The following is a 54,086-nucleotide window of genomic DNA, read 5'->3' as shown; positions in this document are numbered from 1 at the left end:
GAGGCGTACTTCAGCGACGGGCCGATCTCCTCCACCTGAAGCTCGACAACGGTGCGCTTCTCGCCCTCGCGCGTCTCGTAGGAGCGCTGCACGAGCCTCCCCTGGGCGATGACCCGAGTGCCCTTCGTGAGGGTCTCGGCCACGTTCTCCGCGGCCTCGCGCCAGATCGAGCAGCGCATGAACAGCGTGTCGCCGTCCTTCCACTCGTTGGCCTGGCGGTCGAACGTGCGGGGCGTGTTCGCGATCGTGAAGTTCGCGACCGCCGCCCCCGCCGGGGTGAAGCGCAGCTCGGGGTCGCCGGTGATGTTCCCGACGACGGTGATGACCGTGTCACCTGCCATGGTGGTTCTCCATCTCTGCGGCCAGGGCCGCGATCTTGTCTGGTCGGAAGCCCGCCCAGGTGTTGGTGACGACGCCGTCGGTGGTGACGGTGACGATGGGGGCAGCGAGGTGCCCGGCGGCTCGGAACTGCTCGAGGAGGTCTGGGCGCTCGGTGAGGTCGACGACCTCGTAGGGCACCCCGGCCTTGTCGAGCTTCCGGTAGGTCGCATCGCACTGGACGCACGCCGGTTTGCTGTGGACGGTGACGGTCACGCTCGCTCCAGTCGGGGGAAGGTGGGGATGTGGTGGGCGGTGAGCTCGCGGTGCACGGGCTCGATGCCCGCGGCCTCGCACGCGACGGTCTCCGCGTCATGCAGGGGCCGTCCGTCGCCCAGAGCGGCCAGGAAGGCTCTCCGCCACGCCTGGTACGCCTGAACGTCGTCTGCTGGCACCTCAGGCGGTGGGACGGGCGCCGCGGTCCCCAGAACGGCCCTGACTCGCTCGGCGCGGATGCGCTGGACCCCGGCACGGATGTGCGCCGGCATGATCCACTCCGAGGAGGCGGCGTAGTGCTTCAGGACCGCCGCCTCGGCGTCGGCGAAGTCCACATCGGCGAGCACCTGAGACCACGACGTTGCGACCGAGTCGTTGAGGGTGCGGTTGTCGAACGTCATGACCTTGGTCAGCAGGACCATCGCCTCGGACGGCCTCATGCGGCACCCTCGATCTGCTGCTGTTCGCCCTGCTCGAGAGCGGCCAGAGCACGAGCTCGGTCGAGGGCCTCGCGGACCTTGTCGTCCGTCGTCGGCCGAGCCGACGCGGCCGGAGTCTGCTCTCGCTGGGCGGCCAGCCGCAGCTGGTCGTACTTCTTCCGCAGCGTCGGCATGGACAGCACGTTCGATCGCCAGAACGGGTCGCCCTGGCACCAGTCGATGGCCCGGATGACCGAGGCCTCCTCGCGCTCGTCGAGGTCGAGGAGCCTGCGCGCCTCGTCGTGCCAGGCCTTCGTGATCGTGGGCCGCTTGGAGCCGTTGGCCTCGATGCGGTCTGCCAGGTGCTGGCAGATGCGATCGACGTCGGGTCGAGTCGGCGCGTCAGCGACGCTCGACGAGGAGTCTCCTACTACCTCGTTAGAGGTAGTACGGGTCGGGTCGGGTCGGGTCGGGGCACTGTTACTCACGGGTGACGGACGCTCAACAGACGCGTCGGTAACGTCGTTACTAACGGGCGACTCACCCGTCTCTCCCTTGTGCCTATCCCGCCATCTCGCCTGGCGTTCTGCCGATTTGCGCCGCTCTTCCTCGACGCCGTCGCGGGTCGGCTGGTACTTGGGCCAGTTGTGGAACACGATGCACGGTCCACAGTCACCGGCGCTCGACCAAGCCTCGGCCGAGGTTCCATCGAGCCTCGACCGAGCCTCGGTCGAGCGCCCGTCGTCCCACAGCCGGGCGTCGATGAGGGCCTGGATCAACTTCGGGGTCGCTCCGAGCTCGTCCAGGACGTACTTCGGAACGACCCCGTCGGTGAGCTCCTTGGCCGACCAGTTCCCCGCCATGGTCCAGAGCCCGACAGCCGCCAGGCGCTGCGTGCGGGGGATGCTCAGCACCTTCTTCGACGATGAGAAGCCGTCGTCGACCTTGAACCAGGTCATCAGGCGCCTGCCAGAAGGGTCTCTTCGAGAGGCGACGTGGCGTAGCCGAGGGAGGCGAGCAGCTGGTACATGCCGGGGGGTGTCTTCTCTACGGTCACAGCGAGCCCCAGAAGGACTCGGAAGGTGGGGACGCCCGAGAGTGCACCCGGGTCTGTCACACCCACACACTCGGCCCACTCGCGGACGGTCCTGCGCGGGAGGGTCGCTGCCAGCACGGCGACGATCTCCCGCATGACTGGTCGCTCCTTGTGCGGCTGCTGACCACCGGCCAGGAACGGGGCGAGGAAGTCGTCCCTGAGACGTGCGGCCACGGCCTCGTCGGTCGCGTCGCCGACGAGCGCGAGGTGCTCGCGGGCGACTTCCTGCCGGAACTCCCGCGTGCCCACCGACTTCAGGACGTTCGTCTCAACGTCCGGGGGCAGCCCGAGCAGCGCCTCGGCGTCGTCGAGGGTCACCTGCCCCGTCTTGAGCTGCTCCTGCGTCTCCGGGGCCAGCGACAGCAGCCGCACGCGCCGCTCGACCTGCTTCTTCGGCTTCCGGGTCTGCTCCGCGATCCGCACCGTCGTCAGCCCTTCGAGGTGCAGCTGCTCGTAGGCGTGCGCCTCCTCCAGCGCCGTGAGGTCCCGGCGGTGCCCGTTCTCGCGGACCATGACGAGCATGACGTCCGCCTTCGTCTTCAAGGCGTTGTTCACCACGCACGGGACCTCGCGCAGGCCCGCGGCCTTCGACGCCGCGAGCCGCCGGTGCCCAGCGACCACGTACCAGTCGTCGGCCGCCGGCGACGAGCCGCCCGGGCACGGGATCCCCTCCGTCGAGTGCTCGACCAGCACACCGGTCGTGAGCCGCTCGACGACGTGCTCGCAGTCCTGGCACACGCCCGTAGGCCGGCCCCAGGATCCCGGCCGCACGACGAGCGGCTCGATCAGCCCGTCCGCACGGATGTCCGCGGTCATCGCCGTCAGGTCCCCCAGGTCGAAGCGGGGGTTCATCGGGTCCGGCATGATCGACCGGACCGACAGGGTCTTGAGCTCAGCCACAGGTGGCCTCCTAGTTCTCTACGCGGGCATAGGCCCGCATGTACGTGCGCCGCACGTAGTCGACCGTCTCGGGGGAGACGTGGGGGTGAGCGAGTCGCTCGCTGATGACCTCCGAGGACATGCCCTCAGCGGTCATGCGCTTGATGACGGTCAGGACGCTCGAGTGGAGCTCCCCGGACGTCGTGACGGGCAGGGCGTCAGCGATGGACGGCGTGATGTCCGTGACCGGGGTGACGTCGATGAGCGTGACGTCCTCGACGTGCACGGTGTGACGCTCGCGCCAGGCGAGGCGCTCGGTGAGGGTCATGGCCGCGGCGACGCCGTCGACGTTGACCTGCTCGAGGACGAGCGGCCTGCACCACGAGGCGAGCACCGGGCAGCCCGCGCAGAGCGCACGGGCCTGGGGGAGGCGATCGTCGGTGTCGTCGACATCGGCGAGCCATTGGCCGCCGTCGACGCACGCTGGCCTGGGCGGCTTCACGCAGCCACCTTTAGAGGGTGGAATTGCAGGTCACGATCGCGCGAGCCGCCAGCACACCCCATGCGAATGCCGGTAGCCTCCGCGGCATGGCACAGGACAGCGTCTTCGGAGAGATCCCTGGGAACCCGCCCGGTACCACCTACGCCGACCGCGAGGCGGTGAAGCGAGCCGGGCTTCAGCGGCATCTCCAAGGCGGGATCTCTGGGCACCCCGCGCAGGGGGCCGACGCGATCATCGTGTCTGGCGGGTACGTCGATGACCGGGACTACGGAGACAGGATCATCTACACCGGTCAGGGAGGGCGAGCGACGGCCACTAAGCCGGCGAAGGACCAGGAGCTGAGCGGCAACAACCTGGCCCTTGCGATCTCGGGGCAGACGGGGTTGCCCGTCCGAGTGATTCGCGGGGCTGGTGGAGACGCAGCCTTCTCGCCGAAGGCCGGATACCGGTACGACGGGCTCTTCGTCGTCGTTCAGCAATGGTCTGAGATCGGCGTGGAAGGCAAGCTGGTCCAGCGCTATGTTCTCGAGGCCTCCGACGGCGGAGCCTCCTGGGAGACTTCTGGGGCCACGAGCAGCACCCGTCCGGTAGGCAGGGCAGCGCCTTCCCGATCCAGCAGCGTCGTCCAGCGGATCGTCCGCAACAGCGTCATCACCCAGTGGGTGAAGGACCTCTACTCCGGCACATGTCAGATCTGCAGAACGCAACTTCAGACCCCGGTCGGCTTCTACTCCGAAGGGGCTCACATCCGTGCACTCGGGGCGCCACACGACGGGCCCGACACTGTCGACAACGTCCTGTGCCTCTGCCCAAACGACCACGTCCTCTTCGACAAGGGGGCGTTGTACATCGCCGACGAGCAGGTGTTCCGGGCTGCCGACGATAGCCTTGTCGGCGACCTGCTGGTGTCGAAAGACCACGGGATCGACTGGTCGCACGCGGCATACCACCGGGAGCACTTCGCTCGCGCGCACTGACCTCGTGATCCTCACGCTGCGCTCCTAACTGCGCCCTTGGCAGGGCGCATGGTGACGCCGGCTGCGAGCAGGCGACGGTGGACGGGGACGGTCGATGCCGAGAACTGCTTCGCGATCTGTCGGATCGACAGGCCGGACTCGTACAGGCGCACGAGCTCGGCTTCGTCGGGCAGGGCGGTCTTCGCGCGCAGCGGGACGCTGGCGGCCTTGAGGTGCCGGTAGACGGTGTGCTGGCTGATGCCCTGCGCCTCGGCGATCTCCGGGACCGTCAGGCCCTCGTCGCTGTACGCGGCGACGATGGCGTCGGTGTCGGGCTCGACGCGGTCGGCTGGGGTCATGGTGCGGGGCCGGGGTGGTCGGGCGCGCTTCGTGATGGGCTTGCCGAAGGCGTCGCGGGTCCCGGCGCGGACCTCGCGCTGGGAGAGCTCGGCGGCTTCCTCGAGAGCGCGGAAGCGGCGGGCTTCGTCGGACTTGGCGAGCATGCGGCTCGTGAGGTCAGTCTGCGTGAGTTGGGTTGTTTCTGCCGATAACATTTTGTACCTCTTCGGGGTGTCGAGTGCGGCTATCTTTGAAGGAGGGCCGCGAGCGCGGTTGTGGGCGGAGGAGGAACATGGACGGCGCGGCGTGGGTTGCAATCGTTGGTGCGGCGGTGGCATCAGCTGCCGGCTTGGCGGCATGGCTGCAAGTGAGGGTTATGAAAGAACAAACCGAGTTGCAGCGGCAAATTCACCGCGATTCACAAGTCCCCTATGTCTGGGTGGATTTTCGCATCGACCCCGTCCATGCGTGGCTTGTTCACCTGGTGATTAAGAACGAAGGCCCCACTGTCGCAACCAACGTTCGCGTTAATTTCAATCCCGTGGTTCGAAGAGAAGACGTGAACAGTGCCTTCGGCGAACTAGCCTCTCTCAAGGCCTTCACGAACGGCATTGCATCGCTCCCACCAGGTCGCGAGATGCGATGGACGCTGGGTAGCACGGTGGCCATCTACAACGCTGGGACCCTGTCCCGCCATCGTGTCGAAATCACACACGAAAGCGCGGTTGGCCAGCACGGCCCGCTCGTCTACGAACTCGACTTTGGAGATTTCCCAGGTGCCTCAGCGCAACCCCAAGGTTCCCTCAAGCGGATCGAAGCGGCGATCAAAAAGCAAACACAGGCCATCGCTTCGATTGCGCAAGAAGTCAGGAAAGAGCCAGATGGCGATTGACGGGGACTTTCAACGGTCCTAGGCGGTCGGAGGGCCCTGCATGTAGCGCTCCACCGAGAAGGCCACCAGGGCCAGAACGAGCACGGTCAGCGCACCTGCGAGCAGGTCGCTCACAGTCCCCACTCCCGGTTCCAGGAGTTCTCCACGACCTCCGCCTCTTCGGCGTCGAGGTCCCGCTCGAGGGTGGCCGGGCCGTTGAGCCGCTGGAGACCGTCGAGGATCACGGACGCGAGCCGCAGGTATTCCGCGGAGTCCGCCGGGACGCCACGCTCGGCGGCGACGTGCTCGAGGTAGTCCGTGCCGCGGTAGTCGGTACCGACCGGCCACCACCCCGACGACGCCGAGAGGAACGCGGCACCGTGCGTCCAGTTCAGGACGGGAACAAGCTCGGGGTCTCCGTGCTGAGCGACGATCAGGCCGACGGCTATGGCCTCGGCGCGGTGGGCCTCAGCCCAGCCGTGGCACCCAGTCGTCCCCGAACCGCACAGCGTGAGCCCGTTCGCCGGCCCGGAGACGACGGGGTTCCTCGAGCCGCCCATGCCCCTGGGGCGTCGGTGGTGTATCGACCAGGCGAAGCCGCGCTCCTTGCCAGCGACGGAGGCCCCGCACCGCACACAGCAGCTCTGGTCCCTCTCGACGATCCGCTCGACGACCGGTCTGGTGAATCCGCTCATGACTGCTCTCCGTCCCAGTTGAGGTCGTACTTCTTGTGGCACGGAACGCACCTTGGGTCGTAGTCCGTGAGGTCTGTCGAGTACGGGCCTTCGGCTGAGGTCAGCAGGCCTGCCGCCGATCGGTTCACGGACCACTGGCTGGCTCCCTCTCCACACGACACGCAGGCGTGGCTGCGGGCCACGCCGCGCTGGCGCCGCAATCGCTGGTGAACGGCCGCGTAGGTCGCCTCGTCGCCGGTCCACTGGGGGTGGGCAGCGCCGGTGAGCACCTGGCGTTCCTCGGGTGCGACGACCTTCTCGGGGTCCCCGTGGCGGCGCTGTCTAGTCGCGTGGGTCTTGCAGAGCCCCTGAGCGCCCTCGTCGATCGCCGAGCATCCGTCGACCACGCAGGTGCCGCGCGAGGCTCGAGGTGGAGCGGTGACGCGGACCTTCGTGAGCCCCCCTGTGCGCTTCCACCTCTTCCAGTGCAGGTTGCAGACGTGGGCGTCGCCCGCCCAGTGCTGCGCTGGCCGCCCGCAGGCCTCCAGCGGACACGTCTCCAGCATCGGCCGGCGGGTGGGGTTCCCGGGGTGGTTCATGTGTGCTGCCCCCATCCGGTGGCCTGGAACTCGGCGCGGGCCGCAGCGCCGAGGCTGCGGCCGACGTCGAGCTGGTCTCGGAGCGTGCGGATCGACTCCCGTGCAGCACGGACCTTCGCCTCGGCGAGCTCGGCGGTGAAGTCGAGGTCCGCGGTCTCCTGCACGGCGGTCTGCTTGCGGACGTCCATGGACCCAGGGGTCGTCAGGAACGTCCGGGCGAAGGCGACCTTGAAGGCCGCCTTGGCGGTGACCCACTCGCGGTCGAGGTCCGAGATTTCCTGGGTCTTCGCCTCGAGCGCTCGGGAGAGCTGGGAGAGGCGCATGACGACCTGGTTCGTGGTCGGCAGCGTCCCGTGCAACTCCTCGGCGGCTGGGTCGCTCACGCGGCCGTCTCCGCCGGCGGCTCGTCGACGATCTCCGCGTCGACGACGTCAGGTCCCTGTGTCAGACGCTGGGCCTTCTCCGTGATGCGCTCTGCGAGCCCGGCGGGCACGTCGGTCGCATCGCGGGCAGCGTTGTAGATCGCTCGGAGCTCCTCGGCGCTCTTTGCGCCGTCGACCTCCGCGAGCCAGTCCCGGCCCTCGACCGGAGCGGGCTCCTCCGCCCGAGCGCCGCGACGCGCTTCGGCAGGACGGACGCTCTCCTGCTGGTCCTCCTGCACCGCGGCTGCTCTGTCCTCGAGCTCGGCCTCCTCTGCGGTGTAGAGCCCAGAGAGGTCCATCGGGAATGCCTTGCGGAGAGCGAGCGCCTCCGCGCACTTCGCGATCATGACCGCGGGCTTCGTGCCCCAGAGCCCGGAGAGCTTCACCACGTCGGTCTGACGGTCCTTGTACGTCGAGGCGTACTCCTTGACGAGGGCGACGGCGTAGAGCGGCTGAGCGAAGCCCTTGCGGAGCACACCGACCCGAGCTGCGACCGGGGCCTCGTCGGACAGCCACACGTCGCGCCAGATCCCGTCCGGGCCGCACCACTCCGGACCGACCTGCCCGGCGTACTCGCGGGACCGCTGAGCGACGATGCGCAGGCCGTCGATGCTGGCCTGGATGGTCCACTTCGTCGTCCCGGCTCGGCGGTCCTCGCGGCCGATCATGTAGATCTGCCGCGCGAACGGGTCGAGGCCGGTGCGCTGGGCGTAGTTCAGGAAGACCGCGAGGTCGCCGTTGCTGGCGTTCTCGATGCCCACCTGCCGCAGAGCTGCGACCTGGCTCGGGGTCCAGAACTCCTGACCGTTGGCGACGGAGAGTGCGGAGGACTGCGGGGTGTCTCGGGTGGCGACGGTGGTCATGCTGCCTTCTCCTGCTTCTGCTTCACCACGGTCAGAGACCGGGTGTCAGCACGCTTCTTGGTGTGCTCGCGGCGGACCTCGAACTCGGTCTTGCCCTCGATCTCGGCGAGGCGACGGACGACCTCGTCGCCGTCGAGGTAGGAGGCCCCGGCTGTCTGCCCCCACTTCAGGACGGGCTTCCCGTCGAGCGTGAGCAGCTGCTTGTCGCCGATGAGGCCCATGAGCTTGGCCTTGGCCGCCTCCTTCGCCTTCTTCGCGTCGGACTCGGTGGTGCGCGCGGTGAGGAACGCCTCGAGGTGGTCGGCCCAGATCTCTGGGATCGGCTGGGCGTCGATCGCGACCGTGGCGTCCGGGGTCGCGACGGGGAAGCGGGAGCGTGCCTCGTCCTCGTCGATGGTCTCGAAGTTGATCGGAGGGGCGACCTGGCCGGCGACGTACTGCTCCCAGAAGGCCTTCTCTGCTGCGATGAGGCGCTCGATGGCCTCCTCGTCGCGCTCGATCGGCCCGGCGATGACGAACTTGCGGCCGACGAGCGCCACGAACCAGCCGTGCGACCGGCCGGAGACCGCGAGGCAGTGCTGCACCTGCCACCACGGGTGGTCGGGGATGTCGCCCCCGGTCCACTCCTTGCCGGCGTCGGTGAACCAGTCGGTCGACTTGATCTCGAGGATGCCGCCGTCGGCCGTCAGGCCGTCGATGTTGGCTTGCATGAAGGGGTGGGTCTTCGAGCGGAGGGTCCCGACGCGGCGGGTGGCGATGTTCGTCTCGGTCGTGAACCGGCGGCGCATCATCGGCTCGACCTCGTGTCCGAACCAGAGGAGGTCGGAGGAGAGGTTCTCTGGCGGCAGGGTGGACGTCTTGTCCATCCACATCGAGAAGAGGTTGCTGAACTTGTTCGCGCCCATGATGGTCGCGGCGTCGGTGCCTCCGAGGCCCGCGCGGCGCAGGGTGAGCCACTCGGTCATGTCGGGGTCGACGGGCAGGACGAGCTCGGAGTTCGGCGCGGACCAGTTGGCGCTCATGCTGCCACCGTCGCCGGGGTCTCGACGGCCTGGCTGGCGCGGCGCTGACGCTCGCCGATCTCGCTGACTCGCAGGATGCTGTCGGCGGCCTTCACGGCGCGGCGGCCGCGGGGCTTCACGTGCTCCCCGGCGGTGAACCGGTCGAAGTCCTTCGCCTCGAGCGCGAGGAAAGCCGTCGTCTTGACCGGCTGCTTGTGCTTCGGGTTGTACATGTAGAGGATTCCTTCGTGTCTGGTGGTGACCCCGTCGGTCTTGGCGGATGGGCGGGGTCGCTACTGGAGGGGCGTGTGCGGTCCCGTGAGGAGGACCGTGAAGCCGGGACGCAGGCGTGAGGCCCCGGTGAGTTCTTCGGTGAGCGAGCCGTCGGTCTCGCGGAACACTGCGCGGATGACGGGGTGCTCGATGACCGTCTGGGCGAGCGCGTTCCGCTGCACCTGCCCGACGACGGTCACGCGCAAGACGCGGTCGTCGATCGAGGCGGTCTGGACGTCGACCGCGGTCTGCGCGGCGGCGTGCGTGACGTGCTCGAGGACGGCGCGCGGGGCGGACTCGTCGGTGATGGTCACCGGACCCAGCCCTCGCCCGAGCATGTCGGGCACTCGTGGATGCGCGAGCCGTCCGTGAAGCGCGACCCGGAGCACCGCGGGCAGACCTGCGGGGCCTTGTCGTCGAGCTCGCGCTGGAGGTTCGCGACGGAGTCGGGGTCGAGGTCGATGGTCAGCCCGGCGAGCGCGACGCGCGTCGCCAGGCTCGGGCCTTCCTCGACGGTGATAGTCGTCAGGGACACTGGAGTACCTCCTTCATGGGAGTGCGGGGCCGGTCGTCTGTCGGGGATGACCGGACCCTGCTGTGTGTTCAGGCCACTCGGCCGGCGGCCATGGCCTTCTCGCGGCGGGTCATGTCGGCCTCGAGCGCGGTGCGCCGGAAGCGGTACGGAGCGTTGCGTCCCTTCCCGACCTTGAAGCCGGGGATCGTGCCGCTCCTGGCCCAGCGACGGATCGTCTCGGGGTCTGCGCCGTAGAGCTCGGCGGCCTCCGTGACGTTGAGGAGCTTCTTCTCCTTCTGGGTGCTGGTCTCGGTCATGCTCGGGTCCTTCCGTTGATGAAGGCGTAGCGGACGAGGATCGTCCCGGCCGCGGCGGCGATGAGGGGTGCAGCGATGAGGTGCCCGCCGGAGAACAGCGGGGAGACAAGCGCGACCCGCACGGCCGCAGCGGCGAGAGCCGCGACGACGGCGAGCGTGATGAGGTGACCGCGGCGCACGTCAGCGACCCTCGAGCCGCTTGCGGCGGTCGACCAGGTCGCAGAGCGTCGCGAACTGCTCCCACCAGGCCTGCTGGTCCATGGGGCCTGCGTCGCGGAGAGCCTCGGCGGCGTCGAGGAGGTCGTTCTCGGTGGCGATGAGGTCGTCTTCGAGCTGCTGTGTGGCGTCGTCGTCCATGTGGGCTCCTCGCTGGGTGTCGGGTGGGCGTGGTGCCCCGTCCGCGATCTGTGAGCGCCGGGCGGGGCTGGTGGTCCTCGGTCGGCTGACCCGGCTCCCCGGGGATGTTCCGGCCGGCGTTCACCGCGACCGCGTAGGAGCGTGGTCGGTCGCGGGTGCACCAGGTGGTGAGGCAGGACGACGAGGAGCGCGTTGGCTGGCCTCCTTTGCGCGTGCCGGCCTACTGCTGCCGGGGTAGCGGTTACGCGTCGTACTGCGGCCCTCGCGGGCCTTCACCCAGGGGAGTCGGCTCTCGCCGCAGTCCTGTGTCGTGACGTGTCCCTGGGCGAGTCCGTGGGGCCGAGGGTCGCGTCGTGCGCTGGGTGGGTTGTTCCTCTGTGGAGTTGTGAAGGAGCTGGCACGCCGCCCGGGGTGGACCTCGTGAGGTCCGGGGTGGGTGCGGGTGATCCGGTATCGCTCGGTCAGGCGGCGCGGACCTCGAACAGGTCGTCGAGGTCCATGCCGGGGAATGCTGCGACGAGTCGAGCGATGAACTTGGGGCCGGGCTCCTGCTTGCCGCGGAGGACCCGGGAGAGGTTTCCGGGGTCCTGACCCATGCGTTCTGCAAGCGCGGCGTCAGTGCTGAGGCCGGCGAGAACGCGGAACTTCTTGAGCTGGTCGTCCCGCAGGTGGAGCGTGGCGTCCATGACCCCTCCTTCCTTCGTGAGCGGCGACTTTCTGCGGTTCCTTGCGCCGATGCACTTAATGTACTCACGGAGTTGCAGCAATGCAATCACCAAAGATCACAATCGGGTAACGGGGTGCAGAGTGTTGGAATCTCGCCGTTCTTGGGGACCAATGCGCGCGGCGATACGCTTGCGTCCACGCAATCCCGCGAACCGGCAGCTCAGGAGCAGACGTGACACCTAGTGTTCAAGCCGTGAAGTGGTGGCAGTACGTACAGACGATCACCGGCGGGCAACAGCAGATCGAGATCGCGAAGGCGATCGACCTCAACCCGTCGACCGTGTCGCGCTGGAAGTCGACCGGAATCCCAGGCAACGCCGAGAACGTCGCGGCACTCGCCAGGGCCTACGGACGGCCTGTCCTCGAGGCCTTCGTGGCAGCGGGGTTCCTGACCGATCGTGAAGCGAAGGCCACCGTCACAGTGCCCGACATCGGGCAGCTCTCGGCCGACGACCTGCTGGCCGAGGTGAGACGACGGATGCGCGAGGAGGTGGTGGGCAATGCTGAGCACCCCGCCCCCATGAACCCGACCGGGGGGAGCCCGGTCACAAGGCACCTGACCGCCGTGAGCACGCCCGACCCGACATCGGACGACGACACAGTGTCAGAGCCACCCCCTACGGTCATCGACTACGAGGATCTGCACCGACGTGCAGATGCAGGTGAGTTCGACGACCCGGAAGACATCGCAGCGTTGAGCGACATCGACCCGGACGAAGACTCTGTCGACGGCGACAGGTAGGGGAGCGCGTGGAGTTCTATGAGCTGGTGGCACAAGCAGAGGCATCGGGCGTTGCCGTGATGACCCGCAACATCGGCCGGCACCACGGCCGGTATCTGCTGAAGCACCGACTCATCATGCTTAGCCCTCGCCTGTCTGGACCCCAGACGATCAGCGCTCTCGCCCACGAGCTCGGCCACGCCTTCTACGGCGACGACGGCCCCCAACCGCCCGAGCTCGAGGCGCGAGCCTGGCGGTGGGCCGCCTGTGCGCTCATCACCCCCGCGCTTTACGCCGAGGCCGAGGTGGCCGCAGCCACGACGCACCTCGGAGCGATTGCCCGAGAGCTTGGCGTCACGCGCCAGGTCGTTGAGGCGTGGCTGGACGCTCAAGACTCCATGTCGAACGTCCGATACATCAATTTTGGACGCATCGAGCAAGGGGCATGAGATGAACGAAGCGGCATCCGGAGAGAGGCCGGCGAGCGAGGCATCCGTAGCGGAGCTGATCGCCCTGGAAAGGGCTCGGCTAGAGCGGGAAGAGCGTCGCGCGGCCAGCCGTCGACGCGCTGTGCTGGTCGGCGTACTCGTGCTGATAGTGGCGGGGGCGGTAGCACTCGCACTCATCAACCAGCACAACAAGCAACGCTCGCAAGAGCGCCTGACTTGCATTTTCTCCTACACGCAGCAGAACATTCCCGGTGAGATCGCCGAGGGCCTCTGCGACTGACGAAGGGTAGCCGTGGCGCACATCGAAGACCGTTGGATGAAGACCGGCCCCACCGGTCGGAAGGTCAAGAGCGAGCGCCACGGAACCGGCCTGCGGTGGCTCGCCGTCTGGAACGAACGCGACGGCCGCCGACGTAAGCGCGGCTTCTCCACCAAGGACGCCGCCCAGGCCCACCTCGACGAGGTCGCGCACGCCGTCCGCTCCGGGACCTACATCGCGCCCGAGCGCGGCCGCATCCTCTTCCGCGACATGGCGGACCTATGGCTCGTCGAGCAGGTCCACCAGCGCAACACCAGCCTCGCCACGATCGACCGGCGCCTGCGGCTGACCATCCTTCCGGCCCTCGGCCACCTGCCTCTCGAGGACATCGACCGCTCGACCATCCAGGCCGCCGTGACCTCCTGGTCGAAGACCTACGCACCCACGACTGTCCAGCTGGCCTACGTCTACATGGCCGGCATCTTCAAGACTGCCGTGCACGACCGCCGGATTCAGCAGAGTCCGTGCCTGCGCATCAACCTCCCGGGCGTCGAGAAGTCTCTCGTCATCCCGCCGACCCCGGGACAGGTCCAAGCCTTCCTCGAAGCCGTCTGGACCCCGTACAAGGCGATGGTTGTCTTCGTCGCGGCGGCCGGCACGCGAGGCGGCGAGACCCGCGGACTCACGTGGGACCGCATCACCGAGAATGAGGGCGGCGCCCGAGTGCTGATCGACCGTCAGCTCGTCGGCCCGGGTCCGACCTGGGGGCCGCCCAAGACCGACGACTCCTACCGGGACTTCAGCATCGGCAAGAGCACCCTGGCGGCGCTCGGTCCTCGCAAGGACGGCCTGGTGTTCACCGGGCGCCTCGGCGGGCCGATCAACCGCAACGCTGCTGGGGAGGCCTGGCGCCACGCAGCGAAGGTCGTCGACATTCCCGGGCGCGGGTGGCACCAGCTGCGCCACTTCCACGCCTCGCTGCTCATCGCCGAGGGAGCGTCACCGGTCGCCGTCGCGTCGCGCCTCGGGCACAAGGACGCGACCGAGACGTTGCGTACCTACGCCCACCTGTGGGAGGACGACGACCAGCGGATGCGCGACGCGTCGGACGGGATCATCACCCTGGAGCCCCCACAGAGCCCCCGGTCCGACACCATCCCAGGTCAGAGCGTTGCCTGATGGAACCCGGCGTACCGGCCAGCTCATCCGCCCTCGCTAGAGTCAGGGTCGTGCCTGACCACGACCCCGACCCCGCCAGCGGCGTCGCCCCTGTGACCGTCCGTGAAGCGCGGTTCCCGCAGGACTCCGCAGTCGTCTCTCGTCTTGTCGCCGCCTACCTCCACCAGACGGAGGCTGAGAAGGCCGAGCGCGCTCTCGCAGACGAGCGCGTCGACGGGTCGCTCCCCGCGCGCTACCAGTCCGAGGTCGACGACCCGGCTTCCGCCTTCGTGAGCTCCACGGTGCTGCTCGGAGTGGCAGACCGGGAAGCAGTCGCCATGGTCGTGCTCTCCGCCGAGGCGGGGGCAGCGTCGATCGCGCGCTTCTGGGTCGACCCCGCCTACCGCGGGCACGGCGTCGGCAGACGTCTGCTCGCCGAGGCGCTCGCACGGCTCCCACGGCCCGTGCGGCTCTCGGTGTGGGACTGGCGGACCCCGGCCATCCACACCTACGAACGCTCTGGCTTCGCGGTCGTCACGTCGTGGGAGAGCCGGGACCGGCTGGTCTGCATGGAGCTGCGGACCGATAGCATCGAGCGATGACGACCATCGACGCGCCCCAGCCGGACTCCCGATCAGTCATCCGCACGACCGCGGCCACCACGGCCTTCGTCGTGGGGTGGTACGCCCTCCCGGACTACGTGCGGTCCAAGACCGCGCGCACGGTCCTCAAGACTGCAGGCCTCGCAGCCTTCGCTGCTCTGGGGATCCGCGACATGCGCCACGACGACACCTGGCAGAAGACCGTCGCCACGGTCCGTGGGACCGGCACACCGCCGTGGAAGCTCACCGACCAGACCTTCGACGGGTCTCGCGTGTCTCAGGCTGGGCCCGACGGGACACAGGCCTCCGACGCACCAGCAGGCGAGGGGACCGGCACGCAGACGACATCCTCGACCGTCGCCCCCGACGGGATGGACCGCACGACCCAGGTCGCGGCGCTCGCAGGCGCCGGTCTGGTCGTCGTGGGCAGCAGCGTGCTCACGGTCGTCGTCGAGAAGAAGGTGTTCCACCGCAACGAGGCTCGTGCCACGCGCGGGGTCCGCCTGCCGCACACCCGCAGCGCGCTGCTCTTCGGGGCGCTCACCGCGCTCGTCGCGGTCCCGGACGTCTGGCACAGCCGCGCCGCGGAGTCCGCGCAGCGCTGACCAGTCGACCGCTCGGTCGCCGGGGTACAGCCGAGGACCTAGGCCGTGGTCCGCGCCCCGACGACTCGCCAGAGTCTCACCTCACCAGCACGTCGCCGAGGACGAGGCGCAGACGTAGGCCGAGGCGAGGAAGAGCATGAAGCCCGAGAAGGCCAGGAGCGGACTCAGGGCGACCAGGCCGAGGGTCGAGACCATCAGTGCGACCGACGGTCGGCCTCTCGGCGCCGTCCGTCCCCAGCCGTCTCGCGGCTGCGGCCGGACCAGCTCGACCAGCAGGAGCAGCACGGCCACCACGCACGAGGCCAGCAGCCACGGTCCGAGCGTGAAGGTCATGACGATGAGGTTCCACGAGCCGCGCCCCCACCACTCGGGCAGACCGAGCGGCAGGGTGAGTGTCGTCATGAGCGCGGAGAGCGTGGCCCCCAGCACGAGGGCGGCAGGCGCACCCGCCAGGACTGTCGCCGCGACGAGCAGGCGGTGAGGCGCTGCTGGTCCTGCGAGGGAGGCTGCGCCGCCGCCGGTCGCGGCCGTCGACCTGTACTGCGCGAGCCGGCGCTCGCGGGGCGACAGCTCGGGGACCACGGGCTCGTCGGGCACGACGTCGCGAGGCGGCCGCGTCACGTAGGACCGCGGCACACGGCCGTCGGGCTCGCTCATCCGTCCTGACTCCTCTGCTGCACCCGGGTCGGCCTTCGGCCCGTCCCTACGGTAGGGCCGCTGCGCGCCGCCGTCGATGGGGAGGAGTCCCGATCGTCGAGGCACTGTCCGTGCAGGTCAGCAGCCGTGGCACGGTGCCCAGCGACGGCGAAGCCGGCGTCAGACGCACCTAGGCCACGTCGAGTGCCTGCCGACAGCTCGCGCGCTCAGGACGTCTGCTGCGGGCGCCGACCCCGCGGGACGCGCTCGCCGTTCGCGGCCTTGCGGAGCAGCACGAAGGGCAGGAAGAAGGTCGCGAGCGCGGTCACCAACCAGACGATGATCGTGGCGAGCACCCAGGTGCTCACGCCACGGATCGTCAGGCTGTCGCCGACGAAGGACGCGACGAGCAGGGCGACGTAGCAGGCGAGCAGCCCGATCCCGCCGAGGAAGGCCGGTGCGTACCGCGAGACCATCTTGGCGATGAACGGTGCCAGCACGCTCTGGATCACGGCGAACACGACCACCGTCACGACGAAGCCTGAGGCCGTGATCGAGAAGTCGTCGAGGACGGCGTCGGCGGCCAGCAGCCCGAGGGCGGCCGACGCGAGGAAGATGAGCGTCCTGAGCAAGAACCTGATCATGAGCTGCTCCTCGGTGCTGCACGTGCAGGTGGCGGTCACCCCATGGTGCGAACCTAGCGAGGATCGTGTGCCAGCGCGAGACCTCTGCGGTCCTCGTGTGCTGCTGGGGTGGGGTGGGGGCGTCCCGGCTGCGCGTGCGGGAGGAGGGGGCCCGATCTACGGTCAGCACATGAACATCATCATCGGCATCCTCATCGTCTGGGCCGTCCTGGCCGTCCTCGGCTTCGTCATCAAGGGCCTCCTGTGGCTCGCCGTCATCGCACTCGTGCTCTTCGCCGCGACGGTCCTGTGGGGGATGCTCAAGCGAGGCGCGTCGTCCAGGTCGTGACGGGTTGCTCCTGACTGAGGAAATCCTTACCGTATGGAAAGCGTCAAGACATTGCCAAGAGCAAGAATCCGCGCCTAGACTCGTCGCAGATCTGGTGGCACCGGGCTCGGCCCGGTGCGGGGGCACCAGCTCCGACGACATCGTCAGGAAGTGGTTTCGGCATGGACAGCATCGACACCAGGGTGAGCGGCATCGGCCTCCTCGAAGAGCCGGGGCGGAGCGTCCTGCAGATGTGGGGCGAGGTCGACAGCGCGCTGCGGCCTGACGCGAGCGGCGCGCTCGCGAGGGCCCTCGACCGGAACCTGCCGGTCGTCATCGACACCTCGAAGGTCGAGTTCATCGACTCGACGGGCATCGCCTTCCTCGTACAGGTCTGCACCATCGGCCGCGACGAGGGCCTCGACGTCACGCTCGTCGACCCGCCGGCTGTCGTGAGCGACGTTCTCGCGATGCTCGGCGTCGACGAGCTGGTCGGCCCGCAGCGCAAGCGCTGACAGAACCCCCCTCAGCGCGGACCAGGACTGGGCGCACTGCGCCGTCTCTCGTCCACCTCCAAGGTCGGTACCTGACAGGGCGAGCCGTGCGTCAGCCGACGCGGCCGCCGCGCGCCCTGACCACGCCTCACAAGTCAGCAGCCCTCGACCGTCTCCGGTCGAGGGCTGCTGCCGTGCTCGGCCCCGCGAGGGGGCCGCGGGGGAGAGCAGTGTCAGTCGGCGTCTGCCGCCAGACGAGCCGCCCCGACGATCCCGGCCGCGTTGCGCAGCTTCGCCGGGATGATCGGCGCCCGGAGGTCGAGCAGCGGCAAGAACTTCTCGTGGTGCTTGCTCACGCCACCGCCGACGACGATGAGGTCGGGGGAGAACAGGTACTCGACGGTCTCGAAGTAGCGCTGCAGGCGCTCGGCCCACTGCTCCCACGAGAGGTCGTCGCGGGTCCGCGCGCGGTCCGAGGCGCGGGACTCCGCGTCGTGCCCGTCGATCTCCAGGTGCCCGAGCTCGGTGTTGGGCAGCAGGTGGCCGTCGACCAGGAGCGCGCTCCCGATCCCGGTCCCCAGCGTCGCCAGCAGGATGGTCCCGCCCTTGTCGCGGGCGGCGCCGTACACGGCCTCGCCAACTCCTGCGGCATCGGCGTCGTTCACGCCGATGACCGTGCGGTCGAGGGCCTTCGACACGATCTTGTCGAGGTTCACCCCGGCCCAGGACTGGTCGAGGTTGGCGATCGAGGGCACCACGCCGTGCAAGATCGGCGCGGGGAAGGCGATGCCCACGGGTGTCTTGTCCGGCAGGTCGAAGCTCGTGACGAGCTCCGCGATCACCGCGGTGACGGCCTCGGGTGTCGACCCCTCGGGGGTCGGGATGCGGACGCGGTCGGCGGCGAACTCGCCGGTCTTGAGGTCGACGGGGGCGCCCTTGATGCCGCTCCCGCCCACGTCGATGCCGAAGGCGATCTCGTGCGAGCTGTGACTCTTCTTCGAGTGACTCATGGCAGTGTCAGGATCTCCGCTCCGGTGTCGGTGACGACCAGCGTGTGCTCGAACTGTGCTGTCCGTCGACCGTCTGCTGTGACGACGGTCCATCCGTCGTCCCACATCGTCCAGTCGTTCGTGCCCAGGGTGAGCATGGGCTCGATGGTGAAGACCATCCCTGGCTCGATCACCGTGCTGTACTGCGGCGCGGCGTCGTAGTGGGGGATCACGAGGCCGGTGTGGAAGGCTTCGCCGACCCCGTGCCCCGTGTAGTCGCGGACCGTGCCGTAGCCGAACCGGTCTGCGTACTTCTCGATGACCCGCCCGATGACGTTGACCTCACGTCCGGGCTTGACGGCCTTGATCGCGCGGGCCAGCGCCTCCTGCGTGCGCTCGACGAGCAGCCGCGACTCCTCGTCGACGTCTCCGACGAGGAAGGTCGCGTTGTTGTCGCCGTGCACCCCGCCGATGTACGCCGTGACGTCCACGTTGACGATGTCACCGTCCTCGAGGACGGTCGAGTCGGGGATCCCGTGGCAGATGACCTCGTTGATCGAGGTGCACAGCGACTTCGGGAAACCCCGGTAGCCCAGGGTCGAGGGGTAGGCGTGGTGGTCGAGCATGTACTCGTGCCCGATCCTGTCGAGCTCGTCGGTCGTCACGCCGGGTGCCACGTGCTCGCCGACGAGGGCGAGGGCGCGGGCGGCGATCGTCGAGGCCACGCGGATCCGCTCGATCACCTCGGGGGCGACGACGTCCGGCCCCGTGTACCGCGCCGGTCCGGGTCGGCCCACGTACTCCGGGCGGGGGATCGACGCAGGGACCTGGCGTCGGGGACCGACGGTGCCAGGGACGAGCAGAGAGCTGGATCGCGCGGAAGACATGGGCCCAGTCTACGGACCAGGGCGTCCGCAGTCGCCAGGAGGGCGACCAGGGCAGGCGAGACGGTGGGTCCCCAGGCAGAATGGGTGCTCAGAGAGCGCCCCAGGCGCAGAGCTGAGGAGGGCCCCGTGGCCGAGTTCTACTTCAACACCAAGACCCGAGAGGTCGAAGAGGGAAAGCCGTCGTCGTGGACGAACCGGATGGGCCCGTACCCCACGCGCGAGGCGGCGCAGAAGGCGCTCCAGCAGGCCGACGCCCGCACCGAGGCGTGGGACGAGGCGGACGCGGAGGACGAACGGGCCTGACAGCCCGGACGAGGCCTGGTCGGCTCGCGTGACTGACATGACGAGAAGGCCCCGACGACAGATGTCGTCGGGGCCTTCTCGTCGTCCTGGACCGGCAGCTGAGTCCGGTCAGTGCTCGTACTGGTGCTCAGGTCCCGGGAAGGTCGAGGACTGCACCTCAGAGACGTAGGCCTGCGCCGCGTCGGACAGCGCCTGGCCGACCTGACCGAACTGCTTGGCGAACCGCGGCGACCACGCACCCATGCCGGCCATGTCGGTCCACACGAGAACCTGCCCGTCGACCTCGTTGCCCGCACCGATGCCGATCGTGGGGATCCGCAGGATCTCGGTAGCCCGTGCGGCGACGGGGGCGGGGACCATCTCGAGGACGACCGCCACGGCGCCGGCCTCCTGGAGCGCGAGGGCGTCCTCGCACAGCAGCTCGGCCGCCTCGTCGCCGCGACCCTGCACGCGCTTGCCACCGAGCATGTTCTCCGACTGCGGGGTGAAGCCGAGGTGACCGAAGACGGGGATGCCCGCTCCCGTCAGGAGCGCGACGTGGGCGGCGATGCGCTTGCCGCCCTCGATCTTGACGGCCTGGGCGCCGGTCTCCTTGAAGATCCGCACCGCGGACTGGAGCGCCTGCTCGGGGGAGGCCTCGTAGCTGCCGAAGGGCAGGTCGACGACGACCATCGAGTGCTTGGCGGCGCGCGCGACCGAGCGAGCCGCGACGACCATCTCGTCGAGGGTCACCGGGATGGTGTTCTCGTGGCCCAGGACGTTGTCCCCGGCCGAGTCGCCGACGAGCAGCAGGTCGAGCCCGGCCTCGTCGAAGATCCGCGCGGTGATGGTGTCGTAGGCCGTGAGCATCGTGAGCTTGCGCCCGGCCTCCTTGTGCTCGGCCAGGTGGTGCACGCGGAACCGCTTGCGCTGTGCGGGTGCGACGGGGGTCTCGGCTCCGGTGCCGGAACCGGGGAGCGAGTGCTGTGCCATGTGTGCTGCCTCTGCGTCGTGGGTGGGTCTGCGTCAGACGGCCGGCCAGGTCGTGACCGGCCGGGGGTGCGGGGGTGTCAGGCGTGCGGCTCGCGCCAGCGCGAGGTCACCGGGAGCCGGCGGTCGCGCCCGAAGGCGAGAGCCGTGACCTTGGGGCCGAGCGGGTACTGCCGGCGCTTCCACTCGGCGCGGTCGACGAGGGAGACGACCTTGTCGACCACCTCTTCGTCGAAGCCGCGGGCGAGCAGCTCGGCCCGGCCCTCGGCGTGCTCGATGTACGCGTCGAGGACCTCGTCGAGCAGGTCGTAGGGCGGCAGGGAGTCCTGGTCCACCTGGCCCGGGCGGAGCTCGGCCGAGGGGGGCTTGGTGATCGAGCTCTCCGGGATCGGCGGGATCTGCCCGGCGTCGAGGGCCGCGTTGTTGCGCCAGCGCGAGAGCGCCCACACCTGCGACTTGTCGACGTCCTTGATCGGCGCGTAGCCGCCGACGGCGTCGCCGTAGATCGTCGAGTACCCGACGGCGAGCTCGGACTTGTTGCCCGTCGCGAGGACGAGGTGCCCCTCGGCGTTCGACAGACCCATGAGGATCATGCCGCGCACACGCGCCTGGAGATTCTCGGCGGCGACGTCCTGCAGGTCGAGCTGCCCCTGGAAGGCGTCGACCATCGGCGCGATCGGCTGGACCCTGTAGTGGGCGCCGATGCGCTTGGCCAGGTCCGCCGCGTCGTCCTTGGAGTGCTCCGAGGAGTAGGACGAGGGCATCGAGACGCCGTAGACGTTCTCCCCGCCGATCGCGTCGGCGCAGATCGCGGCGACGAGCGCCGAGTCGATCCCGCCAGACAGACCGAGCACCACGCTGCGGAACCCGTTCTTGCGCACGTAGCCGCGCACACCCGTGACGATCGCCTGGTAGACCTCTTCCTCGTCGCCGAGCGGCGGGGCGAGCGGTCCACGGTGCTCTGGCTCGCCGTCAGCGGCGAGGTCCCACAGGAGCAGGTGCTCGACGAACTGGGGTGCGCTCGTCAGGACCGAGCCGTCCTCGCCGACCACGAAGGACCCGCCGTCGAAGACGAGGTCGTCCTGTCCGCCGACCATGTTGACGTACGCGACCGGCGCGCGGAGCTCGTGGGCCCGGCGCGCGGCGAGGTCGGTGCGGGTGTGCCCCTTGCCCTCCTCGAAGGGCGAGCCGTTGAGCACGAGCAGCAGGTCGACCTCGGCCTGGGCGAGCTCTGCGACCGGTCCGCCGTCCTGCCAGATGTCCTCGCACACCACGAGCCCGACACGACGGCCCTGGATCTCGAGGATGCAGGGCTCGGCGCCCGGGGCGAAGATGCGGAACTCGTCGAAGACCCCGTAGTTCGGGAGGTGGTGCTTGTCGTAGGAGGCCGTCACCGCACCGTGCTGGAGGACGACGGCCTGGTTGGTCGGCCGGGTCCCGGGGCTCGTGCGGGTGACCTGCGGTGCACCGACAGTGCCGAGCACGACGGTGAGGTCGCCTAGCCCGTCGGCGACCAGCTGGTCCGCGATCGTCTGCACGGCCGCGCGGGCGGCCCGCTGGAAGGACGCACGCAGCGCGAGGTCCTCGATCGGGTACCCGGTGATCGTCATCTCGGGGAAGGCCACGACGTGGGCTCCCTCGGCCGCGGCGCGCCGCGACCACTCGAGGATGGTCCGGGAGTTCGTGTCGACGTCGCCGACGCACGTGTCGATCTGCGCTAGGGCGATCCTGATGTCCACCATGCGACCGACCCTAGTGCTTTCCCTCGGCGATTTCCGTCTGTCGCGCACCAAAAGCCTCTGGCATCAGCCATGATGGACCCATGGACAGGCAGCAAGAGTTCGTGCTCCGCACGGTCGAGGAGCGCGACATCCGCTTCATCCGCCTCTGGTTCACCGACGTGCTCGGGATGCTCAAGTCCGTTGCGATCGCACCGGCCGAGCTCGAGTCCGCGTTCTCCGAGGGCATCGGCTTCGACGGCAGCGCCATCGAAGGGCTGACGCGCGTCTACGAGGCGGACATGATCGCCCGGCCCGACCCCACGACCTTCCAGGTGCTGCCCTGGCGTGGTGAACATCACGGGACCGCCCGGATGTTCTGCGACATCCTCACCCCCGACGGTGAGCCCTCGCTCGCGGACTCCCGCAACGTGCTCAAGCGCGCCCTCGCGAAGGCCTCTGACCAGGGGTTCACCTTCTACACGCACCCCGAGGTCGAGTTCTACCTCTTCGAGCCGCCGACGGCCGACGGCCCGCTGGTACCGATCGACCACGGCGGGTACTTCGACCACGTCGCCCGCACGCAGGGTCACGACTTCCGCCGCGCCGCGATCACGATGCTCGAGTCCATGGGCATCTCGGTCGAGTTCTCCCACCACGAGGCAGGCCCCGGCCAGAACGAGATCGACCTGCGCTACGCGGACGCCCTCACCACGGCCGACAACCTCATGACCTTCCGCACGGTCATCAAGGAGGTGGCGCTCGAGCAGGGCGTGTTCGCCTCCTTCATGCCCAAGCCGCTCGCCGACCAGCCGGGCTCGGGCATGCACACGCACCTCTCGCTCTTCGAGGGGGACCGCAACGCCTTCCACGAGCCCGGGGCGCAGTACGAGCTGTCGAAGACGGCCCGTCACTTCATCGCCGGTCTCCTCGTGCACGCCGCCGAGATCACCGCCGTGACCAACCAGCACGTGAACTCCTACAAGCGCCTGTGGGGCGGGGCCGAGGCCCCGAGCTACGTCTGCTGGGGCCACAACAACCGCTCCGCGCTCGTGCGGGTGCCCATGTACAAGCCGGGCAAGGGCAACTCGAGCCGCGTGGAGTACCGCGCGCTCGACACCGCCGCCAACCCGTACCTGGCCTTCGCGCTCACGCTCGCGGCCGGTCTCAAGGGCATCGAAGAGGGCTACGAGCTGCCCGAGGCGACCGACGACGACGTGTGGGAGCTCACCGACGCCGAGCGCCGCGCGCTCGGCATCAAGCCGCTCCCGCAGACCCTCGACGACGCGATCAGCCTCATGGAGAAGTCCGAGCTCGTCGCCGAGACCCTCGGCGAGCACGTCTTCGACTTCGTGCTCAAGAACAAGCGCCAGGAGTGGCAGGGCTACAGCCAGCAGGTCACGCCCTTCGAGCTCAAGCGCCTGCTCCAGGTCCTCTGACCCGGCCGACGCCCACGACCCGCCCTGACCTGCCCGCAGACCGACTGACGGAAGCACGCTGATGGTGAGCACCTCCCGGACCACGTCCTTGACCGGGAGACTCACCCGGCTCGGCTTCTCCGACGTCGCGCGCGCAGCCCAGCTGTGCGGGGACAAAGACCTCACGGCCGTCGTGGGGGAGGTGCAGCCGAGCTCAGCACTGCTGCCCGCCCTCGCGGCCACGGCCGACCCCGACCTCGCGCTCATCGCCCTCATCCGGCTGTGCTGCGCGGCGACCGTCGACCCGGACCACGCGCAGCGCGCCGCCCTGCTGGGGCGCCTGCTGTCGGGGGACACCGAGGGCATCGACGCCGTGCACCTCGCCCCGGACGAGCAGCTGGTCCGGGACCGGTTGCTGAACGTCCTCGGCGCCTCGGTCGCGCTCGGTGACGAGCTCGTGCGGCACCCCGAGCTGCTCGACGTCGTGAGCGACACGACGAGCGGTGTCGGGGTCGACGTCAGCCTGGTCCGGGCCGAGCTGCTCCGCGCGGTCGGGGCGGACCCCGAGGCTGACGTCCCGGTCGCCGGGATGCCGGAGATCGAGGCGACCGACGCGATGCGCCGGGCCTACCGCAGCAGGCTGCTGCGGATCGCGGCGAGCGACCTCACGTCGACCGAGCCGCTGTCGATCCTGCCGGCCGTCGCCGCCGCGCTGGCCGACCTCGCGTCTGCGGCCCTCGAGGCCGCTCTCGCGGTCGCCCGCGGCGAGCTGCCCGACCACGGTGCCGGCGTCCGGCTCTCGGTCCTGGGGATGGGCAAGTGCGGCGGGCGCGAGCTCAACTACGTGAGCGACGTCGACGTCGTCTACGTCGCCGAGCCGACCGAGGGGACCGACGAGAGCGACGCGATGGCCGCGGGCGCGAAGCTCGCCACGATCCTCACCCGAGTGTGCGGGGGAGGGCCGAGCAGCGTGCCGCCGCTGTGGCCCGTCGACGCCGCTCTGCGTCCCGAGGGCAAGAACGGGCCGCTCGTGCGTACCCTGTCCAGCCATGTCTCGTACTACGAGCGCTGGGCCAAGACCTGGGAGTTCCAGGCGCTCCTCAAGGCCCGCCACGTGGCCGGGGACGTCGAGCTCTCGCGGGCGTACACCGAAGCGATCACCCCGCTCGTGTGGTCGGCCGTCGAGCGGGAGAACTTCGTCGAGGACTCCCAGGCGATGCGTCGCCGCGTCGAGGACAACGTCCCGGCTGCCGAGGCGGACCGTCAGCTCAAGCTGGGCAAGGGTGGGCTGCGCGACGTCGAGTTCACCGTCCAGCTGCTCCAGCTGGTGCACGGGCGGTCCGACCCGTCGATCCTCAGCTCCAACACGCTGACCGCCCTCGCGGCACTCGCCAGCGCCGGGTACGTGGGCCGCGAGCACGCCGCCCAGCTGGCCGTCTGCTACAGGTTCTTGAGGGTCCTCGAGCACCGCATCCAGCTGGTCAACCTGCGGCGCACGCACCTCATGCCGACAGGTGAGCAGGACCTGCGTCGACTCGCGCGCTCGGCCGGCATGCGCAGCGACGGCGCCGAGGGGCTCGTCCAACGCTGGAAGACCGTGCGCCGCGACGTCCGCACGCTCCACGAAGAGCTGTTCTACAGGCCGCTGCTGCCCGCCACGGCCCAGCTGTCGGCCGAAGAGGCGAGCCTGGCGCCCGAGGCAGCCCGCGCGCGCCTCGCGGCCATCGGCTACCGCGACCCCAAGGGCGCGATGCGCCACATCGCCGTGCTCACCGAAGGGGTCAGCCGGCGGGCCGCGATCCAGCGCCAGCTGCTGCCTGTGATGCTCGGCTGGTTCGCCGAGGGCTCGGACCCGGACGGTGGGCTGCTCGCCTTCAGGCGGCTCTCCGAAGAGCTCGGCACCACCCACTGGTACCTCAAGCTGCTGCGGGACTCCGGGTCTGCCGCCTACAGGCTCGCCTCCCTCCTGTCGACCTCCCGTTACGTCGCGGAGGCCCTCGGTCGCTCGCCCGAGTCGGTCACCTGGCTCGCCGAGGACAGCGACCTCAAGCCCCGTCCGCTCGCCCGCCTGGTCGCAGAGTCCGACGCCGTGCTGACCCGCGCCGACGACCAGGTGCGGGCCATCACCGTGCTGCGCGCGATGCGCCGCCGCGAGCTCGCCCGGATCGCGTGCGCCGAGCTGCTCGGGCTGTGCGAGGCGCCCGCTGCAGCGCTGGGGATCTCCGACGCGGCAGACGCTGTGCTGCGCGGGGCGCTGCGCGTCGCGGAGTTCGTGCTGTGCGAAGAGGCCGGGCTGACCCGGGCGCAGGCTCCCGCCGCGATGTCGATCATCGCGATGGGCCGCCTCGGTGGCCGTGAGCTCGGCTACGGCTCGGACGCCGACGTCATGTTCGTCTACAGGGCGTCACCCGGGACCGAGGACGCCGTCGCCCAGAGGTACGCCCTCGATGTCGCACGCAAGGTGCGGTCCTCGCTCAGCGGGTCGAGCGAGGAGCCGCCGCTCCAGGTCGACGCCGACCTGCGCCCCGAGGGCCGCAACGGTCCTCTCGTGCGGTCCTTCGACTCCTACGCCGGGTACTACGGGCGCTGGTCGGCTGCCTGGGAGAGCCAGGCGCTGCTGCGGGCCCGGGCTGTCGCGGGCGACGAGACGCTCGGGGCGGACTTCGAGCGGCTCATCGACCCGCTCCGCTTCCCGGCCTCCGGGCTGGACGCGGCGACGGTCCGCGAGATCCGGCGCATCAAGGCGCGGGTCGAGGCCGAGCGGCTGCCCCGCGGTGTCGACCCGGCACGGCACCTCAAGCTCGGGCGTGGTGCGATCAGCGACGTCGAGTGGACCGTCCAGCTGCTCCAGCTGCAGCACGGGCACGCCGTGGAGGGCCTGCGGACCACCGAGACGCTCGCAGGGCTCGAGGCGGCGGTCGTCGCAGGGCTCGTCGAGCGCGACGACGCCGACGTCCTGTCCGAGGCCTGGCAGCTCGCGTCGAACCTGCGCGACGCCCTCGTCCTGTGGTCCGGGCGCGTCGGCGGGGCGACGGCCGACGTCCTGCCCTCCGACATCGCGGCGCTCAGCGGGATCGCCCGCGTGGTGCACTACCCGCCCGGCAGCGGAGCACAGCTCGAGCAGGACTACCTGCGGTCGGCGCGACGGGCGCGAGCCGTCGTCGAACGGCTGTTCTACGACTTCGAGGACTGAGCGCAGGGCGGCGATCAGTCCCGGGTGCCGTCCGTGCCGCGGTCCGGGAGCGGAGGCTCAGACTGCGCGCGCCCGTCGGCTGCGGAGTCGTGCGCTGTCGCTCGAGCGGCGGCTGCCGTGCTCTCGTCGGCCTCTGCCGCCCCGTCGCTGGACTCCTCCTCGCCTCCGTCGCTGTCACCCGGCGCGGGGTCGTGCAGCATGTGGGAGTCCACGAGCTCGTGTCGGCGCAGGTACGTGGTCGCGACGGCCTGGATGGTCGCGGCGACGGGCAGGCTGAGGAATGCCCCGAGAGCGCCGAAGACGGCACCGAAGGCGAGCACCACGACGAAGGACACCGCGGGGTTCATCTGGAGGGCGCGGGCCGAGATCTTCGGTGACAGCCACATGTTCTCGACCTGCTGGTACAGGATGATGAACCCGAGGACCATGACGGCCTTCTGCCAGCTGCCACCGGTGAGGGCGAAGACGATCGGCAGCGCACCACCGATGTACGTACCGATGGTCGGCACGAACTGCGAGACGACCCCTGTGAAGAGCGCGAGGGGCAGCGCGTACGGGATGTCGATGATCGTGAGGAACACCCCTGTGAAGAAGCTCGCGATCGCCGCGAGCACCACACGCGAGTTGATGTAGTCCGAGATCTTGATCTGCGTGATCTCCCACAGGCGCAGCACCTCGGTCTGGTTCTTGGGCCGCAACCACCCGCAGATCGACGCACGGAACTTGGGGCCTGCTGCCGCGAGGTAGTACGAGACGAGCAAGATCGTCGCGAAGGCGAAGAGGCCACCGATCACCGAGGTGCCGATCGCCAGGGCACGCGAGGCCACCTCGTTGCCGTAGTCCTGCAGCAGCTGGGCCTGGAGGTCTTCCATCTCGGGGATCACGACGTCGAACTGCTTCTCCGCCCAGAGCGTCACGGAGTCGTAGGTGCTGGGCAGCGACCGGATGAGGTCACCGGCCTGCTCGAGGAACATCCGGCCGAAGAGTGCGATGACCGCGGCGGCTGCGGCCAGCAGGCTGAACAGCACTGTGGCTGTCGCGGCGCCGCGCTTCCAGCCGTGCTTGACCAGCCACAAGATCATCGGCTCCATCGCGAGCGCGAGGAACAGCGCGATGATGAGGTTGACGATGAGGCTCGTGAGCGAGCCGAGGGCGCGCCACACGAAGATCGCGGCGAAGACCGTCACCACCCCGGACAAGAGCGCCCGGCCCAGCCAGCGCGGCGGACGCCTGGAGTAGTACGACGCAGGGGGCGCGGCAGGCGCTGCGGGGGACAGGTTCATGGCTCGACGGCTCTCGGGTGGGTCCTGGGGCAGGCACGGGTGTGCCTCCTGCAGAGGCGGGCACAGGGCACGCAGGTGCAGGGACATTGGACCACGCCGTGCGTCGCTCCGCTGGCAGGCCTCGCCTAACTGGAAGCGCTCCCGGCTTGCTCCCACTCTCGTCCAGGTGATAGTTTCCGGGGCACGCTCGCGAGACCGTCTCCCCCGACCAGGTGTGGGAGCGCTCCCGCACAGAATGGAGACATCGTGGTTTCCCCTCGTCATGCACGACAGGCGCTCGCCGTCCTGACCGCGTCATCGATCTCGGCAGCGCTGGTGCTCGCCACCGTCGTCGCACCGGCAGCGACCGCCAGCCCTCTGAGCACGGAGCACACCTTCACCGGAGGCGACCCTGAGGGATGGCACTCCTACGCCAACTCGGGCAGCGTCACCACCTCGACCGCGACCGAGGAGCTCTGCTCCACGGTCTCGGGAGGCACCAATCCCTGGGACGTCGCCGCCCAGCACGACGACCTCACCTTCGATCGCGACACCACCTACACGATGTCCTTCGACGCCCGTGCCGACCAGGCGGTCACCCTCCCGCTCCAGGTCGGCGCGACCTACCCGGCGACCTCCGCACGGCAGGTGGTCCTCGACGGCACCGCGACACCGCAGCACGTCGAGCTCACGGTCTCGCCGGCTACGTGGCCCACGACGAGCACAGACGCCGGGTCCCCGCTCGCCGACGGGTGGACGACCACGAGCGGGCTCGCCGTGCTCCAGCTCGGTGCGCAGGCTGTCCCGTACACCGTCTGCATCGACGACGTCTCGATCACGGAGCGCACAGACCCGACCGACCCGACTGACCCCACGGACCCCACCGATCCGACAGACCCCACCGATCCGACCGACCCTGCGGAGCAGGTCGTCGGAGGTGACTTCGAGGACGGGGCCATCGCCCCCTTCTACGCAGTCGGACCCGGTGTGACGAGCGCTGTCACCGACGGCGTCCTGTGCGTCGAGCTCGGTGCCGGGACCTCGAACCGGTGGGACCAGATCGTCGGGTACAACGGGATCGTCATCGAGCCCGGCACCACCTACACCCTCTCCTTCGACGCGAGCTCCTCGAACGGCCGACCGGTCCGCGCGATCATCGGCGACGACGAGGACCCCTACACGGTCCTGCTCGAGAACAACCCCACGCTCAGCGCCGGCATGCGCTCCTACACCTACACCTTCACCGCCGAGCGGGGCTTCCCGACCGACGGCGCCACGAGCCCGGGGATCGGGGAGATCTCGTTCCAGGTCGGCGGCTCGGACACCCCGTGGACCTTCTGCCTCGACGACGTCTCGCTCCTGAGCGGGACCGAGACTCCGCCCTACACCCCGGAGACTGGGCCACGGGTGCGGGTCAACCAGGTGGGGTACCTGCCCGCAGGTCCGAAGGAGGCGACCCTCGTGACGGACGCTCCCGCCGCTCTCCCGTGGGAGCTGCACGACGCCCAGGGCGTGACTGTCGCGTCGGGGACCACGGTGCCGGCCGGGCTCGACCCGACAGCAGGCGTCGCGGTCCACGAGATCGACTTCACGGGCGTCACCGCGCCCGGCACGTACACACTCGTGGCCGACGGTGAGGAGAGCTACGCCTTCACCGTCGGAGCGGACATCTACCAGCAGCTGCGCGCCGACGCGATCAACTACTTCTACCCCGCCCGCAGCGGTATCGAGATCGACGGCTCGCTCATGGTCGGCCAGCCGGACGCGCAGAAGTACAGCCGTCCGGCAGGGCACGTCGGCACTCCCGACGGCGCCGACGGCGGCCCCAACCGCGGAGACGTCGACGTCGCCTGCCTCACGCCGGAGACCGAGGGGCAGTACTGGATGTACGGAGACTGGACGTGCGACTACACGGCCGACGTCACGGGTGGGTGGTACGACGCCGGTGACCACGGCAAGTACGTGGTCAACGGTGGCATCGCCGTCGCCCAGCTCCTCTCCACCTACGAGCGGACCCTGACCAGCCCGACCGGAGCCGGCGCGGACCTCCGGGACGGCACGCTGAACATCCCGCTCGACGAGCAGACGAACGGGGTCCCGGACGTCCTCGACGAGGCACGCTGGGAGCTCGAGTGGATGATGAAGATGCAGGTCCCGGCCGACGCCGCCATGTACCCAGGGATGGTGCACCACAAGGTCGCCGACGCTGACTGGACAGGCCTGCCGCTCCTGCCCTCGCAGGACGCCCAGGAGCGCTACCTGCACAGGCCCTCGACGGCTGCCACGCTGAACTTCGCCGCGGTCGCCGCCCAAGGAGCCCGGCTGTGGGAGCAGTACGACCCGCAGTTCGCCGCCGACCTGCTCGCGGCCGGGCGGGTCGCGTGGGATGCCGCGCTGCGGACCCCCGACCTCTACGCCCCGGCTCCCAACGACGACCCGAGCACGGGCAGCGGACCCTACGACGACGACTCCGTCGGTGACGAGCTCTACTGGGCTGCGGCCGAGCTCTTCCTCACCACGGGGGACCAGGTCTTCGAGGACCACGTCCTGGCGAGCGAGTACCACACGGCGGACATCTGGACGTCGGGCGGCTTCAACTGGTTCGAGACGGCGGCGCTCGGCCGGCTCGACCTCGCGACCGTCGAGTCCGACCTGCCAGGACGCGCCGCAGTCCGTGACTCGGTCGTCGAGGCAGCCGAGCGGTACCTCGCGTGGCAGCAGGGTGAACCCTTCGGGACGGCCTACCCGGGGTCCGACGGGATCTACAGCTGGGGATCGAACAGCGCGATCCTCAACAACCAGGTCGTGCTGGGCACGGCCTTCGACCTCACGAGCGACCAGCGCTTCGCCGACGCCGTGCTCGAGTCGATGGACTACCTGCTCGGCCGCAACGCGCTCAACAACTCGTACGTCACGGGGTACGGGCAGCAGTTCTCCCAGAACCAGCACAGCCGCTGGTTCGCCCACTCCCTCGAGCCGTCGCTGCCGAACCCTCCGCGCGGCTCGGTGTCCGGTGGCCCGAACTCCGACGCCGTCACGTGGGACCCCGTCATCAAGGCGCTCTACGGGCCGGACCGCATGTGTGCCCCGCAGGCCTGCTACGTGGACGACATCCAGTCCTGGTCGACCAACGAGATCACGGTCAACTGGAACTCCGCGCTCACCTGGGTCGCGTCCTTCGTCGCCGACCAGCAGGACGGCGACGCGTCGGGTGCGGGGACTGTGGTGGTCGTGACGAGCGACCCCGCAGACGTCACGGTCGTCGACGGCCAGCAGGCCAGCATGAGCGCTGCCGCGACCGGGAGCCCGGCCCCGGGCGTCCAGTGGCAGCGCCTGACCGCAGGGGTCTGGACGGACGTACCCGAGGCGACCTCGACGACCCTCACGCTCACCGCGAGGCTGGGGGAGGGGACTCAGTACAGGGCGTACTTCACCAACGCCTTCGGTGGCGTCTACACCGAGCCCGCGACGCTCGAGGTGACCGAGAGTCCCGAGGTCGTGGCGCCGTCACCGGCCCCGGTCGTCGACCCGCCCGTCGAGGAGACGGCTCGTGGGGCAGGTGGCGGGGCGCCGGACGGTCGCGGCGGAGCGCTCGCCACCACAGGGGCGGACCCTGCGTGGGTCGTCGTCGCTGGTCTGCTGCTCGTCGCGGGGTTCACGGTGACCGGCGTCGCGCGACGTGGTCGACGCAGCCGTGACGGGTCAGCGCCGGGGGCCCGCGCCTGACAGTAGGCTGACCGCCATGCCCGAGGACCCGATGCACGACCCGTCGTCCGCGCCGCCCCGCCCGCCCAGCCTCCCGTCGAGCCACAGGTCCAGACGACCCACGCTCGACGAGGTGGCGCGGCGGGCCGGGGTGTCGCGGTCGGCGGCGTCGCGCGCCATGAACAACGCCCGCAACGTGAGCCCGGCCAAGCGTGAGGCGATCGAGCGGGCCGCCGAGGAGCTGGGCTACGTCCCGAACGCCACGGCCCGTGCGCTCGTGACGAACAGGGTCGGCTCGGTCGTCCTCGCCTTCTCCGGGGACGACCCGGCCTTCTTCGGCGACCCGTTCTTCTCCCAGGTGGTGGTCGGGGTCGCCACGGTCCTCGAGAAGGCAGAGCTCGACCTCACCCTGGTGCTGGCCTCGGCCCCGAACGGGCAGGCGCGGATCGAGCGTCTGCTGCGCTCGCGCCGGACCGACGGCGTGATGCTCATGGCGCTGCGCCGCGACGACCCCCTGGCACGGGTGGCCGACGCGACAGACCTGCCGATCGTGTTCTGCGGGCGCCCGCTCACCGGCGACCCTCGCTGGTACGTCGACGCGGACAACCGTGGAGGTGCGCGGAGCGCGACCGAGCACCTGCTCCGCTCGGGGCGTCGGCGCCTCGCGGTCATCACCGGTCCGATGGACCAGGAGGCCTCGGTCGCCCGCTGGCAGGGCTTCGTCGACGCGATGGCCGTGGCAGGGCTGGCGCCGTCGCTCGTCGAGCAGGCGGACTTCAGCCACGACGGAGGGGCTCAGGCGATGGCTCGGCTGCTCGCGGCCGACCCTGAGCTCGACGCCGTCTTCGTGGCGTCGGACAACATGGCTGCCGGTGCGGTCAGCACGCTCCGGGCGCACGGTCGGACGGTGCCGGGCGACGTGGCCGTCGTCGGCTTCGACGACCTCGACGTCGCCCGGCACACCGACCCGCCGCTGACCACGGTCCACCAGCCGGTCCGGGCCCTCGGGCACGAGATGGCGTCGATGCTCATCCGGGTGATGGACGGGGAGAGCCCGAGCCCGATCATCCTGCCGACGCACCTGGTGGTCCGTGAGTCTGCGCCGTCGTCGCCCGGCACGGAGGCCTCGGGCCTGCCTGCTGCGATGCCGGGATAGGCGCGCGGGACGCTCGAGACGCAGTCTCGTTGCGCCCGGGCAGACAGACCGGGCAGCATCGAAGCATGTCACGCACCTACGAAGACCTCGTCGCCGAGGCGTCGGCCGTCTCCGTCGACGGCTGGGACTTCAGCTGGCTCGACGGCAGGGCGACCGAAGAACGCCCCTCATGGGGGTACCAGCGGATCATGTCGGAGCGGCTCGCGGTGTCGTCTGCGGCGCTCGACGTGCAGACCGGTGGGGGAGAGGTCCTCGCGGGGGCTCCCGTGCTCCCCGCGGTCATGGTGGCCACCGAGTCGTGGCCGCCGAACGTCACTGTCGCGACGAGGCTGCTGCGTCCACGTGGGGTGGTGGTCGTCGCGGACCCGGACGAGCCCCCGCTGCCCTTCGCCGACGGTGCCTTCGACCTCGTGGTGAGCCGCCACCCGGTGACGGTCTGGTGGGACGAGATCGCCCGGGTGCTCGAGCCCGGGGGCACGTACCTGTCCCAGCAGGTCGGTGCCGCGAGCATGTTCGGCCTGGTCGAGCACTTCCGCGGGCCCTTGCCGGAGGAGTCGTACCGGGCGCGGCACCCCGACGACGCCGTGCGTGAGGCGGAGGCGGCGGGGCTCGAGGTCGTCGACCTGCGGAGCGAGACGCTGCGCACCGAGTTCTTCGACGTGGGGGCTGTCGTCTACTACCTGCGCAAGGTGATCTGGATGGTCCCCGGATTCACGGCCGAGGGGTACGAGGAGAGGCTTCGGGCCCTTCACGACGTGATCGAGCGTGAGGGGTCCTTCGTCGCGCACTCGACGCGGTTCTTGATCGACGCGCGTCGGCGGTAGGGCGAGGGGCGCTGAGCAGGCTCGGTACCGGGACCCCAGACAGACGACAGCGCCGGACCCCCTCGCGCGTCACGTGAGAGGGCCCGGCGCTGCGGACGGCCGACCAGGTCGGCCTGCGGCGCTGTCAGCCGTCGAGGTTCGTCTTCTCGGCGCCGATCGTCGTGTCGTCACCGTGCCCGGTGTGCACCACCGTCTCGTCCGGCAGCGCGAAGAGCCGGGCTCGGATCGAGGCCTCGATCGTCGGACGGTCGCTGAAGGAGCGACCCGTCGCGCCGGGTCCGCCGTTGAACAGGGTGTCCCCGGTGAAGACACTCCCGAGATCGGGGGCGTAGAGGCAGACCGCTCCGGGCGCGTGACCGGGGGTGTGCAGGACCGTGAGCGTCGTGCCGGCGACCTCGAGGGTCTGCCCGTCGGACAGGTCGTGGTCCCATGCGGTCGACGTGCCGTGCGTGAGCTCCCAGACGGGGCGGTCGGCCGGGTGCAGGTAGATCGGCGCACCGGTCCGCTCGCGCAGCTCGGGTGCCACCCGCACGTGGTCGTCGTGCGCGTGGGTGCAGACGATCGCGGTCAGCCGGCGGTCACCCACGGCCGCGAGGATCTCGTCGACCGAGTGCGGTGCGTCGATGACGAGGCACTCGCTGTCGTCGCCGACGATCCACACGTTGTTGTCGACGTCGAAGGTCTCACCGTCGAGGCTGAAGGTCCCCGACGTGACGACGTGGTCGGTACGGGCCGCCATCAGAGCACCACGACCGAGCGCAGGACGTCGCCGTCGTGCATCCGCTCGAAGGCGGCCTCGATGTCGTTGATGCCGATCTCTTCGGTGACGAAGGCGTCGAGGTCCAGGCGTCCCTGCTGGTACAGGTCGACGAGCATCGGGAAGTCGCGGCTCGGCAGGCAGTCGCCGTACCAGCTGGACTTGAGCGACCCGCCGCGGCCGAACACGTCGAGCAGCGGGATCTCGGGGACCGTCATCTCCGGGGTCGGCACGCCGACCAGGACCACGGTGCCGGCGAGGTCGCGGGCGTAGAAGGCCTGCTTCCAGGTCTCGGGGCGACCGACGGCCTCGATGACGATGTCAGCACCCTCGGCGCCCGGGTAGGTCTTCGAGGCGATCTCGCGGATGGCCTCGACGGGGTCGACCTGCGAGGAGTCGACGGTGTGGGTCGCGCCGAGCTTCTTGGCGGTCTCGAGCTTCTTGGCGTCGATGTCCACGGCGATGATCGGGCTGGACCCGGCGAGCGCGGCACCAGCGATCGCGGCGACACCGACCCCGCCGCAGCCGATGACGGCGACAGACTTCCCGCGGGTGGCGCCACCGGTGTTGATGGCCGCACCGATGCCGGCCATGATGCCGCAGCCGAGGAGGCCCACAGCAGCCGGGCGGGCCGACGGGTCGACCTTCGTGCACTGGCCTGCGGCGACGAGGGTCTTGTCGGCGAAGGCCCCGATGCCGAGAGCCGGGGTGAGCTCGGTGCCGTCTTCGAGGGTCATCTTCTGCGTGGCGTTCGCGGTGTTGAAGCAGTACTGCTGCTCGCCGCGCTTGCAGGCACGGCACTCGCCGCACACGGCGCGCCAGTTGAGGACGACGAAGTCACCGGGGGCGACCTCGGTGACACCCTCTCCGACGGACTCGACGACACCTGCGGCCTCGTGGCCGAGCAGGAACGGGAACTCGTCGTTGATGCCGCCCTGACGGTAGTGCAGGTCGGTGTGGCAGACGCCGCAGGCCTGGATGGCCACGACGGCCTCGCCCGGCCCGGGGTCGGGGACGTTGATGGTGACGATCTCGACCGGCGCGTCTTTGGCGCGGGCGATGACGGCTTGGACCTGCTGCATGGGGGGAGACCTTTCGACGACTGGTTGCCAGTCTCTCAGGGTCGGGTCTGGTCCGCCGAACTCAGGACCTGTGTCGCAGACGACAGCACCCCGCCCGCCTCGAGGGCGGACGGGGTGCTGCGTGCGTTCAGCTCACGGACCTGCTCTCGCAGGCCCGGCGACCGTCAGAGGTCGTAGTAGAGCTCGAACTCGTGCGGGTGCGGGCGCAGGCGGATCGGGTCGATCTCGTGGGTGCGCTTGTAGTCGATCCACGTCGAGATGAGGTCGGGCGTGAAGACGTCGCCGACGGTCAGGAAGTCGTGGTCGGCCTCGAGGGCGTCGAGGGCCTCGCCGAGCGACGCGGGCACCTGCTGGATCGCCGCGTGCTCCTCGGGCGGGAGCTCGTAGAGGTCCTTGTCGACGGGCTCCGGCGGCTCGATGCGGTTCTTGATGCCGTCGATGCCGGCGAGCAGCTGGGCTGCGAAGGCGAGGTATGGGTTCGCCGACGGGTCGGGGACGCGGAACTCGATGCGCTTGGCCTTCGGCGAGTTGCCGGTCACCGGGATGCGGATGCAGGCAGAGCGGTTACGAGCCGAGTACACCAGGTTGACCGGGGCCTCGTAGCCGGGGACCAGACGGTGGTAGGAGTTCACCGACGGGTTGGTGAAGGCGAGCAGCGCGGGGGCGTGCTTGAGCAGACCACCGATGTACCAGCGAGCCATGTCGGAGAGCCCGCCGTAGCCCTTCTCGTCGAAGAACAGCGGCACGCCGTCCTTCCACAGCGACTGGTGGGAGTGCATGCCCGAGCCGTTGTCGCCGAAGATCGGCTTCGGCATGAAGGTCGCGGACTTGCCGGCGTCCCAGGCGACGTTCTTGATGACGTACTTGAACTTCATCAGGTCGTCAGCAGCCGCGGTCAGGGTCGAGAAGCGGTAGTTGATCTCCTGCTGGCCGGCGGTGCCCACCTCGTGGTGCGCGCGCTCGACGTCGAGGCCGACCTCACCGAGGACTGCGCACATCTCGTCGCGCAGGTCGGCCATCTGGTCGTTGGGGGAGACGGGGAAGTAGCCACCCTTGTACCGGGTCTTGTAGCCGAGGTTGCCACCCTCCTCCTCGCGGCCCGTGTTCCAGGCTGCTTCCTTGGAGTCGATGTGGAAGTAGGACTCGTTCGCGGCGGTCTTGAAGCGGACGTCGTCGAAGATGTAGAACTCGGCCTCCGGCGCGAAGAACGCGGTGTCGGCGATGCCGGTGCTCTTGAGGTACGCCTCGGCCTTGAATGCGACGTTGCGCGGGTCGCGGGAGTACGCCTCGTCGGTGAAGGGGTCGACGATCGAGAAGTTGACGATGAGCGTCTTGCGCTTGCGGAAGGGGTCGACGTACGCGGTGGTGACATCGGGGATGAGCTTCATGTCCGACTCGTGGATCGCCTGGAAGCCGCGGATCGAGGACCCGTCGAACATCATGCCGTCCGTGAAGGCCGACTCGGCGAACTGCGAGATCGGGATGTTGAAGTGCTGCATCACACCTGGCAGGTCGCAGAACCGCACGTCGACGAACTCGACGCCCTCGTTCTGGGTGAAGGCGATTGCCTCCTCGGCGTTCTTGAACATCCGCTACTCCTTGTTCGATGTCGCCCTGGCGTGACGGGCATGTCCAACCTAGGGGCGGCGGGTTTCCCCACCGTGTTCCCTCTGTTTCAAGCATGTTACGAACCTGTGCCCTGTGTCACGTCCGTGTGTCCGCCCAGCGGACCCCGGAGGTCCGCATGCTCGCAGGGTGAGCAGCGTCTGGTCACGTGCTGGATGGCCCTCACGGGCTCGCCGGCGGGCCCCGCCACGTATCCTCGAGGTGTGGCATCACGTGACGACATCGGCTCTTGGCTCGAAGGCACCCCGCAGGGCGACGACGGACGCGGCGGGCGGCTCGGGCTGCCCCGCTCAGGTCCGGGGTCTCTCGCACCTGTCGGTCGGCGGCTCGCCGCGCTCGTGATCGACTGGGTGGTCGCGAGCCTCATCAGCCTGGCCCTCTTCGACTACCACTCGATGGCCACCCTCGCGGTCTTCGCCGTCGAAAACATCCTGCTCGTCTCGAGCCTCGGCTTCACGATCGGGCACCGTGCGCTCGGTCTGGTCGTCCGCCCCGAGGTGCCCCAGGTCCAGACCGTCGGTCTGCTCCGCGGCGCGATCCGCGGAGTCCTGCTCTGCCTCGTGATCCCCGCGGTCATCTGGGACGGCGACGGTCGTGGTCTCCACGACAAGGCCGCCCGCACGGTCATCGTCCGCCGCTGATCCTGTGGTCACCGCGACGCCAGAGCACCACCCGGGAACGACAGAGCGACGCCCACCCCTGCTGGGGTGGGCGTCGCTCTGGGGCTGGCCTGGTGTGCGGTGCGGTCAGCGCTGGCCCTTGCGGTCGGGGCGGGCGCGGTTCGGGTCGACGCCCTTGGGGATCGGCATCCGGATCTTGCCGAGCGCGGTGAGGCGCTTGCCGACCTCGCCGACCTCGGCCTTGGTGAGCTTCGGCTTGAGCTTCTGCACGTGGCGCGCGAGCTTCGGCAGCGGGACCTGGCCCTCGCCGTTGCCGCACTGGACGACAGTGACCGGCACGCCCGAGAGGATGCGGCCGAGCTTGCGCTGCTCGGCGTCGATGAGCTTCTTCACGCGGTTCGAGGGGCCCTCGGTCACGAGGACGATCCCGGGACGTCCGAGGCCGCGGAACAGCAGGTCCTTGGTCTTCGGGTCAACGGCGGCGGGCTCTTCGTCGAAGGTCCAGCCGCGGCGGATCGTGCCGAGCGCGGCGCGCGAGGCACCGGGCTGTCCTTCGATCTCCGCGTACTGCGACCTCTCGGCGCGGCGGGCGAGCACGAACATCGCGCCGAGCAGCCCGAAGGGGATGCCGATGATCGCCATGTAGATCGGCTGACCCCACCAGAGACCGATCGCGACGGCGACGGCGACGATGCCGACGAAGACCGCGAGCATGATCCACGGCACCTTGCGGTCCCGCGCATAGGTCATCTTGTAGGCCTGGAAGACCTGGTGATACCAGCGGACCTTCTTCGGCTTCTTCTGCTTGGGGGCGCTCTGGGCGTCTGTGGCAACGCCTGTGGCGGTTGCGTCCTTGTTCTTGCGGGCCATGGTCCTCAGTCTAGCGGGGCGCGATGGTGCTCCGGAGAGCGGGTCGTCAGCGGGCGAGCAGGCTCGACGCCTCCTGCCGTGATGTCGTCGGCTCGGTGAGGTGGGCGAGCGTCTCGGGCACCGCGAGTCCGCGCCTGCGCATGGCCTGCCCCCACAGGCGACCGGCCCTGTACGAGGACCTGACGAGCGGACCGGCCATGACGCCGGAGAAGCCCATGCTGTCGGCGGCCTCGGAGAGCTCGACGAACTCTTCGGGCCGCACCCAGCGGTCGACCGGGTGGTGGCGGACGGACGGACGCAGGTACTGGGTGATCGTCACGAGGTCGCACCCGGCGTCGGAGAGGTCCTGCAGGGCGTCCCGGGCCTCGTCGGTCGTCTCGCCCATGCCGAGGATGAGGTTCGACTTGGTGACCAGCCCTGCCTCGCGGGCCCGGGTGATCACGGACAGGGACCGCTCGTAGCGGAACCCGGGCCGGATCTGCCGGAAGATGCGCGGGACGGTCTCGACGTTGTGGGCGAGGACCTCTGGCCTGGAGTCGTTGACGGCGTCGAGGAGCTCGGGCACGGCGTTGAAGTCGGGGATGAGCAGCTCGACGCCGGTCCCGGGGTTGAGCGCGTGGATCTGGCGGACCGTCTCGGCGTAGAGCCACGCGCCCCCGTCCGGGAGATCGTCACGGGCCACGCCTGTGACCGTCGAGTACCGCAGGCTCATGGTCCGGACCGACTCGGCCACCCGGCGCGGCTCGTCGGTGTCCAGGTCGGCCGGCTTCCCGGTGTCGATCTGGCAGAAGTCGCAGCGCCGCGTGCACTGGTCCCCGCCGATGAGGAAGGTCGCCTCGCGGTCTTCCCAGCACTCGAAGATGTTCGGGCAGCCGGCCTCCTCGCAGACTGTGTGGAGACCCCCGGATCTCACGAGCCCCTTGAGCTCTGTGTACTCGGGCCCCATGGTGGCGCGGGTCTTGATCCAGTCGGGCTTCTTCTCGATCGGCGTCGCGGAGTTGCGTGCCTCGACACGGAGCATGCGGCGCCCCTCGGGTGCGATGGTCACGTGCTGTCCCCCAGAGATAGTTTCTGGTCAGCGTACAACAATCGACCGAGACGTTTGATGCCACCTCGTCCGGCGACAGATCGGTCAGGCGCTTGCGGCTCCGAGGTGCTCACGCAGGTGCTCACGCAGGTGCGCCTCGAGCAGCGGCGCGACCTCTGTCACGGTCACGGTCCGGCCCAGCTCGAGGCTGAGCGTCGTCACCCCCGCGTCGGTGATGCCGCACGGCACGATCGCCGCGTACGGGGCGAGGTCGGCGTCGCAGTTGAGTGCGAGGCCGTGCATCGTCACGTCCCGTGCTACCCGGACTCCGATCGCGCAGACCTTGCGGGCGGGGAGGTCGGCGGTCGGGGCGCACCAGACCCCTGACCGGCCCTCGACGCGGACCGTCTCGAGACCGAGGTCGCGGCACACCGCCACGACGGCGTCCTCGAGCAGCCGGACGTAGGCGACCACGTCGACCGGGGCAGGGAGCGGCACGACCGGGTACGCGACGAGCTGACCCGGGCCGTGCCAGGTGATCTTGCCACCGCGGTCCACGTCGACGACCCGGAGCCCGTCGGTCGGTCGCTCAGCCTGCCGGGTCCGGCGGCCGGCTGTGTAGACGGAGGCGTGCTCGACCAGCAGCACGGTGCCCGGCCGGGTTCCGGCGGCGACCTCCGCGTGCAGGTCGCGCTGCAGCCTCCACGCCTCCTCGAAGCTGACGAGCCTGGTCCCGAGGTCGACCTGCCGGAATTCCATCGCCTCAGGCTAGCGCGGGTCGACCTCGGCCTCGGGGGCCTGTGCGCGCACCATGTCGACGAGGATCTCGCGGAGCGTCGTCATCTGCTCGGGTGTCAGGCCGGTACCGGCGATGGCCTCACCCTGCTCGGGCCGGGCGGCCTCGGCGGCGACGGCGCGGCCGGCATCGGTGAGGAGCACCACCTGTCGACGTGCGTCGGTCGGGTCGGGGGTGCGCGTGACGTACCCGAGGCGCTCGAGGCGGGCGACGGTGCGGCTCATTGTCTGCTCGGTCACGTTCGAGAGCGCCGCGATCTCGCGCTGCGAGTGGCCTCCGCGCAGCAGGTGAAGAAGCACGGGCAGGCTCGCGTGGTTGAGCCCCCAGCCGTCCAGGTGGTTGTTCCACTGGCGCTCGAGCCCGCGCGCGACGTGCGAGAGGAGCCGGCCTGTGGCCCACGTCGACGGGTCGTCTGGCATGCCCACGCTCCTCTCCACTTGCATCCGACTGTCGTGTCCTCGATGATACTCAGCATGCTGAGTAAATCCCCCAGTGCGCAGAGCCAGGGCCAGGCCGGGGGCGCACCGCGTCGCTCGGGTGTCGTCCGCGGTCTCATCATTGTCGCAGTCATCGCCATCTGGCTCGGTATCGGAGCGCTGGGCGGACAGGCCCAGGGCAAGCTGAGCTCTGTCCAGACCAACGACGCCGGTGCGTCCCTCCCGTCGAGCGCCGAGTCGACCCAGGTCGACAAGCTCGCGGCCGACTTCGTCGAGTCGCAGTCGCTGCCCGCCCTCGTCGTCGCCACCTCCTCGCAGGGGGGTGCCCTCACCGCAGACCAGCTCGCCGCCATCACCTCGTTCTCCGACTCGATCGCCGCGATCGAGATCCCTGGTGCCTCGGGAGACGACCCCCGCACCGTCGGGGACGTGCTCACAGCACCGACAGTCGTCGTGCCGTCCGAAGACGGCGAGGCTGCGCTGATCACCCTGGCCATCGACGCCGACGCGGCCGAGTCGCTGCTCGCCGACGGTGAGAGCCTCACCCCGACAGTCGTGGGTGCCATCCGCGACGCGATCGCGGCCGACCTCGCGGGCGCCGACCTCAACCTGTGGGTCACCGGTCCCGCGGGCTTCGTGGCGGACCTCGTCGTGGCCTTCGGCGGCATCGACACAGTCCTGCTGCTCGTCGCCCTCGTCGCGGTCCTCATCATCTTGGCCTTCGTCTACAGGTCGCCGATCCTGCCCTTCGTCGTCATCTTCACAGCCGTCTTCTCGCTCTGCCTCGCGGGTCTGGTGGTCTACCAGCTCGCCGACAACGGGACGCTCGTGCTCAACGGGCAGTCCCAGGGGATCTTGTCGATCCTCGTGGTCGGTGCCTCGGTCGACTACTCCCTGTTCATCGTGGCCCGCTACCGCGAGGAGCTCCGGCACACCCGTCACCCGGCGGACGCGCTGCGGAAGTCGCTGCGCGCCTCGGTCGAGCCGATCCTGGCGAGCGCCGGCACGGTCATCGCCGGTCTGCTCTGCCTCCTGCTCTCGGACCTCGCGTCGAACAGGTCGCTCGGGCCTGTCGCAGCGATCGGCATCGTCGCCGCCTTCCTCGGTGCGATGACCTTCTTGCCCGCGCTGCTGCTCGTCGGCGGCAAGCGGTCCCGCGCTGTGTTCTGGCCGCGTCGCCCGTCCTTCGTCGACGAGGCCCAGGCTGCTCCGGGCGCTGTCGGCACGATCGACACCACCAAGGGCTTCTGGGCTCGTGTGGCGCGCTTCGTCGCCCGTCACGACCGCCGAGTCTGGGTCATCACGGCTCTCGTGCTCGCCGCCTGCGCGGCCTTCGTCCCGACGCTCGACGCGAGCGGGACGAGCGAGTCCGACGTGTTCCTCACGCAGGTCGACTCGGTCGACGGCGAAGAGGTGCTCGCCCAGCACTTCGACGGCGGCAACATCCAGCCGGCCATCGTCATCGCCCCGGAGGCCGACGTCGACGCGGTCATCGCCGCAGCCGAGGGCGTGGACGGCGTGACCAGCGCGTCTGCCGTGACTGCCTCGAGCGGCCAGGGGATGCCTGGTGCGACCAGCGACGAACCTCCGCTCGTCGTCGACGGAATGGTCCGTATCGACGTCGTCACGACCGATGCCGCCGACACCCAGGGCGCCGTCGCGACCGTCGCGGACCTGCGGACAGCCGTCCACGACGTCTCCTCCGACGCTCTCGTCGGTGGTGCCGCGGCACAGCGCCTCGACACGCAGGACGCCGGGACCCGGGACCTCCAGGTCATCGTGCCGGTCGTGCTGCTGGTGATCCTCGTCATCCTCATGATGCTGCTGCGGTCGATCCTCGCCGCGGTCCTGCTCATGGCCGCGAACGTGCTCTCCTTCGGTGCCGCGCTCGGAGTCTCCGCGCTCGTGTTCCAGCACGTCTTCGGTTTCCCCGGCGCAGACCCGACGGTCCCGCTGTACGCCTTCTGCTTCCTCGTGGCGCTCGGTGTGGACTACACGATCTTCCTCATGACACGCGTCCGGGAGGAGACCATCCACCACGGCACCCGTGACGGTGTGGTCCGGGGGCTCACGGTCACCGGGTCGGTCATCACGTCCGCAGGTGTGGTCCTCGCGGCCACCTTCGCGGCGCTCGGCATCATCCCGCTGATCTTCCTCGCGCAGATCGCCTTCGTGGTCGCCTTCGGGGTGCTGCTCGACACGATCGTCGTGCGCTCGCTCCTCGTGCCTGCGCTCGTCCACGACATCGGCGGAGCCGTGTGGTGGCCCTCGAGGCTCGGCAAGACCGAGCGCGACCGGGAGCGCCAGGGCAAGCACGCTGCCGAAGACCCGGCGGCACCCGGCGGCTCGGACGGAGCTACCGTGGACGCATGAGCACACTGCGCGTCGGGCTGGTCGGGTACGGGGGAGCGGGGCGTGGCATCCACGCACGGCTCGTGGAGCAGGCGGGGTACGACGTCGCCGTCGTGGTGACCCGCTCACCGGAGCGTGCCGAGACCGCGCGCAGCGACTGGCAGGGAGTCGAGGTCGTGGACGACCTCGACTCCCTGCTGTCGGACACCTCGAGGTACGACCTCGTCGTGCTCGCCAGCCCGACCCCGCTCCACGAGGACCAGGCGGTCCAGGTCCTCGAGGCCGGCGTCCCGCTCCTCCTCGACAAGCCGATCGCCCTCGACGGGCCCGGCGCAGAGCGGGTCGCGCGGACGGCCCGGGAGACCGGGACCCCGCTCACCGTGTTCCAGAACCGCCGGTGGGATCCCGAGCAGCTCACCCTGCAGGCCGTGCTGGCCGCGGGGAGCCTCGGGTCGGTCTACCGCTTCGAGCGGCGCTGGGAGCGGTGGCGCCCGGTGCCCCAGCAGCGCTGGAAGGAGCAGGACACCCGCGGAGGCGGACTGCTCCTCGACCTCGGGACGCACCTCGTCGACTCGGCGGTCCAGCTCTTCGGGCCCGTCGAGTCCGTGTACGCCGAGCTCGCGAACCACACGACCCCGACCGAGGACGACGTCTTCCTGTCGCTGCGTCACGCAGCGGGGGACGAGGGCCAGCAGGTCGTCAGCCACCTCTGGGGCGGCTCTGTCGTCGGGGCACCTGGTCCACGGACCCGGGTGCTCGGCTCGGAGGGGGCGTACGTCGTGACGACCTTCGAGAACGACGCCTCTCCCTTCGAGGAGATGGACGCCGACGCGCCCGAAGGGTCCCAGGGCTGGCTCTCCCACGGCCGGGAGCGGACACCGGTCCAGCAGGCACCGGGCGGGCACGAAGACTTCTACCCTGCGGTCGCCGCGTGGGTCCTCGACGGTGGGCCTGTGCCTGTCGACCCCGAGGAGACCGTGGCGACGGCCCGGGTGCTCGACGCAGCCCGCGAGAGCGCGGCCACAGGGGCGCGGATCAGCCTCGGCTGACTCGCGGCACATCGGCTTCGCCGGGGCTGCGCGGCAGCGCGTCGCGCCGACGGGCACCCCGTGTCCCAGGTGGGGCACCACCGACCACGGCACCGCCCGACGACTCGTCGGGCGGTGCCGTGGTCGTTCAGACGGTCGGGCTGGTCTGGGCCGGTCGGCCCTCGGCCACCCAACGGGCCGCGGCGTGGATCGTCGGGTGCGTGAACTCGAAGCCAGCCTGCTCTAGCACCTCGGGGTGCACGCGCTGCGACCCGAGGAGCTCGCTCGAGAACTCACCGAGGGCGATCTTCAGCGCGAAGGCCGGGACCTTGATCTTGGTGGGCCTGCCGAAGGCGTCACCGAGGGCGCGGGTGAGGTCGGCGTTGCGTGAGGGAGCCGGCGCCGTGAGGTTGACGGGCCCTTCGAGGTCGGACTCCATGATGTGCAAGATCGCGCGGATCTCGTCTTCGAGGGAGATCCAGCTCCAGAACTGGTCGCCGCTGCCCATCGGACCCGCGACCCCCGCCTTGACCAGGGGGAGCAGCCGTCCGAGCGCCCCTCCGCTCGGGGCGAGGACGATCCCGGTGCGCAGGCGCGCGACCCGCAGCCCTGCCGCACGGGCGGGCTCGGCCGCGGCCTCCCACGCCCGGACCACGTCGGCGAGGAACCCCTCCCCGAGGGGGCTCGACTCCGTGAGCACCGTGTCGCCCTGGTCGCCGTAGGCGCCGATGGCCGAGGCCTGCACGAGCACGGCCTCCGTGGGGGCACGGTCGGCGGAGACGGCCGCGGCGAGCCGCTCGGAGAGCAGGGTCGTGGAGTCGACACGCGACCGAAGGATCTGCTCGCGGTAGGCGTCGGTCCAGCGGTGGTCGCCGACGCCCACCCCGGCGAGGTTCACAACAGCCCGTGCGCCGTCCAGGGCCTCTGACGGGAGCTGCCCGGCGCCGGGATCCCAGGTGATCTCGCCGGGGGCCTTCACAGGGCGGCGGACGAGCGTGCGGACGTCGTACCCGCGGCGCCTGAGGCGCGGGACGAGCGCCGACCCCACAAATCCGCTCGAGCCTGCGACGACGACGGTCTTGCGGGTGGTGTCCATCTGGTCATCGTAGGCAGCCGGAGACGTCGGGGCGCGCTGGAGGTGGCCGACGCGGCTGTGGTCCCGGGCAGAGATGCACGACGCAGCCGGGCCGGTGCGCAGGACGCAGCCGGGCCGGGACGCACGACGACCCCGCAGCCGTGGGCTGCGGGGTCGTCGTGTGGTGCGGTCGGGTGCCGGTGAGGGCACCCGTCAGAGCGTGGTCAGAGACCGACCTCGGACTCGAAGGCACCCTCTTCGATGCGCTTCTTGACGGCCATGAGGTAGCGCGACGCGTCGGCGCCGTCCACCAGACGGTGGTCGTAGGAGAGCGAGAGGTAGCAGATCGAGCGGATCGCGATGACCTCGGCGCCGTCGGCGTCGGTGATCACTGCGGGACGCTTGACGATCGTGCCGGTGCCGAGGATCGCCGACGTGCCGCCGGGGACGATCGGGGTGTCGATGAGCGCCCCACCCGAACCGGTGTTGGTGATCGTGAAGGTGGCGCCGCTGAGCTCGTCCGGTCCGACCTTGTTGTCACGCGTGCGCGTGGCGAGGTCACCGATCTTGCGGGCGATGCCGCCGAGGTTGAGGTCACCGGCGTCGCGGATGACCGGGACCAGCAGGCCACGCGGGGTGTCGACGGCGATACCGACGTTCTCCGACGCGTGATACGTGATCTGGTCGCCCTCGAGGACGCCGTTGATCTTCGGGAAGGCCTTGAGGGCCTCGACGGCAGCCAGCGCGAAGAACGGCAGGAAGGTGAGGTTCGCGTTCTCGCGAGCCTTGAAACCGTCCTTCGCCTTGGCACGAAGACGCGCGACGCGGGTCACGTCGACCTCGACGACCGTGGTGAGCTGCGCCTGCGAGTGCAGGGCCTCGACCATGCGCTCGGCGATGATCTTGCGCAGGCGGCTGGCCTTCTCGGTCGTGCCGCGCAGCGGCGAGACCTCGGGGACCGACGCCTTGCGTGCCGCGGCCGGAGCCTCGGACGGCGCGGCTGCGGCGGGAGCCGGAGCAGCGGCAGCCTTGGCAGCCTCTTCGGCCTTGGCAGCAGCCTCGAGGACGTCTTCCTTGCGGATCCGCCCACCGACACCGGTCCCGGTGACCGTGGCGATGTCGACGCCCTTCTCGGACGCGAGCTTGCGCACGAGAGGCGTGAGGTACGAGCCACCGGCGGCGGACGGTGCGTCCGTCTTCGGAGCCTCGGCCTTGGGGGCCTCTGCCTTCGGGGCCTCGGCCTTGGGTGCTTCAGCCTTCGGGGCTTCAGCCTTGGGAGCCTCGGCCTTCGGTGCCTCAGCAGCCGGAGCCTTCTCGGCGGGAGCCGACTCAGCAGCCGCGCCGGAGCCGATGACCGCGAGGACTGTGCCGACCTCGACGGTCTCGTCCTCCTGGACGAGGATCTGCTGGAGCGTCCCGGCGACGGGCGACGGGACCTCGGTGTCGACCTTGTCGGTCGAGACCTCGAGCAGGGGCTCGTCGACCTCGACGCTGTCGCCGACCGACTTGAGCCAGCGGGTCACGGTGCCCTCGGTGACGGACTCTCCGAGCGCGGGGAGCTTGATCTCCTCACCGTCACCCGAGGGTGCGGACTCGGCCGTCGTCGACTCGGTCGGTGCGGCCTCCTCCGACGGTGCGGGGGTCTCGTAGCCGCCACCCGAGGCCGGAGCCTCGTCGGTGACCTCGGCCGGAGCCTGGGGGGCGGGAGCCTCGTCGGCGCTCTTCGCGTCGTCGCTGCTGCCGGCTCCCTCGCCCGAGCCGATCTCGGCGAGGGCGGCGCCGACCTCGACGGTCTCGTCCTCCTCGACCAGGATCTTCTCGAGCACGCCGGCGAACGGCGACGGGATCTCGGTGTCGACCTTGTCGGTCGAGACCTCGAGCAAGGGCTCGTCGAGCTCCACGGTCTCGCCGACGGCCTTGAGCCAACGGGTGACGGTGCCTTCGGTGACTGATTCGCCCAGTGCGGGCATCTGCACGGTGTCAGACATGACCTCTCCGGTCTCCTTCGATCGCTTGGTCAGTTGTGGGCGTGCAGGGGCTTGCCGGCCAGAGCCAGGAATGCCTCTCCGAGCGCTTCGTTCTGAGTGGGGTGTGCGTGGACGAGCGAGGCGACGTCTTCGGGGTACGCCTCCCAGTTGACGATGAGCTGACCCTCGCCGATGAGCTCACCGACGCGTGCACCGATCATGTGGACGCCCACGACGGGGCCGTCCTTCTGGCGCACGAGCTTGATGAAGCCCTGGGTGTCGAGGATCTTGCTCTTGCCGTTGCCGGCGAGGTTGTACTCGAGGGTCTCGACGTTGTCGGCGCCGAGGCTCTCCTTGGCCTTCGCCTCGGTCAGACCGACAGACGCGATCTCGGGGTCCGAGTACGTGACGCGGGGGATGCCCGACTCGACGATCGGCGCGGGGTTGAGGCCGAGGATCTGCTCGGCGACGAAGATGCCCTGCGCGAAGCCGCGGTGCGCGAGCTGGAGGCCGGGGACGATGTCTCCGACGGCCCAGATGTTGCCGACACCCGTGTGCAGCTTCTCGTCGGTGATGACGAAGCCGCGGTCGAGGGTGATGCCCTGCTGCTCGTAGCCGAGGTCGGCGGTGCGGGGGCCGCGGCCGACGGCGACGAGCATGATCTCGGCGTCGAAGGTCTTGCCGGACTCGAGGGTGACGTGCACGCCCGAGTCGTCCTGCTCGACGGTCTTGAAGCGGTCGCCGAGGTTGAAGGCGATGCCACGCTTGCGGAAGGCACGCTCGAGAGCCTTGCTCAGCGCCTCGTCCTCAGCGGGGACCAGGTGCGGCAGACCCTCGATGATCGTGACGTCGGCACCGAAGGAGCGCCACACGCTCGCGAACTCCGAGCCGATGACACCTCCACCGAGGACGATCACGGACTTGGGGACGGTGTCGAGCTTGAGCGCCTGCTCGGAGGTCATCACGCGACCGCCGATCTCGAGGCCCGGGAGCGAGCGCGAGTAGGAGCCCGTCGCGATGACGACGTTGCGGCCTGTGTAGCGGGTGCCGTCGACCTCGACTGCATCCTTGCCGACGAGCTTGCCGTAGCCCTCGATGACGGTGATCTTGCGGGACTTGATGAGTCCCTGGAGGCCCTTGTACAGGCCGGAGATGACGCCGTCCTTGTACTTGTTGACGCCGTCCATGTCGATGCCCTTGAGCTCGGTCTGCACACCGAAGTGCGCACCGTCGCGGGCGTTGTCCGCGAGCTCTGCAGCGTGGAGGAGCGCCTTGGTGGGGACGCAGCCGTAGTGGAGGCAGGTGCCCCCGAGCTTGTCAGCCTCGATCAGGGCGACTTTCTGGCCGAGCTGAGCGGCGCGCAGTGCGGTGGCGTAGCCTCCGCTGCCTCCGCCCAGGACGACGATGTCGAAATCGGTGCCGGGGGTCTCGGCCACGTGCAACTCCTTAGGCGCAATGGGTTCGTTACCGCTCCATCTTGTCATCACGGGACGTGTGCCCCAACCGCTGGAGGGGCCCAAAGGCCCAGTTGGTGGTGTGAGAATGGAGACATCCCACGACTTTGGTCCTGGGTGAGGTCTGCCAGCGGCCCTGCGTATCCAGGATTCTCACGGGTGGGCGCATGTATTCTGCGTCCATGTCGCGACTGTCACGGATCTTCGGCCGCCGCCGTCCCACCTCCGCCACGTCTGCCGAGGCACCGGCGCCTCTGCGGTCCAGCGACCGGCGCCGCGAGACGATGGAGCACCTCGAGCAGTTCACCCGCTCGCGGGTGGGCGTCGAGTCCTACATCGAGCCGCCGACTGTCGACCAGCCGACCACCATCTTGCTCATCGCGTCGTCGGGGGAGTGGACGCGCCGCCGCGTCCCGGACGCCGTCGCGGCCCGCAAGATCGCCGCGGAGATCGGCATCCCCGTCTACGACGTGAACTTCACCGGGTACCCGCAGCGCATGCGGGACTGGAACAGCGCGCACAAGCGCCGCTGAGCAGGGCGATGGTGACGGCTTCTTGCGCTCTGAGCCCGGGCTGACCCCGGCAGGCTGCTGACGCTGCGCACCTCGTGGCGCGCCACACCTCTTGACGCGCCGACGGGCGCGGACCACGACGTCGTGTCGTGGTCCGCGCCCGTCGGCGTCTCGCGAGTGGTGCTGGGCTACTTCGCGGCCGCGTAGGCCTCGAGGAAGCCGAGCATGGTGCGGACACCGACGCCGGTGCCACCCACAGGGGTGTAGCCGTGCGCAGAGCCCTCGTTGAAGGACGGTCCGGCGATGTCGAGGTGGGCCCACGGGCGCCCGCCGGTGAACTCTTCGAGGAAGAGCCCGGCGACGAGCATCCCGCCGAAGCGGTCACCGATGTTCGCGATGTCCGCGACCGGCGAGTCCATGCTCTTGCGGAGCTCGCGCGGGAGCGGCATCGGCCAGAACTGCTCGCCGGTCGCACCGGCGGCGTCGACGACCTGCGTGCGGACGTCCTCCGAGCCCATGACTGCGCTGACGCGTGCACCGAGGGCGACCATCTGCGCACCGGTGAGGGTCGCGATGTCCAGGACGACGTCGGGGTTCTCCTCGCCGGCCGCGACGAGGCCGTCGGCCAGGACCAGGCGGCCCTCGGCGTCGGTGTTGAGGACCTCGACGGTCTTGCCGCCACGGATCGTGATGACGTCGGAGGGGCGCTGGGCCGTGCCCGAGGGCATGTTCTCGGCGAGGCAGAGCCACCCGGTCACGGCGACAGGCAGGCCGAGGCGAGCAGCGGCGAGGACCGTGTGCAGCACCGCGGCGGCGCCGGCCATGTCGGACTTCATCGCCTCCATGCCCTTGGCGGGCTTGATCGAGATGCCGCCCGAGTCGAAGGTGATGCCCTTGCCGACGAGCGCGATCTTCGCGGCCGGGCGGCTCGGGGTGTACGCGACCTTGACCAGGCGCGGTCCGCGGGTCGAGCCGAGGCCGACGCCGAGCAGACCGCCGTAGCCACCAGCGGTGAGGGCCTTCTCGTCGAGGACCGTCACCTTGACGCCGCTGCCCTTGGCCGCGGACTTCGCGATGTCGGCGAAGGCCGCCGGGAACAGGTCGTTCGGGGCGCTGTTGACGAGGTCGCGGGTCGCGTGGACCGACTGCGCGATGACCGAGGCCCGCTCGCCGGCCTTCTTGAGCGACGGCTTCTTGGCGTGCTCGGTGACGACCTCGACCGAGGCGACGGGCGTCCCGGCGGTCGCTGCCTCACCTGTGCGGTAGGTGCGGAAGGCGTAGGCACCGAGGAGGGCGCCCTCGGCGACGGCTGCTGCATCGGCCTCGGACACGACGGGGAGCGCGAGGGCTGCGGACGGCACACCACCGAGGCTGCGCACGGCGGCACCTGCCGAACGGCGCAGGCTCTCCGGGGTGAGGTCGGCGACGGCGCCGAGGCCGGTGAGGACGATGACCTTGGCGGAGACACCCTTGGCGGAGGGGACGCGGGTCACGCTGTCCACGGCACCGGTGACACCGAGGAGCTCGAGGTCGAGCGTCGCGGCCACGGCCTTCGGCAGCGCGTCGCTCGGGGCGAGCACGGGGCCTGTCGGTGTCTGGCCCACGCCGATGACGAGCGCATGAGAGGTGAGAGAGCTAGGGGCTGAGGAGGTGAAGGTGAGATCGGTCACCGGTCGATCGTATCGCCCGGTGGCGTGCACCCCGACCGGGTCGTGCGAGCGGTAATCTCGACCTGTGCTCACGCCCCTCACCGTCCTCGTCGTCGCCGCCTCGTCGGCCCTCGGTCTGTGGGCCGCGTGGTTCGTGCTGCGCGACCGCGCGGTGATCCTCAAGCAGCTCTGGGGTGCGGCCGTGGTCGAGGGGCTGCTGCTCCTGCAGACGATCGCCGCCGCGGTGCTGCTGGTCACCGGTGACGGCCACTCCGACGTCGGCGAGCTGTGGGGCTATCTCGTCACGGTCCTGCTGATCCTGCCCTTCGCGGCCGCCTGGGCCTTCGCCGAGCGCAGCCGCTGGAGCTCGGTCGTCATGGTGCTGGCTGCCGTCACCGTGATCTTCCTGGAGTACAGGCTCGTCCAGATCTGGGAGCGCTGACGCGCGGCACACCTCAGCACGCAGGGCGCGTCTCGCACCGCCCGCCGAGCATCACCCGCACGACCCGAGAACGGCCCGAGAACGCTCGACACGACCGCACGAGAAGAGAGAAGAACGTGGACCTCGACCGGACGGACGCCCCCAGCGGCTCGGCCCCCCGCACCAGCTCAGGTTTCGGGCGGCTGCTCGTCGCCGTCTACGGGATCCTGGCGCTCGCCGCGACGGTCCGCGGTGCCTACCAGCTCGTGGCGCAGGGCTCCGAGGCGCCTGTCGCGTACTCGCTCTCGCTGCTCGCCGGCATCGTCTACGTCGTCGCGACGGTCGCCCTCGCGAAGGGCACCGGCCGCTGGCGCACCGTCGCCTGGGTCACGGTGTCGGTCGAGCTCCTCGGCGTGCTCACCGTCGGCATCCTCACGATCGTCGACGCCGGAGACTTCCCCGACGCGACGGTCTGGTCCGGTTTTGGTCAGGGCTACGGCTACGTGCCCCTGGTCCTGCCGCTCGTCGGCCTCTTCTGGCTGTGGCGAACGCGCCCTGCCCCGCACACCTCTGCACCCCCCGCTGCCTGAGTCCTGCACCGCCACCTGAGGAGCACCGCACGTCATGATCTACCCCTTCGTCTTCCGCACGGTCTTCCGCCGCATGGACCCCGAGCAGGCGCACCACCTGGCCTTCCGGGCGATCTCGCTCGTCGGCCGGACCCCCGTGCTCTCGAGCGTGGTCCAGGGCGCTCTCGCACCGTTCCTCCAGGGGCCGGGGGTCGAGGTCTTCGGACGTCGTGTCCCGGCGCCCTTCGGTGTCGCCGGGGGCTTCGACAAGAACGCCGAGGCTGTGCAGGGTCTGACGATGCTCGGCTTCGGATTTGTCGAGATCGGGACTGTGACCGCTCATGCGCAGCCCGGCAACGAGCGTCCGCGGCTGTGGCGGGAGATCGACCTCGGCGGCGTGCGCAACCGGATGGGCTTCAACAACGAGGGTGCGGCGGCGGCCGCGGCAAGGCTCGAGAAGCTGCGCTCGACCCGTGCGGGCCGCGCGATCTTCGTCGGGGCCAACATCGGCAAGACGAAGGTGACGCCCGCGGCCGAGGCTGCGGGCGACTACGCGACGAGCGCGAGCCTGCTCGCGCCGTGGGCCGACTACCTGGTCGTGAACGTGTCCTCGCCGAACACGCCGGGACTGCGCGACCTCCAGTCGGTCGACGCGCTGCGCCCGATCCTCGTCGCGGTCCGTGAGGCGGCCGACACCGCGACGGCTGCTGCAGGGCGGCCTCGGATCCCGTTGCTCGTCAAGATCGCGCCCGACCTGGCCGACGACGACGTCGACGCCGTGGCGGACCTCGCCCTCGAGCTCGGGCTCGACGGGGTCGTCGCGGTCAACACGACGATCTCGCACGACCTCGGCGAGGGTGGTCTCTCCGGGCGGCCACTGCTGGCCCGTGGTCTCGAGGTGGTCGCGCGTCTGCGCGAGCGTCTCGGCTCGCGACCGGTGATCATCGGGGTGGGGGGCATCACGACACCCTCCGACGCGCAGGCGTATCTCGACGCCGGCGCGAACCTCACGCAGGGGTACACGGCCTTCATCTACGAGGGTCCGTTCTGGGCCCGCCGGATCAACAAGGAGCTCGTCCGATGACGACACCCCAGTGGACCTGGACCTTCCAGGGCGCCGACGGTCAGCCGGCCGACGCGCCCATCAGCCCCGTGTTCACCAACCAGTTCGACGCCGAGCAGTGGCTCGGTCAGGGCTGGCGCGAGCTCGCGGGCTCTGGCATCGCCGCCGCGGTGCTGCTCAACGAGGGCCGGCCTGCTGCTCCTGCGGTGAGGTTGTCGAGCGAGGTCTGAGGCTCGACCCCACGACAGCAGAAGGCCCGGTCGGGCGGTGACCTCTCACCGCCCGGCCGGGCCTTCTCGTGCTCTGGAGGGCTGCGTCAGGCGACGCGACCCTTCGGGGCGGTCTCAGCGGTCTTGCTGGCGTCGCGCTCGACGACGTCCCCGAGGATCGTGTCGATCTTCGTCAGCAGCTCGTCGGGGATGACGACCCCGGAGGCCTTGACGTTCTCCGCGACCTGCTCGGGACGCGAGGCCCCGATGAGGGCTGCGGCGACGTTCTTGTTCTGCAGCACCCACGCGACGGCGAGCTGGGCGAGGGACAGGTCGAGCTCGTCGGCGACGGGCTTGAGCTCCTGCACACGGCGCAGCACGTCGTCGTCCAGGAAGCGCTTGATCATGTTCGCGCCGCCCTTCTCGTCCGTGGCGCGCGAGCCTGCGGGGAGCTCGGCTCCAGGCGCGTACTTGCCGGTCAGAACACCCTGGGCCACGGGGGACCAGACGATCTGCGAGATGCCGAGCTCGGCCGACGTCGGCACGACCTCGTCCTCGATGACACGCCACAGCATCGAGTACTGGGGCTGGGAGGAGATCAGCTGGAAGCCGAGCTCCTTCGACAGGGCGTGGCCCGCGCGGATCTGGTCGGCGGTCCACTCGCTGACGCCGATGTACAGGGCCTTGCCCTGACGGACGATGTCGGCGAAGGCCTGCATCGTCTCCTCGAGGGGGGTCTCGGTGTCGAAGCGGTGCGCCTGGTACAGGTCGACGTAGTCGGTCCCGAGGCGGGTGAGCGAGCCGTTGATTGACTCCATGATGTGCTTGCGCGAGAGCCCCGTGTCGTTGGGGCCGCCGGGGCCTGTGGGCC

Annotated in this window: 62 protein-coding genes (2 of these 62 cut by a window edge); 24 read left to right on the top strand and 38 right to left on the bottom strand. The window is 69.9% G+C overall.

The features are described from left to right. The 6 genes in view from HZZ10_RS06050 to HZZ10_RS06025 are tightly spaced (at most 10 nt apart) and all read right to left on the bottom strand, a layout consistent with a single transcriptional unit that may run on beyond the window. Window positions 1–341: the 5' portion of a single-stranded DNA-binding protein gene (locus HZZ10_RS06050; RefSeq protein ID WP_179912824.1), read on the bottom strand. The gene continues 151 nt to the left of window position 1, outside the view; only the first 341 of its 492 coding nucleotides appear in the window; the start codon lies at window positions 339–341; its stop codon lies beyond the left edge, outside the window. After that, the gene (locus tag HZZ10_RS06045) at window positions 331–594 is read right to left on the bottom strand and encodes a glutaredoxin domain-containing protein (RefSeq protein ID WP_179912823.1); all 264 of its coding nucleotides are present in this window, start codon (window positions 592–594) and stop codon (window positions 331–333) included. Before HZZ10_RS06045 ends, HZZ10_RS06050 begins: the two co-directional genes overlap by 11 nt. After that, window positions 591–1,034 carry a hypothetical protein gene (locus tag HZZ10_RS06040; RefSeq protein WP_179912822.1) on the bottom strand — a complete coding sequence of 148 codons (444 nt, stop codon included), beginning with the start codon at window positions 1,032–1,034 and terminating at the stop codon, window positions 591–593. The genes HZZ10_RS06045 and HZZ10_RS06040 overlap by 4 nt, the downstream gene beginning before the upstream one ends. Beyond that, window positions 1,031–1,972, bottom strand: coding sequence for a phage replication protein O (locus HZZ10_RS06035; protein WP_179912821.1), 942 nt, complete (start codon window positions 1,970–1,972; stop codon window positions 1,031–1,033). The genes HZZ10_RS06040 and HZZ10_RS06035 overlap by 4 nt, the downstream gene beginning before the upstream one ends. Further along, window positions 1,972–3,009, bottom strand: coding sequence for a ParB/RepB/Spo0J family partition protein (locus tag HZZ10_RS06030; RefSeq protein WP_179912820.1), 1,038 nt, complete (start codon window positions 3,007–3,009; stop codon window positions 1,972–1,974). Before HZZ10_RS06030 ends, HZZ10_RS06035 begins: the two co-directional genes overlap by 1 nt. 10 nt (window positions 3,010–3,019) lie before the next feature. Beyond that, entirely contained in the window at window positions 3,020–3,490 is a 471-nt protein-coding gene (locus tag HZZ10_RS06025) for a WhiB family transcriptional regulator (RefSeq protein ID WP_179912819.1), read from the bottom strand. 86 nt (window positions 3,491–3,576) lie between these two features. On the opposite strand from HZZ10_RS06025, the gene HZZ10_RS06020 reads away from it, so the two are divergent. After that, on the top strand, window positions 3,577–4,467 hold the full coding sequence (locus HZZ10_RS06020) for a YDG/SRA domain-containing protein (RefSeq protein WP_179912818.1): 891 nt from the start codon (window positions 3,577–3,579) through the stop codon (window positions 4,465–4,467). Window positions 4,468–4,478: 11 nt separating this feature from the next. On the opposite strand, the gene HZZ10_RS06015 is transcribed toward HZZ10_RS06020, so the two are convergent. Beyond that, the gene (locus tag HZZ10_RS06015; protein ID WP_179912817.1) at window positions 4,479–4,949 is read right to left on the bottom strand and encodes a helix-turn-helix domain-containing protein; all 471 of its coding nucleotides are present in this window, start codon (window positions 4,947–4,949) and stop codon (window positions 4,479–4,481) included. A 128-nt stretch (window positions 4,950–5,077) separates the two neighbouring features. Here HZZ10_RS06015 and HZZ10_RS06010 point away from each other — a divergent pair, with 128 nt between their 5' ends. Next, window positions 5,078–5,677 (top strand): DUF8453 domain-containing protein, encoded by a 600-nt coding sequence (locus HZZ10_RS06010; RefSeq protein WP_179912816.1) that lies wholly within the window; start codon window positions 5,078–5,080, stop codon window positions 5,675–5,677. A 110-nt stretch (window positions 5,678–5,787) separates the two neighbouring features. Here HZZ10_RS06010 and HZZ10_RS06005 read toward each other — a convergent pair whose 3' ends face one another. From HZZ10_RS06005 to HZZ10_RS05955, 12 genes are all read right to left on the bottom strand, one after another. Further along, window positions 5,788–6,216: a hypothetical protein gene (locus HZZ10_RS06005; protein ID WP_179912815.1), complete on the bottom strand. Its 429-nt coding sequence runs from the start codon at window positions 6,214–6,216 to the stop codon at window positions 5,788–5,790. 131 nt (window positions 6,217–6,347) lie between these two features. Further along, window positions 6,348–6,479, bottom strand: coding sequence for a hypothetical protein (locus HZZ10_RS19410; protein ID WP_257152672.1), 132 nt, complete (start codon window positions 6,477–6,479; stop codon window positions 6,348–6,350). 446 nt (window positions 6,480–6,925) lie between these two features. Continuing rightward, complete coding sequence (locus HZZ10_RS06000) at window positions 6,926–7,312, bottom strand: hypothetical protein (protein WP_179912814.1); 387 nt, start codon at window positions 7,310–7,312, stop codon at window positions 6,926–6,928. Then, on the bottom strand, window positions 7,309–8,214 hold the full coding sequence (gene bet, locus HZZ10_RS05995; RefSeq protein WP_179912813.1) for a phage recombination protein Bet: 906 nt from the start codon (window positions 8,212–8,214) through the stop codon (window positions 7,309–7,311). The genes HZZ10_RS06000 and bet overlap by 4 nt, the downstream gene beginning before the upstream one ends. Further along, complete coding sequence (locus HZZ10_RS05990; protein WP_179912812.1) at window positions 8,211–9,236, bottom strand: YqaJ viral recombinase family nuclease; 1,026 nt, start codon at window positions 9,234–9,236, stop codon at window positions 8,211–8,213. The genes bet and HZZ10_RS05990 overlap by 4 nt, the downstream gene beginning before the upstream one ends. Then, a complete protein-coding gene (locus HZZ10_RS05985; protein WP_179912811.1) occupies window positions 9,233–9,448 on the bottom strand; it encodes a hypothetical protein in 216 nt (71 codons plus the stop codon). Before HZZ10_RS05985 ends, HZZ10_RS05990 begins: the two co-directional genes overlap by 4 nt. Before the next feature lie 60 nt (window positions 9,449–9,508). Further along, window positions 9,509–9,802 (bottom strand): hypothetical protein, encoded by a 294-nt coding sequence (locus tag HZZ10_RS05980; protein WP_179912810.1) that lies wholly within the window; start codon window positions 9,800–9,802, stop codon window positions 9,509–9,511. After that, complete coding sequence (locus HZZ10_RS05975) at window positions 9,799–10,023, bottom strand: hypothetical protein (RefSeq protein ID WP_179912809.1); 225 nt, start codon at window positions 10,021–10,023, stop codon at window positions 9,799–9,801. Before HZZ10_RS05975 ends, HZZ10_RS05980 begins: the two co-directional genes overlap by 4 nt. Before the next feature lie 68 nt (window positions 10,024–10,091). Further along, window positions 10,092–10,319, bottom strand: coding sequence for a helix-turn-helix domain-containing protein (locus tag HZZ10_RS05970; RefSeq protein ID WP_179912808.1), 228 nt, complete (start codon window positions 10,317–10,319; stop codon window positions 10,092–10,094). After that, window positions 10,316–10,498, bottom strand: a complete 183-nt coding sequence (locus tag HZZ10_RS05965; RefSeq protein ID WP_179912807.1) for a hypothetical protein — start codon at window positions 10,496–10,498, stop codon at window positions 10,316–10,318. The genes HZZ10_RS05970 and HZZ10_RS05965 overlap by 4 nt, the downstream gene beginning before the upstream one ends. A 1-nt stretch (window position 10,499) precedes the next feature. After that, window positions 10,500–10,676 (bottom strand): hypothetical protein, encoded by a 177-nt coding sequence (locus HZZ10_RS05960; RefSeq protein ID WP_179912806.1) that lies wholly within the window; start codon window positions 10,674–10,676, stop codon window positions 10,500–10,502. Window positions 10,677–11,137: 461 nt separating this feature from the next. Continuing rightward, entirely contained in the window at window positions 11,138–11,362 is a 225-nt protein-coding gene (locus HZZ10_RS05955; RefSeq protein ID WP_179912805.1) for a helix-turn-helix domain-containing protein, read from the bottom strand. A gap of 233 nt (window positions 11,363–11,595) precedes the next feature. On the opposite strand from HZZ10_RS05955, the gene HZZ10_RS05950 reads away from it, so the two are divergent. From HZZ10_RS05950 to HZZ10_RS05925, 6 genes are read left to right on the top strand one after another with little or no spacing between them, the layout of a single operon-like run. Continuing rightward, window positions 11,596–12,144, top strand: coding sequence for a helix-turn-helix domain-containing protein (locus HZZ10_RS05950; protein ID WP_179912804.1), 549 nt, complete (start codon window positions 11,596–11,598; stop codon window positions 12,142–12,144). An 8-nt stretch (window positions 12,145–12,152) separates the two neighbouring features. Beyond that, a complete protein-coding gene (locus HZZ10_RS05945; RefSeq protein ID WP_179912803.1) occupies window positions 12,153–12,572 on the top strand; it encodes an ImmA/IrrE family metallo-endopeptidase in 420 nt (139 codons plus the stop codon). Window position 12,573: 1 nt separating this feature from the next. Further along, window positions 12,574–12,852 carry a hypothetical protein gene (locus tag HZZ10_RS05940; RefSeq protein WP_179912802.1) on the top strand — a complete coding sequence of 93 codons (279 nt, stop codon included), beginning with the start codon at window positions 12,574–12,576 and terminating at the stop codon, window positions 12,850–12,852. 36 nt (window positions 12,853–12,888) lie between these two features. Next, window positions 12,889–14,010 (top strand): tyrosine-type recombinase/integrase, encoded by a 1,122-nt coding sequence (locus HZZ10_RS05935; protein WP_179912801.1) that lies wholly within the window; start codon window positions 12,889–12,891, stop codon window positions 14,008–14,010. 50 nt (window positions 14,011–14,060) lie between these two features. Then, window positions 14,061–14,591, top strand: coding sequence for a GNAT family N-acetyltransferase (locus HZZ10_RS05930; RefSeq protein ID WP_218928474.1), 531 nt, complete (start codon window positions 14,061–14,063; stop codon window positions 14,589–14,591). After that, complete coding sequence (locus HZZ10_RS05925) at window positions 14,588–15,196, top strand: hypothetical protein (RefSeq protein ID WP_179912799.1); 609 nt, start codon at window positions 14,588–14,590, stop codon at window positions 15,194–15,196. The genes HZZ10_RS05930 and HZZ10_RS05925 overlap by 4 nt, the downstream gene beginning before the upstream one ends. A gap of 81 nt (window positions 15,197–15,277) precedes the next feature. Here the strand turns inward: HZZ10_RS05925 and HZZ10_RS05920 are convergent, their stop codons facing one another. Together HZZ10_RS05920 and HZZ10_RS05915 are read right to left on the bottom strand one after the other, a co-directional pair. Further along, complete coding sequence (locus tag HZZ10_RS05920) at window positions 15,278–15,853, bottom strand: hypothetical protein (RefSeq protein WP_179912798.1); 576 nt, start codon at window positions 15,851–15,853, stop codon at window positions 15,278–15,280. 206 nt (window positions 15,854–16,059) lie between these two features. Continuing rightward, complete coding sequence (locus HZZ10_RS05915; RefSeq protein ID WP_056134014.1) at window positions 16,060–16,476, bottom strand: phage holin family protein; 417 nt, start codon at window positions 16,474–16,476, stop codon at window positions 16,060–16,062. A 169-nt stretch (window positions 16,477–16,645) separates the two neighbouring features. Between HZZ10_RS05915 and HZZ10_RS05910 the strand changes: the two genes are divergently transcribed. Both HZZ10_RS05910 and HZZ10_RS05905 read left to right on the top strand, forming a co-directional pair. Further along, window positions 16,646–16,804, top strand: a complete 159-nt coding sequence (locus HZZ10_RS05910; RefSeq protein ID WP_179912797.1) for a hypothetical protein — start codon at window positions 16,646–16,648, stop codon at window positions 16,802–16,804. Window positions 16,805–16,965: 161 nt separating this feature from the next. Continuing rightward, a complete protein-coding gene (locus HZZ10_RS05905) occupies window positions 16,966–17,298 on the top strand; it encodes an STAS domain-containing protein (RefSeq protein ID WP_179912796.1) in 333 nt (110 codons plus the stop codon). Between the two features lie 212 nt (window positions 17,299–17,510). On the opposite strand, the gene ppgK is transcribed toward HZZ10_RS05905, so the two are convergent. After that, entirely contained in the window at window positions 17,511–18,287 is a 777-nt protein-coding gene (ppgK, locus tag HZZ10_RS05900) for a polyphosphate--glucose phosphotransferase (RefSeq protein WP_179912795.1), read from the bottom strand. Then, a complete protein-coding gene (gene map / locus HZZ10_RS05895; RefSeq protein WP_056131983.1) occupies window positions 18,284–19,153 on the bottom strand; it encodes a type I methionyl aminopeptidase in 870 nt (289 codons plus the stop codon). The genes ppgK and map overlap by 4 nt, the downstream gene beginning before the upstream one ends. 126 nt (window positions 19,154–19,279) lie before the next feature. Between map and HZZ10_RS05890 the strand changes: the two genes are divergently transcribed. After that, window positions 19,280–19,456: an SPOR domain-containing protein gene (locus HZZ10_RS05890; protein WP_179912794.1), complete on the top strand. Its 177-nt coding sequence runs from the start codon at window positions 19,280–19,282 to the stop codon at window positions 19,454–19,456. Window positions 19,457–19,564: 108 nt separating this feature from the next. Here the strand turns inward: HZZ10_RS05890 and panB are convergent, their stop codons facing one another. Both panB and HZZ10_RS05880 read right to left on the bottom strand, forming a co-directional pair. Beyond that, window positions 19,565–20,428 (bottom strand): 3-methyl-2-oxobutanoate hydroxymethyltransferase, encoded by an 864-nt coding sequence (gene panB, locus HZZ10_RS05885; RefSeq protein WP_179912793.1) that lies wholly within the window; start codon window positions 20,426–20,428, stop codon window positions 19,565–19,567. A gap of 77 nt (window positions 20,429–20,505) precedes the next feature. Then, the gene (locus HZZ10_RS05880; RefSeq protein ID WP_179912792.1) at window positions 20,506–22,167 is read right to left on the bottom strand and encodes an NAD+ synthase; all 1,662 of its coding nucleotides are present in this window, start codon (window positions 22,165–22,167) and stop codon (window positions 20,506–20,508) included. A gap of 80 nt (window positions 22,168–22,247) precedes the next feature. On the opposite strand from HZZ10_RS05880, the gene HZZ10_RS05875 reads away from it, so the two are divergent. Then, window positions 22,248–23,582 (top strand): glutamine synthetase family protein, encoded by a 1,335-nt coding sequence (locus HZZ10_RS05875; RefSeq protein ID WP_056131994.1) that lies wholly within the window; start codon window positions 22,248–22,250, stop codon window positions 23,580–23,582. A 61-nt stretch (window positions 23,583–23,643) separates the two neighbouring features. After that, the gene (locus HZZ10_RS05870; protein ID WP_179912791.1) at window positions 23,644–26,754 is read left to right on the top strand and encodes a bifunctional [glutamine synthetase] adenylyltransferase/[glutamine synthetase]-adenylyl-L-tyrosine phosphorylase; all 3,111 of its coding nucleotides are present in this window, start codon (window positions 23,644–23,646) and stop codon (window positions 26,752–26,754) included. A gap of 14 nt (window positions 26,755–26,768) precedes the next feature. On the opposite strand, the gene HZZ10_RS05865 is transcribed toward HZZ10_RS05870, so the two are convergent. Next, window positions 26,769–28,037 carry an AI-2E family transporter gene (locus tag HZZ10_RS05865; protein ID WP_179912790.1) on the bottom strand — a complete coding sequence of 423 codons (1,269 nt, stop codon included), beginning with the start codon at window positions 28,035–28,037 and terminating at the stop codon, window positions 26,769–26,771. Window positions 28,038–28,283: 246 nt separating this feature from the next. Between HZZ10_RS05865 and HZZ10_RS05860 the strand changes: the two genes are divergently transcribed. The 3 genes from HZZ10_RS05860 to HZZ10_RS05850 all read left to right on the top strand — a co-directional run bounded on the left by HZZ10_RS05860 (window position 28,284) and on the right by HZZ10_RS05850 (window position 33,701). Continuing rightward, window positions 28,284–31,742 carry a glycoside hydrolase family 9 protein gene (locus tag HZZ10_RS05860; protein ID WP_179912789.1) on the top strand — a complete coding sequence of 1,153 codons (3,459 nt, stop codon included), beginning with the start codon at window positions 28,284–28,286 and terminating at the stop codon, window positions 31,740–31,742. A 16-nt stretch (window positions 31,743–31,758) separates the two neighbouring features. Beyond that, on the top strand, window positions 31,759–32,877 hold the full coding sequence (locus HZZ10_RS05855) for a LacI family DNA-binding transcriptional regulator (protein ID WP_228087154.1): 1,119 nt from the start codon (window positions 31,759–31,761) through the stop codon (window positions 32,875–32,877). A gap of 65 nt (window positions 32,878–32,942) precedes the next feature. Further along, the gene (locus HZZ10_RS05850; RefSeq protein WP_179912788.1) at window positions 32,943–33,701 is read left to right on the top strand and encodes a class I SAM-dependent methyltransferase; all 759 of its coding nucleotides are present in this window, start codon (window positions 32,943–32,945) and stop codon (window positions 33,699–33,701) included. A gap of 124 nt (window positions 33,702–33,825) precedes the next feature. On the opposite strand, the gene HZZ10_RS05845 is transcribed toward HZZ10_RS05850, so the two are convergent. The 3 genes from HZZ10_RS05845 to glnA form a co-directional block, all read right to left on the bottom strand. After that, on the bottom strand, window positions 33,826–34,440 hold the full coding sequence (locus HZZ10_RS05845) for an MBL fold metallo-hydrolase (RefSeq protein ID WP_179912787.1): 615 nt from the start codon (window positions 34,438–34,440) through the stop codon (window positions 33,826–33,828). Continuing rightward, window positions 34,440–35,540, bottom strand: a complete 1,101-nt coding sequence (locus tag HZZ10_RS05840) for an S-(hydroxymethyl)mycothiol dehydrogenase (protein ID WP_179912786.1) — start codon at window positions 35,538–35,540, stop codon at window positions 34,440–34,442. The genes HZZ10_RS05845 and HZZ10_RS05840 overlap by 1 nt, the downstream gene beginning before the upstream one ends. Window positions 35,541–35,704: 164 nt before the next feature. Then, window positions 35,705–37,129: a type I glutamate--ammonia ligase gene (gene glnA, locus HZZ10_RS05835; protein ID WP_179912785.1), complete on the bottom strand. Its 1,425-nt coding sequence runs from the start codon at window positions 37,127–37,129 to the stop codon at window positions 35,705–35,707. A gap of 240 nt (window positions 37,130–37,369) precedes the next feature. On the opposite strand from glnA, the gene HZZ10_RS05830 reads away from it, so the two are divergent. Next, window positions 37,370–37,807 (top strand): RDD family protein, encoded by a 438-nt coding sequence (locus HZZ10_RS05830; RefSeq protein ID WP_179912784.1) that lies wholly within the window; start codon window positions 37,370–37,372, stop codon window positions 37,805–37,807. Window positions 37,808–37,912: 105 nt separating this feature from the next. On the opposite strand, the gene HZZ10_RS05825 is transcribed toward HZZ10_RS05830, so the two are convergent. The 4 genes from HZZ10_RS05825 to HZZ10_RS05810 form a co-directional block, all read right to left on the bottom strand. Then, the gene (locus HZZ10_RS05825) at window positions 37,913–38,656 is read right to left on the bottom strand and encodes a DUF4191 domain-containing protein (RefSeq protein ID WP_179912783.1); all 744 of its coding nucleotides are present in this window, start codon (window positions 38,654–38,656) and stop codon (window positions 37,913–37,915) included. A gap of 46 nt (window positions 38,657–38,702) precedes the next feature. Further along, window positions 38,703–39,704, bottom strand: coding sequence for a lipoyl synthase (gene lipA, locus HZZ10_RS05820; RefSeq protein ID WP_179912782.1), 1,002 nt, complete (start codon window positions 39,702–39,704; stop codon window positions 38,703–38,705). Between the two features lie 84 nt (window positions 39,705–39,788). Beyond that, window positions 39,789–40,442: a lipoyl(octanoyl) transferase LipB gene (lipB, locus tag HZZ10_RS05815; protein ID WP_179912781.1), complete on the bottom strand. Its 654-nt coding sequence runs from the start codon at window positions 40,440–40,442 to the stop codon at window positions 39,789–39,791. A 9-nt stretch (window positions 40,443–40,451) separates the two neighbouring features. Next, window positions 40,452–40,898 (bottom strand): MarR family winged helix-turn-helix transcriptional regulator, encoded by a 447-nt coding sequence (locus tag HZZ10_RS05810; protein ID WP_228087152.1) that lies wholly within the window; start codon window positions 40,896–40,898, stop codon window positions 40,452–40,454. 42 nt (window positions 40,899–40,940) lie between these two features. On the opposite strand from HZZ10_RS05810, the gene HZZ10_RS05805 reads away from it, so the two are divergent. Together HZZ10_RS05805 and HZZ10_RS05800 are read left to right on the top strand one after the other, a co-directional pair. Next, window positions 40,941–43,289, top strand: coding sequence for an MMPL family transporter (locus HZZ10_RS05805; RefSeq protein WP_306525943.1), 2,349 nt, complete (start codon window positions 40,941–40,943; stop codon window positions 43,287–43,289). Next, complete coding sequence (locus tag HZZ10_RS05800) at window positions 43,286–44,317, top strand: Gfo/Idh/MocA family protein (RefSeq protein WP_179912779.1); 1,032 nt, start codon at window positions 43,286–43,288, stop codon at window positions 44,315–44,317. Before HZZ10_RS05805 ends, HZZ10_RS05800 begins: the two co-directional genes overlap by 4 nt. A gap of 127 nt (window positions 44,318–44,444) precedes the next feature. On the opposite strand, the gene HZZ10_RS05795 is transcribed toward HZZ10_RS05800, so the two are convergent. From HZZ10_RS05795 to lpdA, 3 genes are all read right to left on the bottom strand, one after another. After that, a complete protein-coding gene (locus HZZ10_RS05795) occupies window positions 44,445–45,392 on the bottom strand; it encodes a TIGR01777 family oxidoreductase (RefSeq protein WP_179912778.1) in 948 nt (315 codons plus the stop codon). A 203-nt stretch (window positions 45,393–45,595) separates the two neighbouring features. Next, window positions 45,596–47,359, bottom strand: coding sequence for a 2-oxoglutarate dehydrogenase, E2 component, dihydrolipoamide succinyltransferase (gene sucB / locus HZZ10_RS05790; protein WP_056132047.1), 1,764 nt, complete (start codon window positions 47,357–47,359; stop codon window positions 45,596–45,598). A gap of 29 nt (window positions 47,360–47,388) precedes the next feature. Next, window positions 47,389–48,774 (bottom strand): dihydrolipoyl dehydrogenase, encoded by a 1,386-nt coding sequence (gene lpdA, locus HZZ10_RS05785; protein WP_179912777.1) that lies wholly within the window; start codon window positions 48,772–48,774, stop codon window positions 47,389–47,391. A 200-nt stretch (window positions 48,775–48,974) separates the two neighbouring features. Between lpdA and HZZ10_RS05780 the strand changes: the two genes are divergently transcribed. Continuing rightward, window positions 48,975–49,325, top strand: coding sequence for an oxidoreductase (locus tag HZZ10_RS05780; RefSeq protein WP_179912776.1), 351 nt, complete (start codon window positions 48,975–48,977; stop codon window positions 49,323–49,325). Between the two features lie 167 nt (window positions 49,326–49,492). Here HZZ10_RS05780 and HZZ10_RS05775 read toward each other — a convergent pair whose 3' ends face one another. After that, complete coding sequence (locus HZZ10_RS05775) at window positions 49,493–50,974, bottom strand: leucyl aminopeptidase (RefSeq protein WP_179912775.1); 1,482 nt, start codon at window positions 50,972–50,974, stop codon at window positions 49,493–49,495. A 64-nt stretch (window positions 50,975–51,038) separates the two neighbouring features. Between HZZ10_RS05775 and HZZ10_RS05770 the strand changes: the two genes are divergently transcribed. The 4 genes from HZZ10_RS05770 to HZZ10_RS05755 all read left to right on the top strand — a co-directional run bounded on the left by HZZ10_RS05770 (window position 51,039) and on the right by HZZ10_RS05755 (window position 53,236). Then, complete coding sequence (locus HZZ10_RS05770) at window positions 51,039–51,395, top strand: hypothetical protein (protein ID WP_056132059.1); 357 nt, start codon at window positions 51,039–51,041, stop codon at window positions 51,393–51,395. Window positions 51,396–51,511: 116 nt separating this feature from the next. Beyond that, window positions 51,512–51,964: a hypothetical protein gene (locus tag HZZ10_RS05765; RefSeq protein WP_179912774.1), complete on the top strand. Its 453-nt coding sequence runs from the start codon at window positions 51,512–51,514 to the stop codon at window positions 51,962–51,964. 34 nt (window positions 51,965–51,998) lie between these two features. Then, on the top strand, window positions 51,999–53,027 hold the full coding sequence (locus tag HZZ10_RS05760) for a quinone-dependent dihydroorotate dehydrogenase (RefSeq protein ID WP_179912773.1): 1,029 nt from the start codon (window positions 51,999–52,001) through the stop codon (window positions 53,025–53,027). After that, the gene (locus HZZ10_RS05755) at window positions 53,024–53,236 is read left to right on the top strand and encodes a hypothetical protein (RefSeq protein ID WP_179912772.1); all 213 of its coding nucleotides are present in this window, start codon (window positions 53,024–53,026) and stop codon (window positions 53,234–53,236) included. Before HZZ10_RS05760 ends, HZZ10_RS05755 begins: the two co-directional genes overlap by 4 nt. An 86-nt stretch (window positions 53,237–53,322) precedes the next feature. Here HZZ10_RS05755 and HZZ10_RS05750 read toward each other — a convergent pair whose 3' ends face one another. Beyond that, a protein-coding gene (locus tag HZZ10_RS05750) for an aldo/keto reductase family protein (protein WP_056132072.1) crosses the window boundary here: on the bottom strand, window positions 53,323–54,086 show its 3' portion. 250 nt of this gene lie beyond the right edge of the window; the window shows 764 of its 1,014 coding nt (coding positions 251–1,014); its start codon lies beyond the right edge, outside the window; it ends in the stop codon at window positions 53,323–53,325.

The organism is Sanguibacter inulinus, from assembly GCF_013415325.1.
In the GTDB taxonomy this organism is placed as follows: Bacteria; Actinomycetota; Actinomycetes; order Actinomycetales; family Cellulomonadaceae; genus Sanguibacter; species Sanguibacter inulinus.
This window is presented reverse-complemented; position numbering and strand designations above follow the sequence as displayed.

Coding starts and splice junctions, on each gene's coding strand:
- HZZ10_RS06040 (WP_179912822.1), bottom strand. CDS start 1,034: ATGAGGCCGTCCGAGGCGATGGTCCTGCTGACCAAGGTCATGACGTTC.
- HZZ10_RS06035 (WP_179912821.1), bottom strand. CDS start 1,972: ATGACCTGGTTCAAGGTCGACGACGGCTTCTCATCGTCGAAGAAGGTG.
- HZZ10_RS06020 (WP_179912818.1), top strand. CDS start 3,577: ATGGCACAGGACAGCGTCTTCGGAGAGATCCCTGGGAACCCGCCCGGT.
- HZZ10_RS06015 (WP_179912817.1), bottom strand. CDS start 4,949: ATGCTCGCCAAGTCCGACGAAGCCCGCCGCTTCCGCGCTCTCGAGGAA.
- HZZ10_RS06010 (WP_179912816.1), top strand. CDS start 5,078: ATGGACGGCGCGGCGTGGGTTGCAATCGTTGGTGCGGCGGTGGCATCA.
- HZZ10_RS06005 (WP_179912815.1), bottom strand. CDS start 6,216: ATGGGCGGCTCGAGGAACCCCGTCGTCTCCGGGCCGGCGAACGGGCTC.
- bet (WP_179912813.1), bottom strand. CDS start 8,214: ATGACCACCGTCGCCACCCGAGACACCCCGCAGTCCTCCGCACTCTCC.
- HZZ10_RS05990 (WP_179912812.1), bottom strand. CDS start 9,236: ATGAGCGCCAACTGGTCCGCGCCGAACTCCGAGCTCGTCCTGCCCGTC.
- HZZ10_RS05985 (WP_179912811.1), bottom strand. CDS start 9,448: ATGTACAACCCGAAGCACAAGCAGCCGGTCAAGACGACGGCTTTCCTC.
- HZZ10_RS05970 (WP_179912808.1), bottom strand. CDS start 10,319: ATGACCGAGACCAGCACCCAGAAGGAGAAGAAGCTCCTCAACGTCACG.
- HZZ10_RS05960 (WP_179912806.1), bottom strand. CDS start 10,676: ATGGACGACGACGCCACACAGCAGCTCGAAGACGACCTCATCGCCACC.
- HZZ10_RS05955 (WP_179912805.1), bottom strand. CDS start 11,362: ATGGACGCCACGCTCCACCTGCGGGACGACCAGCTCAAGAAGTTCCGC.
- HZZ10_RS05940 (WP_179912802.1), top strand. CDS start 12,574: ATGAACGAAGCGGCATCCGGAGAGAGGCCGGCGAGCGAGGCATCCGTA.
- HZZ10_RS05935 (WP_179912801.1), top strand. CDS start 12,889: ATGAAGACCGGCCCCACCGGTCGGAAGGTCAAGAGCGAGCGCCACGGA.
- HZZ10_RS05925 (WP_179912799.1), top strand. CDS start 14,588: ATGACGACCATCGACGCGCCCCAGCCGGACTCCCGATCAGTCATCCGC.
- HZZ10_RS05920 (WP_179912798.1), bottom strand. CDS start 15,853: ATGAGCGAGCCCGACGGCCGTGTGCCGCGGTCCTACGTGACGCGGCCG.
- HZZ10_RS05915 (WP_056134014.1), bottom strand. CDS start 16,476: ATGATCAGGTTCTTGCTCAGGACGCTCATCTTCCTCGCGTCGGCCGCC.
- HZZ10_RS05910 (WP_179912797.1), top strand. CDS start 16,646: ATGAACATCATCATCGGCATCCTCATCGTCTGGGCCGTCCTGGCCGTC.
- HZZ10_RS05905 (WP_179912796.1), top strand. CDS start 16,966: ATGGACAGCATCGACACCAGGGTGAGCGGCATCGGCCTCCTCGAAGAG.
- ppgK (WP_179912795.1), bottom strand. CDS start 18,287: ATGAGTCACTCGAAGAAGAGTCACAGCTCGCACGAGATCGCCTTCGGC.
- map (WP_056131983.1), bottom strand. CDS start 19,153: ATGTCTTCCGCGCGATCCAGCTCTCTGCTCGTCCCTGGCACCGTCGGT.
- panB (WP_179912793.1), bottom strand. CDS start 20,428: ATGGCACAGCACTCGCTCCCCGGTTCCGGCACCGGAGCCGAGACCCCC.
- HZZ10_RS05880 (WP_179912792.1), bottom strand. CDS start 22,167: ATGGTGGACATCAGGATCGCCCTAGCGCAGATCGACACGTGCGTCGGC.
- HZZ10_RS05875 (WP_056131994.1), top strand. CDS start 22,248: ATGGACAGGCAGCAAGAGTTCGTGCTCCGCACGGTCGAGGAGCGCGAC.
- HZZ10_RS05870 (WP_179912791.1), top strand. CDS start 23,644: ATGGTGAGCACCTCCCGGACCACGTCCTTGACCGGGAGACTCACCCGG.
- HZZ10_RS05865 (WP_179912790.1), bottom strand. CDS start 28,037: ATGAACCTGTCCCCCGCAGCGCCTGCCGCGCCCCCTGCGTCGTACTAC.
- HZZ10_RS05855 (WP_228087154.1), top strand. CDS start 31,759: ATGCCCGAGGACCCGATGCACGACCCGTCGTCCGCGCCGCCCCGCCCG.
- HZZ10_RS05850 (WP_179912788.1), top strand. CDS start 32,943: ATGTCACGCACCTACGAAGACCTCGTCGCCGAGGCGTCGGCCGTCTCC.
- HZZ10_RS05845 (WP_179912787.1), bottom strand. CDS start 34,440: ATGGCGGCCCGTACCGACCACGTCGTCACGTCGGGGACCTTCAGCCTC.
- HZZ10_RS05840 (WP_179912786.1), bottom strand. CDS start 35,540: ATGCAGCAGGTCCAAGCCGTCATCGCCCGCGCCAAAGACGCGCCGGTC.
- glnA (WP_179912785.1), bottom strand. CDS start 37,129: ATGTTCAAGAACGCCGAGGAGGCAATCGCCTTCACCCAGAACGAGGGC.
- HZZ10_RS05825 (WP_179912783.1), bottom strand. CDS start 38,656: ATGGCCCGCAAGAACAAGGACGCAACCGCCACAGGCGTTGCCACAGAC.
- lipB (WP_179912781.1), bottom strand. CDS start 40,442: ATGGAATTCCGGCAGGTCGACCTCGGGACCAGGCTCGTCAGCTTCGAG.
- HZZ10_RS05810 (WP_228087152.1), bottom strand. CDS start 40,898: ATGCCAGACGACCCGTCGACGTGGGCCACAGGCCGGCTCCTCTCGCAC.
- HZZ10_RS05805 (WP_306525943.1), top strand. CDS start 40,941: ATGATACTCAGCATGCTGAGTAAATCCCCCAGTGCGCAGAGCCAGGGC.
- HZZ10_RS05800 (WP_179912779.1), top strand. CDS start 43,286: ATGAGCACACTGCGCGTCGGGCTGGTCGGGTACGGGGGAGCGGGGCGT.
- HZZ10_RS05795 (WP_179912778.1), bottom strand. CDS start 45,392: ATGGACACCACCCGCAAGACCGTCGTCGTCGCAGGCTCGAGCGGATTT.
- sucB (WP_056132047.1), bottom strand. CDS start 47,359: ATGTCTGACACCGTGCAGATGCCCGCACTGGGCGAATCAGTCACCGAA.
- HZZ10_RS05780 (WP_179912776.1), top strand. CDS start 48,975: ATGTCGCGACTGTCACGGATCTTCGGCCGCCGCCGTCCCACCTCCGCC.
- HZZ10_RS05760 (WP_179912773.1), top strand. CDS start 51,999: ATGATCTACCCCTTCGTCTTCCGCACGGTCTTCCGCCGCATGGACCCC.
- HZZ10_RS05755 (WP_179912772.1), top strand. CDS start 53,024: ATGACGACACCCCAGTGGACCTGGACCTTCCAGGGCGCCGACGGTCAG.